This window comes from Atribacterota bacterium, assembly GCA_028717805.1.
Taxonomy (GTDB): Bacteria; Atribacterota; Phoenicimicrobiia; order Phoenicimicrobiales; family Stramentimicrobiaceae; genus Stramentimicrobium.
Map to the genome: position 1 here is coordinate 1 of JAQUNC010000009.1, position 55,439 is coordinate 55,439.

The 55,439-nt window shown below is 35.7% G+C and carries 57 protein-coding genes; 7 read left to right on the top strand and 50 right to left on the bottom strand.

Translation table 11 applies throughout. From position 1 onward, the window contains the following. Positions 1–442 precede the first annotated feature (442 nt). The 20 genes from PHD84_03285 to PHD84_03380 form a co-directional block, all read right to left on the bottom strand. Positions 443–1,594: a Fic family protein gene (locus PHD84_03285; protein MDD5636827.1), complete on the bottom strand. Its 1,152-nt coding sequence runs from the start codon at positions 1,592–1,594 to the stop codon at positions 443–445. A gap of 125 nt (positions 1,595–1,719) precedes the next feature. Beyond that, on the bottom strand, positions 1,720–1,878 hold the full coding sequence (locus tag PHD84_03290; GenBank protein MDD5636828.1) for a hypothetical protein: 159 nt from the start codon (positions 1,876–1,878) through the stop codon (positions 1,720–1,722). A 500-nt stretch (positions 1,879–2,378) separates the two neighbouring features. Then, complete coding sequence (locus tag PHD84_03295) at positions 2,379–2,627, bottom strand: type II toxin-antitoxin system HicB family antitoxin (GenBank protein ID MDD5636829.1); 249 nt, start codon at positions 2,625–2,627, stop codon at positions 2,379–2,381. 15 nt (positions 2,628–2,642) lie between these two features. Then, positions 2,643–2,828, bottom strand: coding sequence for a type II toxin-antitoxin system HicA family toxin (locus PHD84_03300; GenBank protein ID MDD5636830.1), 186 nt, complete (start codon positions 2,826–2,828; stop codon positions 2,643–2,645). 106 nt (positions 2,829–2,934) lie between these two features. Next, entirely contained in the window at positions 2,935–3,273 is a 339-nt protein-coding gene (locus tag PHD84_03305) for a helix-turn-helix transcriptional regulator (GenBank protein MDD5636831.1), read from the bottom strand. A 352-nt stretch (positions 3,274–3,625) separates the two neighbouring features. Next, on the bottom strand, positions 3,626–3,946 hold the full coding sequence (locus PHD84_03310) for a type II toxin-antitoxin system PemK/MazF family toxin (protein ID MDD5636832.1): 321 nt from the start codon (positions 3,944–3,946) through the stop codon (positions 3,626–3,628). Then, on the bottom strand, positions 3,943–4,164 hold the full coding sequence (locus tag PHD84_03315) for a hypothetical protein (GenBank protein ID MDD5636833.1): 222 nt from the start codon (positions 4,162–4,164) through the stop codon (positions 3,943–3,945). Before PHD84_03315 ends, PHD84_03310 begins: the two co-directional genes overlap by 4 nt. A gap of 539 nt (positions 4,165–4,703) precedes the next feature. Next, positions 4,704–4,976, bottom strand: a complete 273-nt coding sequence (locus PHD84_03320) for a hypothetical protein (protein MDD5636834.1) — start codon at positions 4,974–4,976, stop codon at positions 4,704–4,706. Beyond that, positions 4,977–5,252: an AbrB/MazE/SpoVT family DNA-binding domain-containing protein gene (locus tag PHD84_03325; GenBank protein MDD5636835.1), complete on the bottom strand. Its 276-nt coding sequence runs from the start codon at positions 5,250–5,252 to the stop codon at positions 4,977–4,979. 350 nt (positions 5,253–5,602) lie between these two features. Beyond that, a complete protein-coding gene (locus PHD84_03330) occupies positions 5,603–6,049 on the bottom strand; it encodes a HEPN domain-containing protein (GenBank protein MDD5636836.1) in 447 nt (148 codons plus the stop codon). Next, entirely contained in the window at positions 6,039–6,578 is a 540-nt protein-coding gene (locus PHD84_03335; protein MDD5636837.1) for a nucleotidyltransferase domain-containing protein, read from the bottom strand. The genes PHD84_03330 and PHD84_03335 overlap by 11 nt, the downstream gene beginning before the upstream one ends. A 521-nt stretch (positions 6,579–7,099) precedes the next feature. Continuing rightward, the gene (gene nagB, locus PHD84_03340) at positions 7,100–7,825 is read right to left on the bottom strand and encodes a glucosamine-6-phosphate deaminase (protein ID MDD5636838.1); all 726 of its coding nucleotides are present in this window, start codon (positions 7,823–7,825) and stop codon (positions 7,100–7,102) included. Further along, entirely contained in the window at positions 7,822–9,018 is a 1,197-nt protein-coding gene (gene nagA / locus PHD84_03345) for an N-acetylglucosamine-6-phosphate deacetylase (GenBank protein ID MDD5636839.1), read from the bottom strand. The genes nagB and nagA overlap by 4 nt, the downstream gene beginning before the upstream one ends. A 94-nt stretch (positions 9,019–9,112) precedes the next feature. Continuing rightward, positions 9,113–10,498, bottom strand: a complete 1,386-nt coding sequence (locus PHD84_03350; GenBank protein ID MDD5636840.1) for an ROK family protein — start codon at positions 10,496–10,498, stop codon at positions 9,113–9,115. A gap of 26 nt (positions 10,499–10,524) precedes the next feature. After that, complete coding sequence (locus tag PHD84_03355; GenBank protein ID MDD5636841.1) at positions 10,525–11,775, bottom strand: Gfo/Idh/MocA family oxidoreductase; 1,251 nt, start codon at positions 11,773–11,775, stop codon at positions 10,525–10,527. 120 nt (positions 11,776–11,895) lie between these two features. Continuing rightward, a complete protein-coding gene (locus PHD84_03360) occupies positions 11,896–12,405 on the bottom strand; it encodes an L-2-amino-thiazoline-4-carboxylic acid hydrolase (protein ID MDD5636842.1) in 510 nt (169 codons plus the stop codon). A gap of 28 nt (positions 12,406–12,433) precedes the next feature. Beyond that, the gene (locus PHD84_03365; GenBank protein ID MDD5636843.1) at positions 12,434–13,411 is read right to left on the bottom strand and encodes an ABC transporter permease; all 978 of its coding nucleotides are present in this window, start codon (positions 13,409–13,411) and stop codon (positions 12,434–12,436) included. Between the two features lie 35 nt (positions 13,412–13,446). Continuing rightward, positions 13,447–14,928: a sugar ABC transporter ATP-binding protein gene (locus PHD84_03370; GenBank protein MDD5636844.1), complete on the bottom strand. Its 1,482-nt coding sequence runs from the start codon at positions 14,926–14,928 to the stop codon at positions 13,447–13,449. A gap of 96 nt (positions 14,929–15,024) precedes the next feature. Next, the gene (locus PHD84_03375; GenBank protein ID MDD5636845.1) at positions 15,025–16,110 is read right to left on the bottom strand and encodes a sugar ABC transporter substrate-binding protein; all 1,086 of its coding nucleotides are present in this window, start codon (positions 16,108–16,110) and stop codon (positions 15,025–15,027) included. A 250-nt stretch (positions 16,111–16,360) separates the two neighbouring features. After that, a complete protein-coding gene (locus PHD84_03380) occupies positions 16,361–17,575 on the bottom strand; it encodes an ROK family transcriptional regulator (protein ID MDD5636846.1) in 1,215 nt (404 codons plus the stop codon). A gap of 450 nt (positions 17,576–18,025) precedes the next feature. Here PHD84_03380 and PHD84_03385 point away from each other — a divergent pair, with 450 nt between their 5' ends. After that, on the top strand, positions 18,026–18,478 hold the full coding sequence (locus tag PHD84_03385) for an RpiB/LacA/LacB family sugar-phosphate isomerase (GenBank protein ID MDD5636847.1): 453 nt from the start codon (positions 18,026–18,028) through the stop codon (positions 18,476–18,478). A gap of 91 nt (positions 18,479–18,569) precedes the next feature. On the opposite strand, the gene iolO is transcribed toward PHD84_03385, so the two are convergent. The 6 genes from iolO to PHD84_03415 form a co-directional block, all read right to left on the bottom strand. Continuing rightward, complete coding sequence (gene iolO / locus PHD84_03390) at positions 18,570–19,385, bottom strand: 5-keto-L-gluconate epimerase (protein ID MDD5636848.1); 816 nt, start codon at positions 19,383–19,385, stop codon at positions 18,570–18,572. Positions 19,386–19,440: 55 nt separating this feature from the next. Beyond that, a complete protein-coding gene (locus PHD84_03395; protein MDD5636849.1) occupies positions 19,441–20,202 on the bottom strand; it encodes a 5-deoxy-glucuronate isomerase in 762 nt (253 codons plus the stop codon). 174 nt (positions 20,203–20,376) lie between these two features. Next, positions 20,377–21,657: a TRAP transporter large permease gene (locus tag PHD84_03400; protein MDD5636850.1), complete on the bottom strand. Its 1,281-nt coding sequence runs from the start codon at positions 21,655–21,657 to the stop codon at positions 20,377–20,379. Then, a complete protein-coding gene (locus PHD84_03405) occupies positions 21,650–22,150 on the bottom strand; it encodes a TRAP transporter small permease (protein ID MDD5636851.1) in 501 nt (166 codons plus the stop codon). Before PHD84_03405 ends, PHD84_03400 begins: the two co-directional genes overlap by 8 nt. A gap of 103 nt (positions 22,151–22,253) precedes the next feature. Further along, positions 22,254–23,231, bottom strand: a complete 978-nt coding sequence (locus PHD84_03410; GenBank protein MDD5636852.1) for a TRAP transporter substrate-binding protein — start codon at positions 23,229–23,231, stop codon at positions 22,254–22,256. A 710-nt stretch (positions 23,232–23,941) separates the two neighbouring features. Then, positions 23,942–24,709 carry a phosphoadenosine phosphosulfate reductase family protein gene (locus PHD84_03415; GenBank protein MDD5636853.1) on the bottom strand — a complete coding sequence of 256 codons (768 nt, stop codon included), beginning with the start codon at positions 24,707–24,709 and terminating at the stop codon, positions 23,942–23,944. A gap of 443 nt (positions 24,710–25,152) precedes the next feature. On the opposite strand from PHD84_03415, the gene PHD84_03420 reads away from it, so the two are divergent. The 3 genes from PHD84_03420 to PHD84_03430 all read left to right on the top strand — a co-directional run bounded on the left by PHD84_03420 (position 25,153) and on the right by PHD84_03430 (position 32,173). Next, a complete protein-coding gene (locus PHD84_03420) occupies positions 25,153–27,612 on the top strand; it encodes a hypothetical protein (GenBank protein ID MDD5636854.1) in 2,460 nt (819 codons plus the stop codon). Between the two features lie 211 nt (positions 27,613–27,823). Beyond that, positions 27,824–29,542 carry an AmmeMemoRadiSam system protein B gene (amrB, locus tag PHD84_03425; GenBank protein MDD5636855.1) on the top strand — a complete coding sequence of 573 codons (1,719 nt, stop codon included), beginning with the start codon at positions 27,824–27,826 and terminating at the stop codon, positions 29,540–29,542. 27 nt (positions 29,543–29,569) lie between these two features. Continuing rightward, a complete protein-coding gene (locus PHD84_03430; GenBank protein MDD5636856.1) occupies positions 29,570–32,173 on the top strand; it encodes a DUF3160 domain-containing protein in 2,604 nt (867 codons plus the stop codon). 4 nt (positions 32,174–32,177) lie between these two features. Here PHD84_03430 and PHD84_03435 read toward each other — a convergent pair whose 3' ends face one another. The 11 genes from PHD84_03435 to PHD84_03485 all read right to left on the bottom strand — a co-directional run bounded on the left by PHD84_03435 (position 32,178) and on the right by PHD84_03485 (position 41,192). Then, complete coding sequence (locus PHD84_03435) at positions 32,178–32,501, bottom strand: hypothetical protein (GenBank protein MDD5636857.1); 324 nt, start codon at positions 32,499–32,501, stop codon at positions 32,178–32,180. Beyond that, a complete protein-coding gene (locus PHD84_03440; GenBank protein MDD5636858.1) occupies positions 32,498–32,737 on the bottom strand; it encodes a hypothetical protein in 240 nt (79 codons plus the stop codon). The genes PHD84_03435 and PHD84_03440 overlap by 4 nt, the downstream gene beginning before the upstream one ends. 163 nt (positions 32,738–32,900) lie before the next feature. Next, complete coding sequence (locus tag PHD84_03445) at positions 32,901–33,689, bottom strand: PLAT/LH2 domain-containing protein (GenBank protein ID MDD5636859.1); 789 nt, start codon at positions 33,687–33,689, stop codon at positions 32,901–32,903. Beyond that, a complete protein-coding gene (locus tag PHD84_03450; protein ID MDD5636860.1) occupies positions 33,634–34,758 on the bottom strand; it encodes an immunoglobulin domain-containing protein in 1,125 nt (374 codons plus the stop codon). The genes PHD84_03445 and PHD84_03450 overlap by 56 nt, the downstream gene beginning before the upstream one ends. A gap of 2 nt (positions 34,759–34,760) precedes the next feature. Continuing rightward, positions 34,761–34,976 carry a hypothetical protein gene (locus PHD84_03455; GenBank protein ID MDD5636861.1) on the bottom strand — a complete coding sequence of 72 codons (216 nt, stop codon included), beginning with the start codon at positions 34,974–34,976 and terminating at the stop codon, positions 34,761–34,763. Between the two features lie 123 nt (positions 34,977–35,099). After that, entirely contained in the window at positions 35,100–36,260 is a 1,161-nt protein-coding gene (locus PHD84_03460) for a PKD domain-containing protein (protein ID MDD5636862.1), read from the bottom strand. 84 nt (positions 36,261–36,344) lie between these two features. Continuing rightward, entirely contained in the window at positions 36,345–37,001 is a 657-nt protein-coding gene (locus tag PHD84_03465; GenBank protein ID MDD5636863.1) for a cysteine hydrolase, read from the bottom strand. Positions 37,002–37,409: 408 nt separating this feature from the next. After that, complete coding sequence (locus tag PHD84_03470) at positions 37,410–38,384, bottom strand: acyl-CoA dehydratase activase (protein MDD5636864.1); 975 nt, start codon at positions 38,382–38,384, stop codon at positions 37,410–37,412. Continuing rightward, entirely contained in the window at positions 38,381–39,481 is a 1,101-nt protein-coding gene (locus PHD84_03475; GenBank protein MDD5636865.1) for a CoA protein activase, read from the bottom strand. Before PHD84_03475 ends, PHD84_03470 begins: the two co-directional genes overlap by 4 nt. Continuing rightward, positions 39,453–40,454, bottom strand: a complete 1,002-nt coding sequence (locus PHD84_03480; protein ID MDD5636866.1) for an acyl-CoA dehydratase activase-related protein — start codon at positions 40,452–40,454, stop codon at positions 39,453–39,455. The genes PHD84_03475 and PHD84_03480 overlap by 29 nt, the downstream gene beginning before the upstream one ends. Before the next feature lie 66 nt (positions 40,455–40,520). Continuing rightward, a complete protein-coding gene (locus PHD84_03485) occupies positions 40,521–41,192 on the bottom strand; it encodes a protein-L-isoaspartate(D-aspartate) O-methyltransferase (protein MDD5636867.1) in 672 nt (223 codons plus the stop codon). Between the two features lie 444 nt (positions 41,193–41,636). Between PHD84_03485 and PHD84_03490 the strand changes: the two genes are divergently transcribed. Both PHD84_03490 and PHD84_03495 read left to right on the top strand, forming a co-directional pair. Continuing rightward, positions 41,637–41,927, top strand: a complete 291-nt coding sequence (locus tag PHD84_03490) for a helix-turn-helix domain-containing protein (GenBank protein ID MDD5636868.1) — start codon at positions 41,637–41,639, stop codon at positions 41,925–41,927. Positions 41,928–42,077: 150 nt separating this feature from the next. Further along, positions 42,078–42,317 (top strand): sigma factor-like helix-turn-helix DNA-binding protein, encoded by a 240-nt coding sequence (locus PHD84_03495; GenBank protein ID MDD5636869.1) that lies wholly within the window; start codon positions 42,078–42,080, stop codon positions 42,315–42,317. 101 nt (positions 42,318–42,418) lie between these two features. Here the strand turns inward: PHD84_03495 and PHD84_03500 are convergent, their stop codons facing one another. From PHD84_03500 to PHD84_03560, 13 genes are all read right to left on the bottom strand, one after another. Continuing rightward, on the bottom strand, positions 42,419–43,366 hold the full coding sequence (locus PHD84_03500) for a pseudouridine-5'-phosphate glycosidase (protein ID MDD5636870.1): 948 nt from the start codon (positions 43,364–43,366) through the stop codon (positions 42,419–42,421). Next, positions 43,366–44,328: a carbohydrate kinase family protein gene (locus tag PHD84_03505; protein MDD5636871.1), complete on the bottom strand. Its 963-nt coding sequence runs from the start codon at positions 44,326–44,328 to the stop codon at positions 43,366–43,368. The genes PHD84_03500 and PHD84_03505 overlap by 1 nt, the downstream gene beginning before the upstream one ends. Positions 44,329–44,465: 137 nt before the next feature. Beyond that, positions 44,466–45,323 carry a lipoyl synthase gene (gene lipA, locus PHD84_03510; protein MDD5636872.1) on the bottom strand — a complete coding sequence of 286 codons (858 nt, stop codon included), beginning with the start codon at positions 45,321–45,323 and terminating at the stop codon, positions 44,466–44,468. Continuing rightward, entirely contained in the window at positions 45,320–46,030 is a 711-nt protein-coding gene (gene lipB / locus PHD84_03515; GenBank protein MDD5636873.1) for a lipoyl(octanoyl) transferase LipB, read from the bottom strand. Before lipB ends, lipA begins: the two co-directional genes overlap by 4 nt. Before the next feature lie 30 nt (positions 46,031–46,060). Continuing rightward, the gene (locus PHD84_03520) at positions 46,061–46,747 is read right to left on the bottom strand and encodes an FAD-dependent oxidoreductase (GenBank protein MDD5636874.1); all 687 of its coding nucleotides are present in this window, start codon (positions 46,745–46,747) and stop codon (positions 46,061–46,063) included. Positions 46,748–46,937: 190 nt separating this feature from the next. Further along, positions 46,938–47,693 (bottom strand): glucose 1-dehydrogenase, encoded by a 756-nt coding sequence (locus PHD84_03525; GenBank protein MDD5636875.1) that lies wholly within the window; start codon positions 47,691–47,693, stop codon positions 46,938–46,940. A 5-nt stretch (positions 47,694–47,698) separates the two neighbouring features. After that, a complete protein-coding gene (locus PHD84_03530; protein MDD5636876.1) occupies positions 47,699–49,237 on the bottom strand; it encodes a tripartite tricarboxylate transporter permease in 1,539 nt (512 codons plus the stop codon). A 31-nt stretch (positions 49,238–49,268) separates the two neighbouring features. Beyond that, positions 49,269–49,754, bottom strand: a complete 486-nt coding sequence (locus tag PHD84_03535) for a tripartite tricarboxylate transporter TctB family protein (protein ID MDD5636877.1) — start codon at positions 49,752–49,754, stop codon at positions 49,269–49,271. 87 nt (positions 49,755–49,841) lie between these two features. Further along, on the bottom strand, positions 49,842–50,900 hold the full coding sequence (locus PHD84_03540) for a tripartite tricarboxylate transporter substrate-binding protein (protein MDD5636878.1): 1,059 nt from the start codon (positions 50,898–50,900) through the stop codon (positions 49,842–49,844). Between the two features lie 113 nt (positions 50,901–51,013). Beyond that, positions 51,014–51,907 carry a 2-hydroxy-3-oxopropionate reductase gene (garR, locus tag PHD84_03545; GenBank protein ID MDD5636879.1) on the bottom strand — a complete coding sequence of 298 codons (894 nt, stop codon included), beginning with the start codon at positions 51,905–51,907 and terminating at the stop codon, positions 51,014–51,016. Between the two features lie 57 nt (positions 51,908–51,964). After that, positions 51,965–52,894 carry a transketolase C-terminal domain-containing protein gene (locus tag PHD84_03550; GenBank protein ID MDD5636880.1) on the bottom strand — a complete coding sequence of 310 codons (930 nt, stop codon included), beginning with the start codon at positions 52,892–52,894 and terminating at the stop codon, positions 51,965–51,967. Between the two features lie 11 nt (positions 52,895–52,905). After that, positions 52,906–53,733, bottom strand: a complete 828-nt coding sequence (locus PHD84_03555) for a transketolase (GenBank protein ID MDD5636881.1) — start codon at positions 53,731–53,733, stop codon at positions 52,906–52,908. A gap of 296 nt (positions 53,734–54,029) precedes the next feature. Next, complete coding sequence (locus tag PHD84_03560; protein ID MDD5636882.1) at positions 54,030–54,719, bottom strand: FadR/GntR family transcriptional regulator; 690 nt, start codon at positions 54,717–54,719, stop codon at positions 54,030–54,032. Between the two features lie 364 nt (positions 54,720–55,083). Here PHD84_03560 and PHD84_03565 point away from each other — a divergent pair. Beyond that, positions 55,084–55,439: asparaginase domain-containing protein (locus PHD84_03565; protein MDD5636883.1), on the top strand; the 356-nt coding region annotated here is incomplete at its 3' end.

Here is a 55,439-nt window from a genome sequence, read left to right on the forward strand (position 1 = left end):
CATTATTTTTTGTTCCCTCCAAGGCATCAGATGAACACTCCTTTTACTAAGTTTTCATCTGTTATTTTATTAGAAAGTGTTACCTATGTCTTGAAGTTTTTTGTTACTCATGTCCTGAAGTCGTACCAAAAGAATAAAGATACATAATTCAAGGTGTAAGATAAAATTAGTCGTTTGTCGTTGGTAGTTAGTAGCTATTTTAAGACAATCGAATTCAGTAATAAGTGACAAGTAATTAGTGATGAGCAATACCATTTATAAGTTGACCAGTTTACCTGTTGGCCGGTTAAATGCAAGAGTTTACGGTTGACAGTTTACGGTTTTCAGACTAAGACAATACTAAGAATTCGGGCTTAAGTGAATGCTATAGTCTACCGGTCGAAACAGTATCGTGTATCGAGTATTAAATACAAGAAAATAGTCTGCCGGTCAAAAACAAAAATTACAACTCAGTTCCTTTTTTAATTATATTGATGTAATCTAAAAAAATATATTTTTTGTAACGCTTTTTACCGGAGATTTCTCTGATAATATTTATTTTTTCAAACTTTTTTATCAGTTGATTTGCTGTTTCTTTGCTGGTATTTAAATTCTTTACTATATCTGTGGATGTAATAATAGGTTTGATAAAAAGCAGGTTTAATAATTCAACTGCATAAATACTTGAAATCTTATTTAAGAAAAGTGTTTTTAGTAATTTTTCTTTAAGTATGATTATTTCTTTGGCTAAGATAAGGGCTTCTTCTGAAACCTCTTTAATTCCTTCTAAGAAAAATTTTAACCACTCTTCCCATCTATCTTGCTCTCTAATTTCCATTAATAAATCATAATATCTGCTTCTATTCTTTTTTAGATATACACTTAAGTATAATAGGGGGTGAGAAAGTATCTTCTTACAATAAAGATAAAAAGTGATAAGCAATCTACCTACTCTGCCGTTTCCATCTAAAAATGGGTGGATGGTTTCAAATTGAGCATGAATTAAGGCTATTTTAATTAAGGGAGGGATCTCATCTTTTTGATGAATAAATTTCTCCAGCTCTGACATTAGTTCAGGTACTTTTTCCGGTGGTGGAGGAACAAAAATAGCATCAGAAAGAGCAGCTCCGGGTAATCCTATCCAGTTTTGTATTTTTCTGAATTCTCCGGGGATCTTACTGGTACCACGAGTACCCTGGATAAGTATTTTATGTATTTCTTTAATCAATCTATTTGAAATTGGTAACTCAGATAGTCTTGCTATTCCGTAGTTAAGTGCTTTGATATAATTTATTACTTCTTTTACTTCATTGATATCTTCTTCTGGTTCCAAATTTGCTTCGAATCTCAAAACCCCCTCTAAGGATGCTTGAGTGCCTTCTATTTGCGAACTTAAAAGAGCTTCTTTTTTTACATACATTGCTATAAAAAGATCAGAATTAGGAAGAACATTAACCACTCCATCAAGTCTTGACAAAGCTCTATCTGCTTCTGAAAGTATATTTCTCAGTTTTTCACTATATTTTATTGGTTTTATTGATGGTAATGTTACAGGTATGAACGCTTTATATCCACCTGGTTGAATTAGATATTTTCCAGTTTGACCATCTTGCATAATCGAATCCAATCTTTTTAATTTTTTAAGTCCAGTATTTCTGTCTTAGAGTATTATTAGTTATTCTTAGTCCATTATACTTGACTTATAATATTTTTTCAACTTTTAAGTCAGGGAAATCTATCTTATTTCCACAAGAATTTGCCAATTGTTTTATTCAGTTTTTTGCCTACAATTTTATTTTTTGCCCGGCGGGCAATTTTCTTGGGGTCGCCGCTTGCTACTTTGCTGACATCATTGGCTGCCCGGGCTAATTTGTAGAGCATACTGACCAGTTTAGACATGATTTTCCTCCCTTCTTGTTTGGGTAACAATGCGGGTTGGATGGTTTTTTGGTTTTTTGGTTTTTTGTTTTTGGTTTTTAGACTAATACTACTAAAGATTCAAGATTAAATGAATGTTATAGTCTACCGGTCTGCCGGTCAAAACAGTATCGTGTATCAAGTATGTAGTATCGAGTCAAAATACAAAAAATAGTCTACCGGTCACCCTGTCTTCCGGTCTGCCAATCAAATACAAAATAAGAAAAATAAAAGACGATTTAGGTTAGTGGTTTTAATTTCTTTCACTACATACACGATACTAACGACTCGATACTATTTTATAAGTGGATGAGATTGCTTTGTCGCTTCGCTCCGAGCAATGACAGAAAAGAGGGCTCTGTCCTATGGCAAGATAACAGTATTCCGTATAACTTTAAAACAATGTAAATACAATAAATAAATATATAATAAAAAGTTTTTTGGTAAAACCGAAGATGATTGAGAAATTTTATTTTACCTTATTACACTGCTACATTTGATTTATTCTCATTTCTGATTATAATTTCCGGGTTTTTGTTTTCTTTAGGAATCGGCAATTTTCTTTCTTTTAATAAATCCAGATGTTCTTCCATTCCCCATCTTGCCTGATAAATACAATCTTCTACAGAATGTCCAACTCCAGTGAATCCTTCAATATCAGGAGAATAAAAAGTAAAGAAGGTGGGATCTTCTGTTGCTTCTATTACCAGCGAATATTTTAAATTAATCATTTTATAAGTTCTCCTTTATTTTAAACCTGCACTTTTTAAAATAAACTTACAGGTACCTGTTGGTACTTCTTTCGATCCATGGTAATCAATTCTAATTAATTTCTTTATTCCGGGTTTGCTATAATAGCGAATTGAACCTTTTTCCTTGACAATAGAGTAACCGTTTTTTTCTAAGATTCTAACTAATTCGCTGAATTTCAAAACTTGCTCCTTGTTTATTAATTATTAATAACTTTTTAATATTTTTTCCTATTTCTTATTATAAAGTAAGGGATTCATATTTTCAATTTTGCTTTTATTTAAGTAATTAGCTACTTTTTTTAGGAACAAAGTCAATTATTAAATCAGAATCACAGGCTTTGGCGATTCTATTTAACAGTTTTATGCTATATCCCTGATAATTATCGCTTTCATATCTTGATATAGCTGATTTTGTTGTGTTGATGCGTTTGGCCAGATCTGCCTGGGTTAAATTTGCTTTATATCTAGCCCTGGCAATTCGTTCTCCGATACAAACATTTTGATATTCTTCATTAAATTTATCTCTAAATTCCTTGTTCTGCATTAACTTATCAAAATAAGTTTTATCCTTTTTCATAATAATCCTTAGCTGGCATCTTTCCTGTTTTAGTAAAATAAAATTCAACTTGAAATTTATATCCTTGGTAAAAAATGTAATCTTCTTTTTTAGGAACTTTCATATAACAAGCCTTTCGATTAAAATGTTAGCATATATGCGAACTTATGTCAAGAATTTTACTCTTACTCTTCTTATTTCAACTGGAATTTGTAAATTAAATACAAGAAAATATAGTGACAAGTACTTAGTGATGAGTAATAAGCAAATAAATACTGTGGGTATAAATGTATGAGATTGCCTTATTAGTCGTTTGTCGTTGGTAGTTAGTAGCTAGTTTAAGACAATCGAATTCAGTGATAAGTGATGAGTGACCAGTAATGAGCCTAAAAACGAAAAACCATAAAATAAAAACTTTTTTTCACAATTCCAAGTTTAGTTCAATCTGGAGCGCTCTGTTTATTTCCTTCATAATATCAGCAGATAGATAAGTTATTTTTTCACCTAACTCTGTTTTTTCAATAGTAAAAATTGAATCTGCCTGAAACTTTGTGGGCTTAGAAAATCCTTTTTTTACCAGGACTTCTATTGGATAGACAGTATCTGTATTTTGAGCAGTACCAGGGATGACTACAACATCACTGCTGTACTGGTTCCCCAGATTATTTGAAACAACCAAAAGTGGTCTGATCTTCTTTTTACCGGGTCCCCAGTATACCTCTCCTCTTTTTGGGAAAATCATAATTGCTCCTCTTTTTCCTGTCTTTTGATAACTTTTTGTTGTGCTTTACGTAGCTCAGAATAGGAATCAGATTTATTTGTATAATATTCTTTTAATTTGTCTTCTCTTAATTTGTTCAGAGAAATTCTAATTACATTAGAAACTGAGCCATGTTTTTCTTTTAATTCCTGGAGTAATTTACTATCAGATTCTGATAAATATATAGTATGTCTTGGCATTTATATCACCTCTTTATATGATATTATTATCATACTTAAAGGTATTTGTCAAAAAATTATGAAAGATAAAATTAGCCGCTGGTCGTTAGTGTTTAGCAAAAAATAAAGATTGTTTCACCCCCACCTTAGTCCTCCCCCCTCAAGGACGAACTAATCATCTAATAATAGTGACTGTTCCAGGGGGAGATGACCTGGCCGACTACAAACTCTTCCGGTATCATCATAACATATTCTCTTTTACTGTAACTACTTCTTATAGCTTTTGTTACTTCTTCCTCCTAATTAATTTATTCTATTTTATACTCCCTACTATCGTACGAGGGGGAGGAAATTGGGCTGGGAAATCCTTGACTCAAGGGAGGGAGACAAAAGAAGAGCTAAGTTCCACCTCAAGAGGGAGAAGATGAGCTCTGGATTCGCAATGACTTAATAAGTAGTTAGTAACAACGATAAGAGTGAGATTTTCTTCTAACTGAAAATATAGCTCACTAAATTTGGACTCGATACGCGATACTAAATATTACATACTGTTTTATATTCTATGGTCTTTTAAGGGTTCGGTCATGTTTACCTATATTGCGAAGTAATATATATTCTGATTGTTGATATTGCCAGGTCATGCGAATATCCCGATTGATCCTGCATTCGAATATTTCTGCAGTTCCCTGGATTTTTTTTACCTGTAAAGAAGGGTGAAATGGTACTGTTGGATTTTGTAAAAAAATATCTATCTGTTTTTGAAATGCCTGTTGTTCTTCTTTTGTTAATTTCTGAAAACTTCTTTTAAACCGTTGGGTTATTTTGAACTTCATTTACTTTTTTAAATCTTTCATTAAATCATCGGCATTATTAAAAGTTTTTACTCTGCCTTTATTGATATCTTCTTCTGCTTCCCTCTCTTCTTTTTGCCAATCTTTACTCCAGAACCAGGTCTGGCTTTTATCAATAATAACAACTGGTTTTAATACTATTTCTTCATCCCGAAGTTCAATGGAGATAGTATCTCCCTTTTTTAAATCCAATTTATCCATTATATTTTTGGGAATGGTTATTTGAGAGTTGTCTCTGATTTTAGTCATTTTATCCATCTTTATCACCTGTATTGATATTAATAATTTTTTATTCTATTAATATATTATAATAATAATTTATTATTTTGCAAGGGGAAAGACAGTTATCAGTTGACGGTTTTTGGTTTTTAAACAAATACCACTAAAGATTCAAGATTAAATGAATGTTATAGTCTACCGGTCACCCGGTCTGCCAGTCCGCCGGTCGAAAGAAAGGTGCAAGATAAAATTAGTCGTTTGACGTTAGTCGTTAGTAGATAGTTTAAGACAATCGAATTCAGTAATAAGTGATAAGTAACCAGTATCGAGTACAAGACAATTCCAAAATCTATCTCTCAATCTTTATTAGTTAATTACTATTTGCCAAATCAATGGTTATTTAATTGTAAATTTAAAATTTGTTTAGCCTTCTCTAAAAACTCCTCAGCTAATTTCATGATTGTTTCAGCGCCTATTTCAGACCACTCGTCATAATAATCAGCATTTTCTCTTAAAGTTTTTGCTTTTTGCATACCTTCTATAAGATGCACTGGTAATAATTTTTTCTCTACATAAAGGGCTTTAATCGCAACAATAAGACAATGGTGACTTTTTTCTCGATAGTTATTAATGTAAAGCAATGCGCGAGCGGCATGAAACATTGAGTAATAGCATTGTACAGTAGACCATTTATAATTTTTATTGTTTTCAAAACTTATTTTAGCTTGTTCAAAATCTGATTTAGCAACATTAAGTTCTTTTGGTGCCAATTTATGACCAGGAGTAAATTTTTTGATTTTATTATTTTTTAGGCATCTTTGGAATTCAGGATTCATTTTTTGCTTCCCATAAAACTATCCCTCTTTCTATCTCTTGATAAAAAATTGGGTTTGTTTTTTCCATTTCAATATATTGTAGAGGTTTGCGGATAATTAGTTGTATTTTTTTGGAATATTTTTTTCTTTGCATTATCTTCTCAACTTCTTCAGTTAGATTTGTCACAATGAATAAATCAATATCACTATCCTCGGTATCTTCACCACGACTGGAACTGCCATATAAAATTATTTTACTGGTTTTTTGTTTTAGCTTTTTAATCAGGGGCATAAAATCTATTATAGTTTTTAACACTTTCAACTGTTTGACAACAGGATTTTCATCATTGATAGTGTACAAATATACATTTCCTTTTTGTTGTCTGTTGACAAGACTGGTTTTTACTAAATCATTTAAGGCAAAGTTAGCCCCGGCTTTACTCATTTTGGTAGCAATCTGAATCTCTTTTGATAAAAATTCCTTGCCGGCTTTTTGTATTAAATATTCAATTACCTTCTGTGGATTTGTTTTAAATAGAATTTCTTTCATTTGAAATATCCTTCTGGATAATATATTAGCCTTATGGCTATTATTATAGCCGGAAAAATTTTCCCGTCAAATATTTTTTTGAGGAAACAAATGTTGGTGATTCTTGTTTTTTATTTTTAGCAAAAAAAATGTAAGATCAAAGACAGTTGTCAGTTGACGGTTTTTAGTTTTCAGGCAAAAATAAGTTACAAGTTGCAAGTTTCGAGATACAAGTTAAATATATTTAACCAACACATAGGTTACACTTTTGATTCAGGACATAGGTTACACTATAGACCTGCTATTTATTAGCTACAGTAAAAAGTGATAGGTAATAAATGATAAACAAATAATACTTTTTTGGATATAAATGGATGAGATTGCTTTGTAGATTAAGAGCAATAAAATATTTTTAGAAAAACTATTTTGCTTTAGGAACAAAATCAATTTTTGAATCAGACTCACAAGCTTTGACATTTTTATATTTAGATTTATAGTCTTAGGGGAAGCGAAGGAGATTGTTTTATCCTTAGCTGGTTAGATTAAAGTTTGCTGGCAGCATCTTGATCTAGAATAATAGATACCTCATTATGAAGCTGAAGGACAGTTGCTGGTACCTCAGTGCTGACTGGCCCCTTGATAGTCTTAACTATTACTGGAGATTTCTTTCGGCCACTAGCTAAGAGAATAATTTTTTCGGCCTTCATGATTGTTCCGATACCCATGGTGAGAGCTTGCCGGGGTACTTCCTTGATATCGTCAAAATATTTGACATTGGCGCGGATAGTTGCTTTTGATAAATTTACCAGGTGAGTCTTGCTATTCAGACCGATGGCCGGCTCATTAAAACCAAGATGCCCATTATCACCAATACCCAATATCTGTAAGTCTAGGCCACCTCTTTTTTTAATGAGATCTTCAAATCTTTGGCATTCCTCATCGATATTATCTGTTATTCCGTTTAATAAGTATATGTTTTCTTTATTGATGTTTATATGCTGAAAGAAGGTATCCCACATAAAATAATGGTAACTTTGCGGGTGCTCCGGGGATAGTCCATAATATTCATCCAGGTTAAAGGTAACCACTTGGGAAAAGTCTATTTCTCCTTTTTTAAACTTTTTAATCAATTCCTGATACATACCCACCGGTGTCTGCCCGGTAGCCAAACCCAGGACTGTATTTTTCTTCCTGGTGATTTGATCGGCAACCAGCTGAGCAGCTTGAACACTTAGCTCATGATAGTCCTTTACAATGACAACATTCATAGCTCTTCTCTCCTGAAGATGACTTTTCCTGAAACCATAGTTAAGTCCACTTCAAAGTTTTTATTTAGTATGACTATATCTGCATCTTTGCCTGGTTCCAGACTTCCTTTTTTATTATTTATACCCAGACACTTTGCTGGATTATAGCTGGCCATTTGAATGGCTTCCCCTAATGGAATGTCTGCTTTAGTTACAATGTTCTGTACAGCTTTATTCATGGTTAGAACGCTGCCGGCCAAAGTACCATCCTGGAGCCTAGCCTGTTCCTTAGCCACTATCACTTTCTGTCCCCCCAGATCATAGGTGCCTTCCGGCAAGCCGGTTGCCCTAATGGCATCAGTAATTAGAACTATTTTATTACTCCCCTTCATCTGGTGTATTATTTTCAATATGATCGGATGGATATGTATTCCATCAGCAATGACCTCTACTGTTATTCTGGAATCAGATAAAGCGGCACCCACTATACCTGGCTCTCGATGGTGCAATCCTCTCATGGCATTAAACAGATGGGTAACATGGTTTAAACCGGATTGAAGGGCATCCTGCATCTCTTCATAGGTAGCATTAGTATGCCCTGCTGAGGCAATGATATCTTGTTCACACAGCCAGGGAATAAAATCCAGTGCTCCGGGCATTTCCGGTGCCAGGGTCACTAGGCGAATTAAATTGCCGGAAGCTTGATTGAAGGCCAGAAATTCCTCTTTGGAGAGCTGGATAATATCTTCTTTGTTTTGGGCTCCTTTTTTCTCCGGATTGATATAGGGTCCTTCCAGGTGTATTCCTAAAATCTCAGCTGCTCCGGTACCCTTTAATCTGGCTTCCCCGATGCTCTGGAGGCTTTTTATAATATCATCTTTGCTCATGGTCAGGGTGGTAGGAAGAAAAGCAGTGGTGCCATAATGACAATGGTTAGCAGCAATCTTTTTAATAGCTCCATACTCTCCATCCATCACATCTGCCCCATCGCCTCCATGAACATGAAGATCAATAAAACCAGGCATAATGTATTTATTCCTAGCTTCAAGAATCTCTGCCTGGCCAAAACTGGAGGAGTCTTTGGTACTATCTTTAATAGGTGTGACAGATATAATCTTCCCCTTTTCAATCATAATATGGCCTTCAAAAGATTGAAAAGGAGTAAAGATAGTACCATTTAAAATAACGGTTCTTTGTTCTTTATTACTCAACATTTCTCATTCTCATAATAAAATTATTTTTATTAAATATAGGTAGCCAATATATCATATATATGAAGCTCAATTTTAGTCAGTTCCCATTACTTCTCTAGTTCTCGCTGCTGATTAAGGGCAAGCTGGCAGCTGCTATGGATTGCCCCACTCTCCGGTTAGATTCATCTGGAAGATGCAGAGAAATTTTATCATACAATTCTGTAAATTCTTCCCTTAAAACCTGGCTGGCCTGCTCTAAGATTATATGCCCTCCTTGGCCTGAAGTCACCCGGCCTAATATTAATACATGTTCCAGATTATAAAAATCCGCGTAATAGGCAATGGCATATCCCAAATATATGCCAATAGTTTTAAATACCTGAAAGGCCTTTTGATCTCCTTCAGCCAGTAATTCCTGAACATGTGTTAATTGTTCCGCAAGTGTTTGTTCTTTAGGTAAGGTAACACCAGCTTTATTTGCCAGTCGTATCACAGCTATCTGGGATAAATATTGTACCCCACAGCCGGAGTCCTGGGACCAGGAATCAACCGGCGCCTTTTTATTAAAATCAATGGGTACAAAAGCCAGTTCATTTAATTGGGTGGTAATATTCCCTTTTCGATCTACATATCCCCCCGCTTCACTCGATCCCAGGGCAATGCCCAGCACTGCATTAGCCTGTAAGGACATGGAACCGGCTAGGGCGGTAACCTCTCCGTCATTGATTACCTTCAAAGGTACATTCCATTCCCTCTGGATGTCTATGAAAATATTTTTTATTCTTTTTTCAAAAAGACAGGGAGGAATGCTTCGAAACAAAGAGGCAGCCATCACCCGATTGTTGATATAGACACCAGCCGAACTCCCCCCGATAGAATCAACACGGGGCAGGTGTTGGGCAGCTCGTCGTAACATCGTCATTATTTCGTGATAATGGTACTCAGGATCATCCTGCTCACCGGGATCCCAGGGTACTTCCTCACTGAATACTACTTTTCCGTCTATAACCGCACTGACTTTTCTGTCACTTGCTCCCAGGTCAAAACCGATACGACAGCCCTTAAGTTCTCGATTGACAGGAATGGATTGTTCTTTCACATGGATGTTTTGTCCTGTATGGTAGGCAACTACAGAAAATGGTTTCCCATAGATATCAGACATAAAATTGGCATCAAAAAAGCGTTTACCTTTTTTTGAATATAATTCTTTAATATAATTTACAATATCAGTTGGGCCATCTATCACAATTTTATTTCCGCCATGAATCCAGAGCATTGTCTTTGTTAATCTTTCCACATAGGTATAATTACTGGAATCAAATCCAATTCCCTTAGAAGAAATCTGAGTTTTATAAACTGAATAGAAGATATCATTCCTGGCAATACCAATTCTTAATGGAATACCATTTTTTGCATTCCTCACTTTCTTAAGAAAAACACGATTCCATAAAGCAGCAGGGTAAAAATCTTCATCAAAAGAGAATATCTTTTTAAATTTCATCGATAGTGTGCTTCCCCTTCATCGTTTTATTGTCTAACCACAATTTTGTTCTTTAGTCTGCTATCTTCTGCGTAGAAAGCCATTAAATGGCTTTCCATTGCTTCTTCTACAGCAGTTGAAAAAATAGATTTATCATTTTTTTGTATGGCTTTAATAAAATTAGATATAATCCTAAAATCCCCACCATAATGTCCGAAACCAGCATGCTTACTAAGCATATACTTATTCTTATCAAGAGTATCGTATACTATTTTTTGTTGATTTTTAAATAAAGTAATTTCTATGAAACGGGAATCTCCTATCATTTCCCCTAAAGGACCCATCACTCTTGTTCTTCTGCTTCCAGTTGTAAAAGCAGACATGGTAAAGGAAGCTGTTATTCCTCCTTCAAACTCTATACAAACTACCTGATGGTCTACTGCATCATTATCACAATGATACACACATCTTCCATAAGGACCTTCTCTCAAAGCCCGGATTCTTCCTTCGTATGTCAAATCATGGGTGATAACATCCACTGGCCAACCAGTTACTTCGGGATCTAAATATAATTTCAAAGCAGAATACGGGCAATCCTCTTCAATGTCACAATTAATACATCGGGCAGCACTTCCTTTGGGAGCATTTTCTTTTTTAAAATGTAACAAAGAACCAAATGAGGCTATTTTTTGAAAAGGCTTCCCTACTAGCCACCTTAATATATCTAAATCATGACATGATTTTGCCAGAATCATAGGACTTGATGTTTTTAAGTTTCTCCAATTTCCTCTGACATAACTATGAGCATGATGCCAATATCCAACGGGTTCAATGTGCTCTATAGAGATAATTCCGCCAAGTATTCCCTCATCAATAATCTCTTTCATTTTTTTAAAATATGGTGTATGTCTCAACACATGGCATACTCCGACAATTTTTTTATTTCTCTGGGAAACTTCTACAATTTCTTTACATTCTTCTTCATTTACAGCTATCGGTTTCTCTACTAGTACATGGTAACCTCTTTTTAAAGATTTAATGACAGGTAAATAATGAATCCTATCAGGTGTGGCTATAATAATAGCATCAGCAAACTTTTTTACTTCTAATGCTTCTTCATAAGTATGGAATATAAATTGCTTTTCCAGGGAATATTTTTTTGAAAATTCATTTCTATAGTATTCTCTAGGCTCGGCAACTCCAACTATTTTCATTTCATGTCCATGATAAAGAGAATATTCTGCATAGGCATTGCCCCTGTCTCCTGCCCCCAAAACAATTACCTTAACCGGTTTCATAAGGATCTCCATAGATATAGAATTTTTTTCTTAAAATATTATATTAGTCAACAAAATTTAATGCAGATGACTGAATAAACAATTAAAGACTATTTATTCTTTTAATTTAAATAAGAAAGCTCAGTAAGTTTTTTCTTCTGAATCAATAAAATAATGATGGTTGCAATACTTGTCTCCATCCATAATGGTCATTGTTCTTTTAAAATTAATCTTTTCATTAAAAGCTTTTGCTAATGGCTCATCTGCCAGACAAAAGAATTTTCCAATTTCAGGATTACCGATTTTTATAAAATATTCAGCCCAAGGGCATTTAGTAAACCTGAATTTCACGCTATCTTCCTTAGATTCTACAACCTCATATTCGTGTCCCTCAGTTAACCCTGAAAGTAGCCAGTCTAAGAATGATTTTAAACTCTTATCTTTCTTATTCTGGAAAGCCTTCCGTGCATCATTTACCATGGAATCAATGAAGGCTTTTCTTGCTTCATCAATCACTTCTTGGCCAAACTTAGCTGATAAGTGCTTTATAGTATCAGAATAGAGAAGAGCCATAAGCCCTATGATATAATTTTGGCTTTCTTCCTTTTTCTTTTTAACTTCTTTGTCTTCTTGCTGGTCTTTCCTAATCATTTATACCTCCTTGAGAATAGTATTTTATTTACTTGTTACTGAGAAAATAATTTTCTTTCATTGTGTCAATAAACATGGCTATTAAAATAATAAATCCTGTAGTAGCCTGGATCAAGAATGCATTTACATGAGATAAATTCATAAAATTGTTTACAGATGAAATTAAAAGCACTCCTCCAAAAATTCCCAGTATTCTCCCTCTACCACCTGAAAGCTTTACACCCCCAATAACAGCTGCTGCAAATATATACATGATTAATCCGGAGGACATATGTGACGAAACTGAATTTAATCTACCTGCTAAAACCCATCCAGCACAGGCAGCTAACAATCCACTTAAGGCATAGGCGGTAAGAACTGTTAATTCCACATTTATGCCAGCAGCCCTTGCAGCGTCTATATTACTTCCAATAGCATAGAATTTCCTTCCCAGTGGTGTATAGGTTAATATAATATGAAACAGGATATAGAGAAAAATAAGGAATATGATGGAAACTGGTAATCCATAAATTTTTGCTCCTCCCAAGTAGTTAAAGGTACTGTTCAGCGGATAAATAGATTTCCCCTTACTTATATATACACTCAATCCTGTCAATACAATCGACATGGCTAAAGTGGTAATAAATGGATTCATTTTTTGATATGCCACTAATAAACCATTGATAATCCCAATTAGAAAACCTGTAATTAACATAATTATTATGGTTAACACCGGATTTAAAAGTAATCCCGATGCCAAAGAATCAGAAGAAATAAGCCATCCGGCTAAAAGTCCTGTAAAAACAAGTGTCGATTCAACAGTTAAGTCAAAGAAGCCACTGATCAAACATAAAGAACCGCCCAGTGTTAGAATACCTAATATAATTGAATGTACCAGTAAGTTCACAATATTCAAGTAACTAAAAAATGCCTTATTGACCATACCGGCAAAAAACCATAGTAATATCAATAAAATCCAGACAAAATTTTCAGAAATTAGACTGCTTAAATTTTTATTACCTTTCACTCTCCACCTCTTGTTCGATAATCATTTTTAAAAAATTAGACTGCCTCCAATTTACAAAAATCCTGCTTCCCATAACTTTCAATAATTTCACCATTTTTAAGCACAATAATTCTATCACTCATTTCTATTAACTCTGTAATAGCTGAGCTTATCAGCAGGATAGATTTACCACTGCTGACTAAATCGTTCATGATTTGATGAATATGTTTTTTTGCTTTAATATCGATGCCAAAAGTAGGATCATCCAGAATAAATACTTCTAAACCACTTCCTAATAATCTGGCAACCATTACTTTCTGCTGATTACCTCCGCTAAGTTCTTCAATTCTTTGATCTATATTAGAAAGCTTGATATTCAGTTGTTTAACATATTTTTCTACAGTATTGCTTTCCTTCTTTATCTCTATTAAACCAATTATACTTAACAGTTTCTTCAGAAAAGTAATGGTAGCGTTCTCCCTGATAGATCTACCAGTTAACATACCCCATTTTATCCTATCTTCAGGAAGATAGCCTATACCATTCGTAATTGCCTCTTCAACGTTATGGTTTTTAATTTTTCTACCTTTCAATATAATCTGTCCACTCTCAAAACGATCCAGTCCACATATTATCCTTACCAATTCTGTCCGCCCAGAGCCTTTTAATCCATATAAACCCAGGATTTCCCCTTTATTAAGATTAAAACTAACATCTTTGAATAAAGGTTTTTTTGAAATATTTTGCACCTGCAAAATAGTGTCTCCAATATTGACGTCTCTTTTTGGATAAAGGTCTGTTTCTTTCCCAACCATATATTTAACAAGGCTGGTCAGGGTAAAGCTTTCAGTATTATTACAACATACAACCTCTCCATCTCTGAGTATGGTAACCATATCTGAAATTTTTAACACTTCATCAAGGAAGTGAGAAATGTATATAAAACTTGTAGTATTACTTTTCTTTAATGACCTTATAAAATTAAACAAGATCTCTATTTCATGAATTGCTAGAGGTGCTGTAGGTTCATCTAAAACTATAATATCAGCTTGTTCTACAAAGAATGCTTTGGTGATTGCAATAATCTGCTGATTAACATAACTTAAATTGGCAACCTTTGTAGTAGGATCAAGATCCAATTCTAATTTTTTTAATAACTCATGAGATTTATTTTGAATTTTATCCCAGTCAATTAATATGCTTGACTGTGCTCTTGGCCAATCATTAAGAAAAAGATTTTCCCCAATCGATAATTCAGGCACAAGTTGAATTTTTTGTGGAATCATCGCAATTCCTATTTTTCTAGCAACAGAAGGGGATAATTTTTTATATTCTGTCCCTTTTATATGAATTTCCCCAGAATCCTTATCTATCAATCCATACAAAATATTAACCAATGTGGTTTTGCCTGCCCCATTTTCACCAATAATGGCATGTATTTCCCCTTTTTCTAGGTGAAAATTTACATTTCTTAAGGCCCTTGTCGAACCAAAACTCTTACATATGTTCCTCAGGTTAACGATAGTATCTTTAGACACTTGAATTTCCCTTCCTGTATAATAATTACCTAAATTTTACTATTTGGGGAAAGTATATTCCCCAAATAGTAAAATCATTCTTATTATAGTTTTTATTTAGGATTTTTCCGGAGCTTTCCAGTCAATATTGCCCCACAAAGACGGATCATCAATATTGGTAAGATCTACTTTCCCTGGAGTCAATACCACTACAGGACCAGCTGGTCCTTCTACTACCGTAGCTGGAGCCCAATGTGGATGTTCATCAGGAATGTAATCCCCAGTAATTACATCTCCTGGTTTAAGTTCTTTTTTCTCAGTTACATAATCAATCAATATTTGGGTGGCAATAGCTGAATGGACTTTAAAATTGCCATTAGAGGTATAATCCATAACTCCTCTTTTTATCTTATCTAAGCCAATAGGCATTCCATCAATGCTAACCCAGATAATGTGATCCTCATCACCTGCTGGTTTTAATTTTCCAACTGTATTCAGGGCAGATTCTACTCCATCAGATATATAGTCACTGGCAGTATATATGGCTACTATATCTGGATCTGAAGTTAAAACATCTCTTGTTATTTCATCTGCTTTAGGAATCATCCAATCACTTGGTTTCTCTATGAATTCGATGGCTGGATACTTTTCAATCTTTTCCTTTAATCCATTTGTTCTTCCAATCGAGTTGGGATCTGTTAAGGTACCTACTACCCCTAAAACTTTCCCTTTTGGTTCACCATATTTACTGGTCAATGCATTGACCAAAAAGTCACCAGCCAGTCTACCTGCTGCTACTGGATCAGTTTTCACCACTGCCAAAACGCTACCACCCTCAATATCTGTATCAAATACAACTACCGGGACTCCTGCATCATTCGCCTTTTTAACACCTTCGATGGCCAGTCTTGGATCTATCGGTTGAAGAACTATACCAGCAATATTTTTGCTGACTACAGCTTGGGTGATATAGTTTTCCAGAATATTAACTTGTGCTGCAGGATCAAAATTAGGATCACCCATAACAAAATCATAACCATTATCTATTGCAGTATTATAAGCTCCGACATAATGAGCCAAAGAACTTTCACCAGCAAATCCTACTTGTGGGATATATACAATAATATCTTTGGCAAATGAAGAAGTAATTACTGTAGATATAGCCAACAATACAATTAACAGGAACAATAAAGATTTTTTCATTTTATCCATTCTCCTTTTATTTTTTTAATATATTGTACATTAATCTCTGCAATTTCAACTAAACAAGCAAAACCAGGGCATTAATACCCACTTTAAGAACTCTCTGTTTTCTACTAAACCTCCTTTCATTTTTTCTATCTACCTTATGCAAAGGGATTCTTTGCGATCTTCGGTAAAAAGCTTTTGGCATGTTATTATTTAATAATCAGAAATTATTTTAAACTAATATTTACATATTTTTGAAATTTATTTAAAGTAGACTAGGAAAAGAGAAATGAAACATTTCCTGCAAAGGGATTGAGGCAGCTGCAGTCATCCGGAAATCCTCTCCCAAAGAAGTAGGGCAAATTTCTAACTTATCTGTCAGGATTTCCAAAGCATTTGCCAGCACTAATTGCTTAACTCGTGAAATAAGAAAGGGATTATTGTAAGCAATTTTTCCGCCCAAAATAATGATGTCCGGATTAATCAAATTAACTATATTAACAATTCCAGCTGATAAATATACCGCAACCTCTTCCATTATTTCCCGGGCTAACAGATCGCCTTTCTCTAATGCACTACGAAAAATAGAATGAGTGATTTTATTTTTATCACCTTCTGCTGCTTCTAACATTATTGTCTCTTGGCCTTTCTCAATAGAAGATATTATTTTTAAGTAAATAGAAGGCCAGCTAATATAATTTTCAAGGCAACCCCTATTGCCACAATCACAAAGTATTCCATTGATATCAATACTGATATGACCAAATTCTCCAACACCACCACTTCTTCCGCGTAAAATGGAGCCATTTACAATAATACCAGCTCCTACTCCATCTCCAATGGTAATATAAATCAGATTATTACATTTTTTATGTGCTCCATACTGTTTTTCAGCTAAAGCAATGGCATTGGCATCATTTTCTAACCATATATTTAATTTAAAATTTTTTTTCAAGATTTCCTTTAAATGAATATTTTTCAGCTTCAATTTTGTATTTTCGTAGATAATGCCATCTTGTACATCAATAATACCCGGAGAAATCACTGAAATGCCTATGCATTTTTTTAAGTTAGGGCAATCTTCCAGGAAAACTTCAGTCACTTTTAGCAGATGATCTATGAATAATTCTCCTGTTAAATTGCTGATCGGAAATATTTTTTGTTTGATTACTTTGGCTTCTAAATCCATCTTTGAAATCATAATTTCATCATTGGTAATTGCAATTCCAATAACAAAGTGGTTTTCTGGAGAAAATTGTATCAGAATAGGCTTTCTACCACCGCTAGACTCACCTATGCTAGCTTCAGTTACTAATCCATGTTTAAGAAATTCTTGAATGGCCAATGATACTGTGGTAGGACTCAATCCATTTTTCTTTGCGATTGCACTACGAGAAATGGGACCTTCTTGGCGTATGGTCTTGAGGATAATATTCCTATTTAAATCCTGAATTAATTTTTGATTTCCAGTTCTTTTCATAGGAGACCTGTTTTATGTGATGATACTTTTTCCATTGGAAAAAGTAAGTATATTTTAATATACCATAACAAAATAAATGTTGTCAATAATTTTTTTCTAATTAGATTAAAGTCAATTTTTGAGGGATTAGAAATTATGATTTCCCCTATGCAGCATCATTCAATAATGACTGCTCTCCTCGCAAGGACAGTGGGCTTATTATTATGATGACTGTGTTCACGAAACAAAATTAATTGAAAAAAGAATTCCTGGTGAAAAAAGAAAATAAAAATGTAATTAGTAATACTTTTACAATGAATAATTCTTGTGGTATATTAAAAAAGTCAACTGGTCTTTTATCTATAATAACATAAACAGAATCGCTATATTGTTTTAAACATTTATAGATATAGAGCAACAAAATATGTTTTAAACTAAAGGATTTAAATTCATACAGGGGGGAAATTAATAATGAAAATTGCTATCGGGAGTGATAGAAGTACTGTACTTACTGAAGAAATAATTAATTATCTGGAAGAAAAGAATTTTCAGCTGATACGTTGTGGTGCACTGGCTGGAAAGGAAGTTGATTATGTAGATGCAACAGAAGAGACAGCTAAATTAGTATCTTCACAAGAATGTGAACAGGGCGTACTTTTTTGTAATACCGGAACAGGAGCCTCCATAATTGCTAATAAATTGCCGAATGTAAGAGCAGCCCTATGCATAGATCCTTATTCAGCAATGATAGCCAAAAAAGCTAATAACGCTAATATAATTGTATTGGGGATCAGGCTGACCGGTATACCTCATGCTAAAGAAATAATCGATAAATGGCTGGAAACAGAACCATCAAAAGACCTGCCTTATACCAGATTTCATGAAAAAACAGATAAACTGGAAAAATACTATCGAGGTAGGTAATAAATAGCAATAATAACTTACTCCCTACCCTTAATAAGATTGGGTAGGGAGTTTTTATTTTATCAGGTGTTTTAAAATACTCTGTTAATAACTACATAAGTTTACTTATATGGGATAGTGCTTGCCTGGCTGCATTATCGCCATCAGGCAAGGGCAAGGCTTCTATGCCAATATAACCATCATAGTTAACTTCTTTTAAAGTAGCTAATATTTCAGTAAAATTAATGTGACCAAAGCCTGGTGCCCATCTATTACTATCAGCAAAATGTAAGTGAGATAAATAAGAAGAATATTTTTTTATGGTTTCCACTATAGATTTCTCTTCTATATTCATATGAAAAGAATCTAAATGCAAACCGATTAGGGGAGAGTTCACTTTTACAATAAACTTAGCAGTTTGTTCAGCAGTATTTAAATAATTAGATTCATATCTATTAATGGCTTCTAAAACTAGTTTTACATCTTTTTTTTGGGCATAATCGGCACATTCTCGTAAACAGGTAATTAATCTTTCTAAAGCTATTTCTCGTTCATTCCTATCTTCGGGTAATAAACCTTTAATAGTACCAATTATTACCTTTGCCTTTAAAGGAGCAGCAAAGTCAATCTGATCTTTAATTCTTTGCACTGCAGTATTTCTAACACCTGCATTTGCAGAGGTAAAATGTAATCTTTCATCTACATAAGCCTGACCAGTCCCTATAGTAGAGACAATAAGATTATTCTTCTTCACAGCTCCTATAATGGCAGGTATATCAATTGCCTTTGGATCTCGAATATGTAGTTCTACTGCTTTATATCCGATTTCCTTAGCTTTTTTTATTCCTGATACATAATCTCCCTGAAATATAATTGGAGCAAATTTTGAACCAAGACTAGAAATAGTTACACTTAAATTTATACTCATAACAATCTTCCTTCCATTTTTTTTGCAATAAACAATTCAATATTTTAAAAACTTATTAAAAAAACTTGTTTTCCTGGTAAAGTTCCTGAATATTAAGGTCCATAAAATTTCGATCTCCAGACTTCCTGGCAGCCATACAGTAGATATAAGACATTTTACCTGCCGGACAAGCAACATTGGGATGATATCCTCTAGGAATGGAAATTAAGTCGCCATCTCTGACAATGGCTACCTGGTAGGGATTATCTAAATCATCATATACACATTGTACTCCAAAAATATTTTTCATATTAAAATAGACATACACTTCCTCACGTTTTTCTGCATGCTCATGAGGAGGCCAGGAAGTCCATCCTCCAGGGCTACTCTCACAAATACCCATCATTAGACGAGCGCAACTAAAATCACTATCTATATACTTCCAGACATCCCTTTGACTATTATTATTCGGGCTTCCGGCAATTGCATGGGTAGCTATATTTTTATCAATATCCTGAAAAGTTATATGGGTAAATAGTGCATCAATATCAGAAGGAGCGCTATAATGCATCAACACACTTCCCTCAGAGTGTAGTTGCAATTCTGTTCTCCTTGGAACATATAGCATATCCTTCAAATTTGCAATCCCTTCCTTGTTTTCGCACTTAAACTGAACTGCTCCCCCAATTACTACCAGACAAATTTCTTCCTCCAGAGAATCAAGGATTAACTCCTTTTTTAATTCAATTCTTTGTACAGACACAAGTTCTAATCCTAACTCCTTGGGACCTTTTTTCTGAAGAAGATCTATGGATTTAAAATGATTTCCTATTTTCATACATTCCTTCCTTTAATTGAAGATCAGATATTTATAAATAAAAATCAATCCCTGCTTATAAATAGTATAATGATTATTTGACCAATTTTTAAAGTTAGCTTATTAAATTCTTACTATATTTTTTTAAAAGATAGAAGAGACTAAAATCATATGGATACAAAGGTTTGATTTAATTTACTTGAATAAGAGATTTGGTACAAACATAGTAATCGGCTCAAAATATGTTACTAACATTAGCATTAAAAACATCGGGATTAAGAATAGTAGCAATGGCTTTATAATGTCATTCATCTTAATGTCTGCTATGCCTAAGCCTACAAATAAGACTGTTCCCACTGGTGGTGTGCACAAACCTATACAAAGGTTTACTAGCATTATTATCCCAAAATGGATGGGTGAAAGACCTAAATTTGTTACTATTGGTAAAAAAATAGGAGTAAAAATGAGAATTGCTGGAGACATATCCATAAAAGTACCGACAATCAATAGAACAATATTAATAATAAATAATATGATATATTTGTTATTTGTAATTGATAAAAGGAGGTCCGCTACTAATTTGGGAATCTGTTCTAAGGCTAAAATATAGGCAAATGCAGTTGAAGTAGCTATAAGAAACATTACTACAGCAGTAGTATAGACGGTTTTTAATATAATTTCAGGCATATCTCTAATTTTTATTTCTTTATAAACAAAAAAACTAATTATAAATGCATACATAGCACCAAAAACAGATGCTTCCGTAGCAGTAAAAATACCTCCTAATATGCCAACAACAATCACTATCACCAAAAAAAGGCTTAATAAAGTCTCTTTTGTTATCTGTATTGCTTCTTGAAAAGAAGGCGTAGGATGGGATGGGTATTTTCTCTTTATAGAAATTATATAACTTACCACCATAAGCGCAATGCCTATAATGATACCTGGAACAATTCCAGCTGCAAATAATTTTGCTACGGAAATTCCACCAGCCACAAAAGAATACAATATCATAGAATTGCTTGGTGGGATAATAAGACCTATTGTGGAAGAAGTACAGGTAACTGCAGCAGAAAAATTCCGGTCATAGCCTTCTTCATTCATCATAGGTATCAATATGGAACCAATTGATGAAGTATCTGCCACAGCAGAACCTGATATGCCAGCAAAAAACATGCTGGCTAATATATTTACTGCAGACAACCCTCCCCTAACTCTACCAATTATTATATTACTAAAATTTACAATACGCCTGGCAATTCCTCCCTTCTCCATAATGTTTCCCATAAGAATAAAAAAAGGAATACAGGTAAGAACAAAACTATTAACACCAGAAAACATCCTCTGAAATACAATTATTAGGGGCAATCCTGCTAGAAAAATTGCCAACACTGAGGAAATTCCGAGTGCAAAAGAAACAGGTATACCCAGGACTAAAAGTACGAAAAATGTAGTTATTAACACTAGGCTAATCATTTTTTTGTTCCTCTTTGCCTGAACACAATGATGATTCATCTTTTGAAAAAATCATTTCCAATGAAATTAGAATCATTAATATAGCACTAACGGGTACAATAATAGAAATATTGGACATTTTAATATTCATTTCCGGAATGTTTTGTTTACTGGTAATATTGATTAATGTTAATCCCTGACTAAACATTATAGATGAGAAAAGAAGGATTAACAAAGCCCCAAATTTAGTAGTCCATTTTTTTATAATCGTAGGTAATAATTCTATGAAAATTTCAACTCCAACATGTTTTCTATTTCTCAAGACAATGGTACTACCCAAAAAAGATATCCATATCAGCGCATATCTACTGTAGGCATCAATCCAGAAAAAAGACTGACCAAAGAGATATCGGCTTAAAACAGCAATAAAAAGAAAAATTGCCATAGAAACCAACAAAATAATTAATAACAATTTTACTAAGAACATAATAATATCTAATAATCTTGTAAACATTTTACAATACGCCCTATAAACATTTTAGATATATTAGGGAAGAATATTAATATTCTTCCCTAATATACATTATATAAGATATTACTTATACTACTTTTTTTTATTATTCAACCGCTTGAATTTTTTCAATATAACCTTCAAATTTTGGAGAGAGTTCTTCTTGTAAATGCTTCACTTTTTCTATGAAAGGAGTTTTATTAGATATTTCATTTATTTCCATAGTTTCACTTATTCTTTCAAGTGCTTCTTTCTCCTGTCTAGCCCATTCTTCCTTTACAAATTCTTGTGCTTCTTTACTTACTTTAAGGAAAATATCCTGATGTTCTTTGCTAAGTTTATTCCAGACATCAAGACTGATTACTAAATTATCTGGAATCATCATATGCTCATCTAAAGAGAAGTACTTTGCTACTTCATTGTGTTTCATTCTATCAACACTGGGAGGATTATTTTCAGCGCCGTCGATTACTCCCGTTTGAATAGCAGTATATACCTCGGAAAAGGCAGTTGTTGTAGGAGACGCACCAAAGGCTTCCATGGTCTTAATCATTATATCGCTTCCCATTACTCTTATTTTAAGACCTTTTAGATCATCAGGAGTATGAATAGATCGTACATTATTATAAAAACTCCTTGCACCGGCATCAACCCAAAATAATAATTTTAATCCTGCTTCTTCTGTATATCTGGCAATCTCTTCCCCAACTTCTCCTTCCAGTATTTTCCAATAATGATCTTTATCTCTAAATAAATATGGGATGCTAAAAATATCCATCATGGGGACAAAATTGCATAACCATCCACAAGAAGTTTTAGACAGTTCCAAAACGCCTGATTGGACTTGCTCTATGGTTTCACCTAAATCACCGAGAACAGCATTGGGATAGAGGGTTATTTTAATCTGACCATTGGTTTCTGCAGCAATCCGATCAGCAAAAAATTTAAAGCCCTTTTCACCAGGTGCAGTCTCTGGTTGATCGGAAGAAAGCCTCATATTGATTACATTTTGTGCCATAGCAGTAGAACTTAAAAACATTATTAATGTAAGTAAACAAGCAATAAAAATAGAATATTTTTTCATTATATATTTCCCCTTTTTTATTTTATATTACTTTTTTTCTTGATTTAAATGATTTGGATATACAAATTAAACCTACACCCATCACCTCCTATATTTATTCTAATATGTATTTTAAATGGCTTATTTTGTATGATTGTTTTAAAAAATTTATAAACAAATATCTCTAAATAAAACTTAAATATCCTTTAAATAGAATAGCATTGCAATTCAATAAAAGTCAAAAATATTTTCTTTTTTTACTTATAGGCAATAGAAAATCTTGCCAAAATAAATATTAGTTTTACTACCTGTCACTGTGTATGTGATAGAGAATGTAGATTTTCATAGAACTATATTTGATAGAATTTTTTGAATATAAATGTGTGGAATTGCAAAATAGTCGTGAGTCGATGGCATTAAGTACTTAATTTTTGAACAATATGAAAATAAATATCTGTTCAGGTATTATTGGATGAGGTTATCACACCTGTATCTTAAGTTCAGTAAATATAATATATGGGCTTTCAATGAAAATAGAAATAGTCATTCGCAATGACAGGAGGGTTGGCGATTTGTAAGGTCAAAAGTTATATCTTATATGGTATAAAGTTATATCAGGTTATAATTAGAATGCTAAAGAAGAACAAGACGAGCAAATGCTCGTCTTGCAATAAAAACAGTTATAGGTAGTTTTATCATTGTAATATTGTAAAAATTTTTTTGACTAATAATTAAGAATTATTTTTTAAAAACTCAGATGCAGATTTCAAGTAATGAGCAGCCTTTTCTACTATCTGGGGTTCTATTTTAAAAACTTCCCGCCAGCCATTTTCAATGCTGCCGGTATATTCACGAGCCGCCCAGGGTCCGGTTCCTACCTGGAAACCATTGGTCCAGAAATAAAAGGGCGGCAACTGGATGTCGAAATATTCCAGATAAGCCAGTAAATCTTCATGATTCCAATTATAGATAGGAGCATAACGAACCACTCCATATTCGTCAACATCCATGCCTTCTTCTCCTGGATCATTACCATCTTTAGTTCTTCTACCCACTAGAATCATATCCAGGTTATTTCTCTGAAAGAACCTTTTTTGCCCTTCATTCTGGACAATTTTGAACCAGATGGAGGCCACTTCGGCCTGCTGAGGAAATAAGAGATGTTCGTTTTCGGATAACCATCTGAGGTCCTGACCGGTATTGACCACTTCCAGATTTTCCGGAGCATTTTCACTTACCAAATCTAGAACCTGCTGATATTCCAGATTGCAGCGCACCCAGAACACTCTTTTAATGTGCATTCCCTCACAGATGTGCTGTAGGACTATAGAGTCCTTACCTCCACTCCAGGATAGAGCCACTTTCTTATCCTTAATTAGTCTGGCAATTTTTTCTCTGGTTTCATTCCTCAATCTGAGTATTCTTTTTTCCAATTCTGCATCTTCCTGTAATCGTTCACGAATTTCATCCAATGCCTCCAGCCAGGCATCCTGCTCCACCTTTTGTTTGACGCCTAAGATAGTATCAACCTCCTTTTCTATTTAGGTTTAAAATAGTAAAATATTTTTTGAATATAATAAATATCTAATTTATCTAATTGTAATTAATAAAATAAATTTACAATCAGCAAAAATGTCATCCTTAAAATAAGGAGAATAAAGCGAGATTAACAAGCAGACGAAAATAACTTTCTTATTTTCTTAATAATTAATACCATAACCTCTTTTTAACCATAACATATTTTAGAGGTCATTTCAAGTTTGCTACTAAAAATGAGAAGAGAGGTATTCTCTCACAAGAGATTCATGCTATCAGTCATGGTAAGTGAGTGAAGAGGAGTAAAATCTTTCCGGGAAATGAAAAATGGAGGAAAATATATTACAATATAATTATTATAAGTGTCATAAGTAGATATTTTATAAAAAAGCAGGGGAATTATAAGATGAATAGATTCCGGATTTCATTGAAATACTTCCTCTATCCTGGCATATTTCTAATATCACTATCGGTGTTGATGTTTGAGCTGGCGCTAACCAGGATTTTTTCTATTATGCAATGGAATTACCTGGCTTTTATGATTATCAGTATAGCCTTTTTAGGTTATGGTGCCAGCGGTACCTTTCTTACAGTCACTCCTTCTCTAACTAAAAAAAATAGGAAGGAACAACTTCCTGGTCTATTATCCCATTTCGCCCTTATGTATGGACTCAGTATTTTTTTAGCCCTCTTTCTGATAAACCGCATACCATTTGATCTGTATCGCTTAAATGTAGACAGTTACCAATGGTTTTATTTAACCACTTATTATCTGGCAATAGCTCTGCCCTTTTTCTTTGCCGGTACCTGTATTTCACTGGCCATTACTCACCTACCTATGAAGGTAAGCAGACTCTATTTTTATGATTTAACCGGGGCTTCTCTGGGATGTCTGGCCTTTTTATTCTTTACCAATCATATCAATATCATAAAGCTGCTTATTATGTTGTCTGTTTTTGGTTTCGCTTCTTCTTTTCTATTTTCTCTAGCTCAGGGCAAGAGACTCTTTTCCTTATTACCGCTTATCTTAATTATAATCTTAGCTTTGGTTAATTTTTTCTCTTATTGGTCTTGGTCATTTTCTCTACCTATTAATCATTATAAAGAACTATTTAGCTTTTTACGGTATCCAGAAACCAAAATACTATACCAGAGGGAGAATAGCTTTTCCCAGATTAAGATCGTAGAAAGTCCGGCGGTAAAACATGCCCCGGGGTTGAGTCTCAATTTTAAAGAGAGAATACCAGAGCAACTGGGTATCTTAACTGATGACTCGGGATTGAGTGCCATAACCAGGTTTAATGGCAATATAGAGTCTATTTGTTTTACCGATTTTCTGTCCAATGCTCTGGGTTTCCACCTGAGCAGAAACCAGAACAGGGTGCTGGTTATTGGCTCCGGTGGTGGTCTGGATATTTTAAGTGCCATTTATCATGGCTGTACTGAGATAGAAGCTATTGAATTAAATCCTTTAGTGATTGATTTAATGAAAGGGCAATTTGCCGATTATTCCGGTCAATTGTACAACCGTCCAGAGGTTGCCATATTACCTGGAGAAGGCCGGAGTGTACTGAAGAATATTGACCATAATTTTGATCTGATTCAAATATCACTGGTAGGTTCTGCCACTGCCTCTACCGGTGGATTTCACAGTATCTCAGAAAACTACCTTTATACGGTGGAAGGGATGATTGACTTTTTAGAGCATCTCTCTCCAAATGGAGTAATCTGTATTACCCGCTGGCTTCTTTTCCCTCCCCGAGAATCGGTCAAACTGACTACTATCGCTCTGCAAGCACTGGAGAAGGTGGGAGTAGAAAATCCGGAAAATCATATTGCCTTGATACGCAGCTGGGGTACCACTACCTTTATCTGCAGTCAAAAACCAATTGATGGAGAGATGATTGATATTATCATATCATTCTGCCAGGAAAGAAGTTTTGACTCTATCTACTTTCCTGGAATTCGGCTAGAGCAGGCTAATCAAAATCACCGCCTGGAAAAACCTTATTACTATCTGGCCATTTCTGATTTAATGGAGCATTTTAGACAGAATCGGATGAAGTCATTTTATCAGGACTACTTCTTTAATGTTAGCCCAGCCACTGATAATAGCCCTTTCTTCTTCTACTTCTTAAAGTGGAGTAATATCCCTACTATTATCCGGGATACCAGTTACTGGCAGCCTATTATTGAATGGGGAAATCTCATTGTCTTTGCCACTTTACTGCAGGGAATGTTATTTAGTTTAATTTTTATCTTTTTACCTCTTTTAATCAAAAGAGCATCCCCCGGTAAAGGATGGTATTTCCCACTGCTTTACTTTGCTGCTCTGGGATTAGGTTATATGCTGATAGAGATTTCCTTTATTCAGAAATTTATCCTCTATCTCACCTATCCGACTTATACTACTTCCGCAATTATTTTCTCATTTCTATTCTTTTCCGGACTGGGAAGCCATTTTTCCCAACGCTGGCAGAGAAAAACAATTCACTATTTGAGATGGATTATTCCAGTAATCTGTCTTTTTCTGGTACTGTATCAGAGATTAATACCGACTATCTTCCAATATACCTTCCACCTTCCCTTAATAGTAAGATTTTTACTGACCTGCTCCCTTCTATCTCCCCTATCCTTTCTGATGGGTATGCCCTTTCCTCTGGGTATCCACTTTCTGGCAGAAAGAAGGGAAAGAATGATTCCCTGGGTGTGGGCGACTAATAATTTCTGTTCTATTCTGGCTTCAGTTCTGGCAGTAATTATCGCTATTTCATCTGGTTTTCAGGCTGTAGGATATCTGGCAGCAGGTATTTATTTAGTGGGATTGTTTGGCATTGTGCAAGCAGGGAAAGTTTCCAGGTCATAGTTCATATTTTTAAGTTTTCTAATAAAAGTATTGCGTCGTGCGTATTGCGTATTGCGTTAAAATTCAAAAAAATATAGTGCTATTAACCATTATTGCGGTATTGCATTGTTCTATTAATACAATAATAGGTTAGCATTGGGTATAACTCTGTTGGTATAATAGATCTGGTTGTGTATATTATAATAAGAAGAAAGTATTATATATAATATCTATGAAAAAATTAGTTAAATTCATATTCATTCTTTTTATGTTTTATATCAGCGCTGTGCTTGTTTTTGGGGAAAGCAGTGATGAGAATTCTATTGCGGCAGGGGTAGTGCCCCATCACCTGCTGGCAAAGGAAATTATAGAAGATTTTTTTGGCTATATTATCCGACAGAAACAACTTCCTGATACTATAATCCTATTCAGCCCAGATCATTTCAATTGCTCTGCTCTGAAGAAAGAAAACTCTTTTATCAGTGTCTCTGGTGAATCAAGATCTGTTCGGTTGGAAGGGATAGCTGTAGATACTGAACTATTAAAAAAGTTGGCAAGGGACAATCATATCACGCAGGATCGGAGCGCGATACTTTCAGAGTTTGGTATTACCAACTTATTAGCATTTATAAAAAAATATCTGCCGGAAACAAAAATTATCCCCATTATAATACCCGAAGATATTTCACTGGAAGAGGTAAATCGACTGATAGTAACAATTGATAATAAGGCTTCTTCTAACACTGTGCTAATTGCCAGTGTTGATTTTTCTCATTATCTGCCATCTATAGCAGCAGATTTTCATGACACAAAAAGCATTAGAGTATTATTAAATTTTGAGGAAGAAGAATTTAAAAATATAGAGGTAGACAGCTGGCAATCTTTATATGGCATTCGATTATTTGCCAGATTAAGAGGGCATGAACAGCCCATAGTAATTGCTCATCGCAATTCTGTTGATTTTTTACCAAATGATGGAGATAAAACTACCTCTTATTTTTGTGCCGCCTTTCAAGAAGGACAAAGAAGAGATGATATTCTGGCAGAAACCGTTCTTCTGGCAGGGGATATGATGTTGGGACGAGGCCTGGAAAAATTAATGACAGAAAATGGCATTTATTATCCCTTTCAGAAAATCGTACAGCTATTGAGGGGTGTGGATATTGTTTTTGCTAATTTCGAGGGACCAATTAAAGAGAATGTACCAGGAATTTCAGAAGATGAGGCTAAATTTGCCTCTCGTCCAGAGGTGTTGGAAGCAGTTAGATGGAGTCAGATTAACCTGCTATCTTTAGCCAATAATCATACTACAGACCTGGGTGAGGAAGGATTGGAAGAGACCAAAGAATGGCTGCAAAAGTACCAAATTAATTTTATCGGTACTACACTGCCTGACCACCAGCACATAAAAAATAATTCTTTTTATACTGAACAGTACGTTTTTCTGGCCTTTAACCGCATATTGCCCTATATTGATTATCAAGAGAGTATAATTAAAGAAGTAGAAAAAACAAAGCAATCTAATCCAGGGAAAATTATTATTGTCAGCATACATTGGGGTAAGGAAAATGAATTAATCAGTTCTCCAATCCAAAGAGAATTAGCCCACCAGATAATTGCGGCCGGTGCTGATGTAATTGTTGGGCATCATCCCCATGTGGTTCAGGAAATCGAATTAATAGATAATAGACCAGTCTTCTATTCGTTAGGAAATTTTATTTTTAACCAACAAGCTTATTCAGAAACCAGGGAAGGCTTGTTAATTGGGATAACAATGACAGCTGATAATCTTACCCTTTGGCTTTTTCCCATAAAAAACCAGGCAGGTCAGCCAATGCTATTGAGCCAGCTTGAGGCAGAAATATTTCTTAACAATTTAGCTAAAAAATCTGATAAAAGATTATGGGAGGAACTCAAAAAAGGTATAATAGAATTAGAAAGGACAAGATAAAAAATAAAAAATCAGTTGGTACAGAAAATGAAAAAATTAAAAGAAAGTAAATTCCTTTTCAAAGGTATATTTACATTAATTACAATAGCAATTATATTAATATTATCTTTAACAGTTTCCCAGTCTCTGGCAGATGCAAATCCATTCAATAAACAATTAATTAATTCTGATAGTATTATAATAGAACCGGTCGAAATCAAGGCTCATATTCCGGGGCATTCCCTGCCTTTAAATACTACTAGCATTGAAAATTATCAGGACTTTTTTAAGAAGATACCTTTGACACCAGGGGCATTAAGCTTATTACAGAAGAATGCCTTTGTGGTTATCCCCACGCCTCTTGATATTGCCGAACAGGAGGTCTTTCTAGATTCTATCCGGGAATTAGCAAATCCTAAGGACGATTTTATCGCATATTATCAGGTATTGAAAAATATTGATGTACCTATTTTTATCACTTCCGATTCTCTGCTGCACTATTATCATATCTTTTTTGATACTACTTTGATGCGCCTGGAGCGCGATCTTTTTTATCAGGATATCTGGGAGATAAGCAAAGAATTACTTAAAACATCCCTTAATGATTATAATTATGCTGAGAATGATTTAAAAGAGGCCGCCAGGAGAAATGTAGCCTACCTTTCAGTAGCTCTGGAACTTATAAAACCCCAAAAAAGCCAGGTTGTAAGCGATGAAATACTAAAAGAAGAATATTGTTCACCAGAAATAGAGCCGGAAATTTGTGAGATGATGATTGCCGGGGTAAAAGATATTTATGGTGAGCAGGTCAGTTATCAATATTTCAGCCAGAAAGAATTTGAATACTATCATTTCGATGTGCCGAAAATTGTTCAGGATTTAGTTGAAGAAGAGATAAATTTAATCCAGGAGCATAAAGGATGGGAGTTTTCTCCCATTTTCATTTATCAGGAAGATTATTCCCAATATGTACCCCGGGGACATTATACTAAATCTGAGAAACTAAAGAATTACTTTAAAGCTCTTATGTGGTATGGAAGAATGACTGCTTTAATTGAAGGCTCCCCATCCTTATTTGCAGGAGAATCTATGTGTAGTGGTGGTCTGGGAGGAATCATCTCTGAATATGATGCCCGGATACAAACCTTGCAAGCATTTTTATTGGCAGAAAAATTTGTCAGCAGCCAGAATATCCAGGAGCGATGGCATCGGATTTATAGCATTACCTCTTTTATGGTAGGCTTCTCTGACGATTTAGGTCCTTCTGAGTATGGTCAAGCATTGCAGGAAGTTTTTTCAGCAGAACAGGGAATGGCAAGTATAGAAAAGTTTGCTGAAAATTATGATAAGTTGAAAAAAGCTATTGGTGAATATCCTTATGAGCCAAAAATATACAGTGGATTGGGTGCCTGTGAATTATTGATGCCCTGCCCTCCACTTAGTGATGAGGATAGCCAGAATTTAAAGATAAAGGCGAAAGAGCTTTTGTCTCAAACCAAGGGATTTCGACTGATGGGACAGAGGTTTACGCTGGATTCCTGGCTATTTTCAGAAATTGTCTCTCCCTATAGTGGTAAGTATAACGGACCAAAACTACCCTTACCGACAGAGGAAAAGCCCTTTACCTTCAGCTGGAATGATGATTATGAAGAATTCAGGAATAACCGACCATTCACCTGGGTAAAAACAGAAGTGGATGCCTGTCCTCCTCCAGCTGCCAGGGAAGTTCGGGGATTTCCTCGAGGTTTAGACTTAATGGCTTTACTGGGTTCAGAAATAGCTTGGGAAATACTGGAAATTTCCGGAGATACTCAATATAGTGATTATGAAAAAACCTTCCGGAAGCTGAAAGACTATATTGACTCTATGGAACAGAAAGACTGGTTCAGTAATCTTTATTTAAACTGGCTTTATGTCTTACAAGCATTGCATGGGGAATTCGGTGCAGGATACCCTACTTTCATGCAAACTAAAGCCTGGCTGGATAAAGAGCTTAACACCACCCTGGCTTCCTGGGCTCAATTAAGGCATGATACAATCTTATATGTAAAACAGAGTTACACTATGGCTGAAAAGGGCGGCTTTTTTCAACCTCCGGTAGTAGGCTATGTAGAACCCGTACCCGAATTTTATAGCAGGCTATTAAACTTAACCAATATGACTCTGGCAGGGTTTGGAAAATTAATTCCTCCCCAGATACTGGAAGATTTAAGAATAGATTCAGGATTGAAACGATTTACCGAAGCACTGGAGAGATTAATGGATATTACTAAAAAAGAATTGGCCAATAAGTCATTGGAAGAAATAGATTATGATTTTATCGAAAATTTTGGCAGCATTTCTGCTAATTTAATTGGAATAATAGCTGGTGGAGATATTAGTCCAGACTCTCTAAAGTCAGTGATGATTGCCGATGTACATACTGAAGGAAATACTAAAAAAGTACTGGAAGAGGGCACTGGTTTTATTAATACTGCCATTATTGCCTATAGGCTTCCCCAGGGGCATATCATTGTTGGGGCAGGTCCGGTTTTCAGTTATTATGAATTCAAGCAGCCGATGAGTGAACGGTTAACCGATGAAGCCTGGAGAGAAATATTGGAAAACAATCCACCGAATGAGCCGGAGTGGATTAGAAATTTTTCAGGCTGATCCCTCATTTCCCCTTTTCAACGGTTTTAATTGATACAGAATGAACAACAGCAAGTACTTCTTCCAGGTATTTTTCAAATTCTGTTACAGGGGCATGAAAGCTGAACGTATAAAACAGGTCTCCTATAATAGCACTATAGCGAAGATATTGATGATTGCTATTGCCTATCTTGATGGTATACAGAGCTTTAATTGCCAGGTATCCTGAAAAGGTACCCGGAACAGATTCCTGAAAAATTGCCCCGGCTAACTCTAAACTTTCCTTATTTTCTGCCCATAGCTTTTTTAAGGTGTAATCCTCTCCAAATAACGGAGTTCCTAAAATCATATTGAACCCTTGGAATCAGGAGTATCAATCAAGATTCCTCGTTCCTGGGAAGAATAATTAATCCATTTTTCCGGATAAATTAAAGAGATATCCAGATAGGCATAATGATATTGGTAATAAACATAACCTTCTGGCACTTCTACCTCCGGTAGCAATTCCTTTTGTTGACTATAGATGGTCTGGTTAAAGCTGAAAACCAACAAAAATATAAAACAAAGGAAAATGATTTTTTTCATGTTTTCTCTGCTCCTCCTTTTTGCTTCTTTTTTTTGTTCAACTAAAACTTTAAACTTTGGTTTCAGCTTCAGAGCTTCAGCGAGCTTCAGGGTCAGGTCTTGAAATATCACTCTTTGTTATTTTTAAATTATAGATCCCTAATTTATTGATTCCTTATTTATTTTATTGTGTTAAACTTAAATTAAAAGTTTTATTAGTATCATCCTGCCATAGAAATTTTTCCAGCCAAGTATCTGGTCGAGCATGCCAGGTAGAATGGGTTCCTAAATCTTCTACCAAAATTTCACTGATACACCATCCCGGACCTGGGCCAGTATTATCATGTTTAATTTGAATTTTATTAATCTCGCCCAAATCAGATGAATTTACATAAATATTATCTATATCTCCTGTCTCGAAGGTCCCTAAATGTTTAATGGCAATATCATGAGGTGGGCTTGGTTTAGAATAAACATCATACCAGGAAGAAGTTCCTTTGTTTCCAAAAAGTTTAATGCTAATCTTAGCATCAGTTCCTGACAAGTCTTCGTTGCCCGTCTTTATTTGTACTCTATAACGACTTAGGAGTTTATCAGCAAATCCTGTAAAATCAATTTCCGGTAATTCTTTTCCTAATTTTCCTTCAACCAAGCTTAAATCATAGATATTGGGATCTATAAATTCAGGAGGTTCTCCAACATTATAACAATCGAATCTGAAAGTACCTCCCCCACCACAGTCCTCACCAGCTAAACCCATCCATACACTAACATCTTCACACAAATCACAAGATGGATAGATGGCATGCTTATCTTCCGATGCATATACCAGTAACCTGTTATTATAAAATTGCAAGTTACTGCACATTACTTCAGAATGTGATTTTTGTGTTGTGGTTAAGGCAACATCACCTTTATTACATACCCTTATTCTCTCCGTTTTGCCCTTCCAGGGCAAGATAAACATTAGCATCGGTACCAGCACCCATTTTTGTGCCAGTAGTAATCTTGACTTGATACAAAACCTGGGTGGGGATTTGATCTGAACTGCCCTCTGGTTCAATTACGATAATGCTTACGGAATCACTGTCCTGACTGCCTTTACTATCGCTAACCGTACAGGTAATGTGATAGGTTCCAGGAGTACCGGGAGCTACCCAATTCAAAGATGAAGTATTCCCTCCTACCAACTGACCATTAACAGTCCAGTTATACGTAAGCGTATCTCCATCCCCGTCACTGGCAGTACAGCTTAAATTGACAGCTTGATTCACTTCTACAGAATTCTGACTGGAAACAAGCGAAGAAATGATGGGCGGATGATTTTCTTCTCCCTCAGAACCATCTGTAAAATCATTCACAGAAAGCTGGTACTCTCCTTCTCCGGAAGAACGGGATACCCTGATGTACCAGGGTCCGGTGGAATCAGCTACATAATCAAGAGTTTTAGTATCCCAACGGGTTATGGAAGAACCTCGTGAATTGTTGTTGGAATTTAACAAAGAAATGCTATAACTGGCATTGCCGGGAATAGTCAGCTGCAGAGTAATCAGCTGTCCTTCTTCTACTTCTAAACGATAGTAATCATCATTGTCGCGATGACCTTCGCTGTCCTCTTCTCCAAGATCACCAATATAAGTACCCGATTGAATGAGAATTGCGTCTTCCCAGGTATCCGTCTCGGGTAATTGATCTCCTTCTAAAGGTGGTTTCTCTTCCTCTTCCTCAGTTTCCTCCTCATCTAACTGTAAAACGATACTTTCTTTCTGAAAAGCTACGTGATTATCCTGAGGTGATTCCCGTTCTATCCTTATCAGAATTGTAGTTGCCCCGGGAATGAATGCCCTATCAATGCTTACCTGACCCTGACAGCTATAACCTACTGGATCATCTGAGGATGAAATGTTGGGAAGGATAACTGTTTTGGTCTTAAAAACTCCACCCATATTACCGCTTCCGGGAAAACCATAGATTAGTTTGAATTTTGCCTCAAATCCCCTTCCTCCATCGGGACGATCAGTAGCCAGAGCAGTAAAATCCAAGATTAAATCCTCATTACCAAGAGATATTCCCTCAAAAGTCCACTCTGCATAATGTTGAAGCCCAAATCCCTAAGCCAGTTCCAGCCTTCAATTGAATCTCCATCTGACCGATAAGTACTGGCCTGTTTCTCACCATACCCTCTTGTCCAGGAAGAAAATCCAGTAAAAAACAAGATTAAAAGAAATAAAACCAACATTATAATTTTACTTTTTTTCATAACCAACCTCCTTCTCTTTTTTTAATTCTTTAATTTTATTTCTATTCTATAAATATTATTCCCTAAAATGATAGATTGTTAATCTCTTAATAATTATCTTGGCCATAAAATTTTTAATTACCCTCATTTAAAATTTAAATCATAACCAGGAGGAACTTTATAAAGCCCCTCAATCATGTGCTGTATTATTTCCGAAATATGGTTAAAATCCCGCCAATTATCTCTTGCAATGGTTGTTCCCTGCCAGATATTAAATCCTACTATACCGGAAAACGATTGGAGATAGGCAGCATATAGATTTCCAGGGAAACCACATAATCGAGAATCCGGATTAATCTGAATCTCAGCAGCATAAAGTTGATAATTTCTCCAATGGGTGTCAATATGATAACAAAGATTCTTTCGACTTAGCTCATAGTTGTAAGTTATCTTCACCGGACTTCGAGGGTCATGACTTAAATAAAAAACAACCTTATCACCAACAATATTATTCCATTTATTTAATACTTGCTGCATCTGCCTGAAATTAGTACCATCATAGACTGCTACATAACCATCAAGCCAGCGGATAGTTCGGTTCCTTCCCCAGCCAAATTTGCGTATTAGCTCTCTTTCCTGGTAAGTTAATGAAGGCAAACTATCCACAACTTGAATCCGAACTGTTCGATTATCTACCCCTCCTCTATTATCCGTCACTTCACAGCTGATAAAATAATCCCCGGTTTGATGAGGAGCTGTCCAGGTTACAGTGGCACCGCTTCCTCTTAATAAGCCCTTGTTGGTATGCCAATAATAGGAAATGCCATCTCCACCTGTATCGGCAGCATGACAGGTCAATCTGCTATCTTGCCCTATTTCTAAGATATCAGGTTGGGCAATTAGACCGGAAATTATTGGGGGATTATTTTGGCACCAGGGAATTAGGTGAATAATCATACCTTTTTGATAAGTATCTTCTCTCATTATATTTCTGATTTGACCTAAAAAATAATCACCTTTAGTTATCCCGGGATCCAGATATAAAACATCTCCCACGCTTACACTTATCAATTGCTGAGTAATTCTTCTGAATACCAGAATACTGTGGTCAGAAGAAATATAAATAAGTTCATTAAGCGAATCATCATTTAACACTACTGTATTTATCGGTAGGGAATCCAGAGTTTCTGGAGAGATATTTTCGCTTGCTGCCATATCAACTCTAAATAAGGTGAAGACAAAAAAAGTACCTATTAAGGTAAATATAATTTTCAAAAAAGATTTACCGGGTTCGTGAGAAAACATAACCTGACTCCTCTTATTTTTTGAAATTCTAAATTATATTCAACAAGCTTGATCCCATTACATACTACCATCACACGCCAAAACTTACTTTAATAATACTATTATCTCTAAATGGTTTAAAACCTTGGCAAAACCCTTTCTCATTACTTTAACTTCGACTTCATGTAACTTTTTATCATCTGCTGAATTAATATCACTACCAAATATTACTTTGTATCCTCTTTCATAAGCTTGCCTCGCTGTGGTGCTACAACAAAAATTGGTTAAAGTTCCACATATAATTACACTTTCTATGTTTAAATTTTTTAATATTGTATCTAAAGGAGTATCATAAAAAGCTCCATATGAAGGTTTATAAATTATTACCTCATTATCTAATGGTTTTAATTCATCATATATATTCCCTTTTTTAAACCACTCATTATCATTATCCAGTTTTTTATCATATCTATTAGGCATAAAACTTCCACTTCTAGGTCTATCTAATCCCATATGTGTATCTGCAAAAGCTGTATATATAACAGGAGCTTTAATAATTCTACAATGTTCAATTAATTTCTTTATTTTTGGAACCTGTTTGGTAGCTTCAGGTACCCAAAATGGAGTCCAACTTGGTTTTACAAATTCATCTTGCATATCTATGACAAGCAATGCTATTGAACTTATATCTACTTTAAAATCAGCTTTTCCTTTTTCATAGGCTTCTCTAGCGAAACCTAATACATCAGTTTGTGAAAACACTTTTATTCCTCCTTAAGTTTTGTAGGTTTTAGGTTCAGGTCTCAACAAGCTGCTCGAGAATACCTAATAATATTACAGAAGATGAGGAAATAAAAAGGCATTTTTAGTATAATAGTTTGTGAAATTGTGAAGCCTGACCCCTTATTCTTTATTTTTCAAGCAGAGGATTACTTTTAACCTACATTACCTTTTCTCTTACAAGAAAAAGATTGAATCAGGTGGAGAAGAGATAAAAGATAAAATAAGGAAAGAAAACTAAAAGAAATGTAATTATTCTATATTATACTATTTTTGGAAAAAATCAGTAATAAAATTTATAGCAGAAAGGGGTAAATATAGTTTTCAGTCACTGGTAGTTAGGTTGGTATTTAGTAGTTAGATTAGAGTTTTAATTTTATAGTTGATTTCCTATCGAATTGCTTGATATCCTATAGACCATTTGCCACAACGATCGCCCCAGCGAGCAATCGGTTCACCATCAATCATTATTTCTATCACTTCACAATGATTGGGGCAACCGTCGCATTCAAATCCGGAAGTTTGATAATCCCGCTCAACTAACTCGAACCCATAAAAAGTAGAGGTACGGGGATTTTGCTCCATTTCTTCTTTGACCAATAAAGCCGCTCCTATAGCTCCCATTACCCGGTAATACTCCGGAACGATTATTTCATAACCTGTTTCCTTTTCAAAACTTTTCTTAATTCCGGAATTAGCAGCAACACCACCCTGAAAGAAGACAGGTGGTGAAATTCTCTTCCCTTTTCCTACATTATTAAGGTAATTACGCACCAATGCTTCACACAAACCGGCAATGACATCTTCTTTTTTATAACCCATCTGCTGCTTATGGACCATATCCGACTCCGCAAAGACTGTGCATCTTCCGGCTATGCGTACCGGATTCTCCGAACGTAAAGCATAATTACCAAACTCTTCAATAGGAATATCCAAACGATAAGCTTGATGATCTAGAAAAGACCCGGTACCGGCAGCACAAATGGTATTCATGGCAAAATCAACCACTACCCCATTCTGGAGAATAATGATTTTAGAATCTTGACCACCTATCTCAAAGATGGTACGTACTTCAGGATTTATATATAATGCTGCTACAGAATGAGCGGTAATTTCATTCTTTATAATATCGGCTCCCACTATAGCCCCGGCTAGCACTCTTCCACTACCTGTGGTACCAACACCTATTACTTCTAAGGAAATACCCTTATTCTCTTTTTTAATAATAGAGAGCCCTTCCTTGATCATTGCAATTGGTTGCCCTTGAGTTCTCAGATAAACATCGCTAAGTACATTATTATTTTCATCCAATAAAACGAGATCAGTGCTTACTGCTCCTACATCAATCCCTAAAAATGTCCTCATGATACCATCACTACCTTCTTCCTTCTCTTTTTAAGCAAATCAATGAAAGCTTCTATACGGGTATTAAGACCTTCTTCACCAGTTTGCTCATCATAGGTCAATGTTAAAGTAGGAAAATTTAAATCCTCGCTAACCTTTTTTAAAATAGTCTCGGCAACAATCTCAGGCATACAGGTAAAGGGAATAACCTGAATAGCTCCATCTAATCCTTCCCGATGAGCCAACACCACATTACCCACAGTGGTTTGCCCTTCGCCGCCTACTGAATGTGCCAGGTAATGGTAGGCGGCTTCTTCAAACTCCTTCTCCTCCTTAACGCTGTCCTTGAAAATTTTCAACCTTATAATAGGGCCAATCCAGGCTTCGATAGAATTTTTCCTTACTACCTCTACACCCAGATAACCAAGCTTCTCTTCCAGATGATGATTGGAGAAAGGCTCCAGAGAGACATAGAATTCCCCCACCAGGGCTATTCTAATAAGAATTTTCTTTTGAAAATCAGTAATTTCCTTAAATTTACTTAGACTATCTTCTTCAATTTGCTTCAGCGTTTCCAGATCTTTTGCCTTCTTTATCTTAATCATGCTCTCCTTTAATGCTCGGGAGGATTCCCCTCTCTTCTTTTCCCTTGGTCGAACCTGTAATACTTTATTCTCCAGTTTTTCCATTAACAAAATTTTCTGCCAGGCTAATCGATATTGATTAATCATATAAGACCAGCTTCTACCATTACGTAAGATATTAATATTATCCCATAGGGTCATCCAGTTTCCCCGGGGAATTTCCATAATAATCATTTTAAAGTCATATCCCAGGTCTATAAGTACATCACGCTGTACTTGAGCATAATAACCAAACCGACATGGTCCCCAGCCACCGGCCATAATTAGCCCTTCAGCACCGAGTTCCAGAGCCTCTATAAAATTACCCAGAGCAATCTTTAAAGGCAAGCAGCAATATTCCGGCGAATATCTGACTCCCAAGTCCAGAGTTTTTTTACTGTTTGGCGGCACCTCTGCCAGCTCATGTCCCATATCTGTAATAATAGTTTCATTAATCACGTCAATATTACCAAGACGGGGCAAAGCTAATTTCATTTCTCTTTTTCCTCCTGATCATATCCAGAAAGCCCTCAATACGGGTATTGATACCCGCTTCTCCGGTATGCTCATCAAAAACAAATTCAGTATAGGCAACTCCAGGGTGCTGCTGGCTTTGATGATGAATCAGCTCACCTACCATGGAATCTTCTCCGCATTCAAAGGAAGTTAAATGTATAATTCCCTCCACCCGGTTTTCAAAATAATAAAAGGCAGCACCTGTTACTTTTCGGGAAAGACTCCAGAAAATTGGCTTGTATAGCTTTTTCAATTGTTTTTTAACAATATTAGGGGGCACCATTCCCGGTGTCAGCACATTAACCTTCATATTCTTCAACTTCTCTATCAAGTTTAAGTTAATATAGGAATCATTAATGAGATAATCGTGACCAACTACGGCAATGTTAATTGGTATCTCTGGTAATTGCTTCCTAGCACTATTAGTATCGATGTTTAATAGACCGGGTCTAAGTGTTTTGGGATCTAAAATGTTAGCCACATAATTTTTCTGGAAATTCTCCCAGGAGGCAGAAAAGGCTCTGGAGATAGCTAAAGAATTTTCAGTTACCAATTGCCCTACCTGAAATAAACTATTCTTCCAGGTACCATAAGACTTTCTAATATCAACAACCGGATTGATAATTGGGCATAAAGAAGTAAGGGAAGTTTTTACCATGTCCGGAAGACCAATAATCTTGGGGCAAAAGAAGGCACCCTTTTCAACACATACCATTCTAGGAATCAACATATAATCTACCTGATCGGCTAAACTTAATACATGTCCATAGAACGCCTTTACCGGCAGGCAGACCTCGCTTAGAGAAGAACGTATTCCTAAATCAAGAATATTTTTATTAGTAGACTTAGAAAGTATTACCTCTGCTCCCAGGCGAGTTAAAAACTCTTTCCAGAGAGGGTAGTATTCATAGAAATAGAGTGCATAAGGTATACCAATCTTTTTCTGCTTCATTTTCTTTACCGCTTTCTTTAAAGCAGGATTAAAATACCTAAACAAGATTTAATAAGTTTAATCAATTCACCTGAGCATGGGTACAAAAAGAACGCCAGTAATTCCTTCCGAAACTCTATTGCCTTCTTTGATATAAATTTTCATTAAGGTTTGAATCATCCACACACTACCGACCGGAATGACCATTCGTCCATGCTCTGGATGTAATTGTTCTAATAAAGGTGGAGGTACATGATCGGGAGCACAGGTAACTATAATAGCATCAAAGGGTGCTTCCTCCTCCCAGCCATAATAGCCATCTCCAACCATAAATTTAACATTATTATAACCCAGCCTGTTTAGCAGATCTTGTGCCTTTAGGGATAATGATTCGTAAATTTCTATAGTATAAACTTCCCTTACTATTTCTGCTAAAATGGCGGCTTGATAGCCAGAGCCGGTACCTATTTCCAGGACTTTTTCTTCTCCAGTTAGCTCCAGTAATTGAGTCATTAAAGCGACAATATAGGGTTGGGAAATAGTCTGACCTTCACCAATACCTAAAGGATAATCATTGTATGCTTCATCCTTAACTCGGCTATCTACAAATTCATGTCGGGGAACTTTTCTCATGGCCGCCAAGACTAGTGTATCGGTAATATCTCGGGCAACTAATTGACTGGTTACCATCTTCTCTCGACGTTGATGGTAGACAGATTCTTCTGTTTCCTGTGAGAAGATTGCAGTGTCAAACATCATTAAAGAAAGGATTAATATGAGAAAAAGAAATATTATTTTAAATCTTCTCATTTTATTATCCACCTCCATTCAACCTAAGCAGTAAAATAGGTTAAACACTAGTGGCGATTAGCTTTTTTATCTAATAATCAGCCTGTAGTAAATAATGTTACCCTTTTATCGCTTTTTTTTCAAGATTGCTTTTCAGTAAGTTAGTCTTTCTTAAATTGTTATTTTTTAAAATCTCCTTAAGTTTAATCTTTTTTTCAGCAATAAATCCCCTTTTGCTTTTACTTTTAAGTCTTTTTGAGCAAAATTTTAGTAAAAATATCCTCTATTTTTACTGTTACTGGACTACAAAATAATATCCCATGACTTATTATATACCAAAAACATTTTATTAATAAAAAATTACTTATAAAAAATTAAATAATAGCTGATTCAGGAGGTAACTAAATTTTTATCATGAAAATAATGAATAAATTAATACAAAAGGCTAAAGGTGGAGATAAGGAAGCTATGGCACAGTTAATTGAGCAATTTAATCCTCTCTTAAAAAGACAGGCTAGCTTTTTCAAGCTATTGGGACTGGAATATGAAGATGCCTATCAACAGGCTGTTTTATACTTTATTTCCGGTGTTTACCAGTACCGGCTGATACCACCGGTAACCTTTGCCGGATATATGAAGAAAAGGATTAAATGGGGGCTTTGGGTGTATTGGAGAAAACTGTATGGGAATCATAGTGGGAAATAAAGTTTTTAGTTGTCAGTTCATTTTGTAAAGAACAACCAATAAGCTCTTCTTATATTATGACTATATTTTTGCTCTCTACGATCGACTACCGACACACGACAAACGACTATCGACTAGCAACGTATGACTTTTTTAATTATGGGGGATTGAATGAATTATCATGACTTAGAAAATCACTTACTAAATATTGTTATTGAGGAATGCTTAAGTAAGCTTGCTTGGCAGGAACGGAAGATTATTTTGCTCTATTACTGGTGTGGGTATCGAGATGCGGAAATTGGAAATATGCTGGGTAAATCCCAGCAAATAATTAACTACAGGCGTAACCAGGCTTTAAAAAAGATTAAACAAACATACTTAAAGGGATTCCTTCCTCCTGAACAATCTTAAAATATTATGGATAGTTAAAGCTAACAATATGATAATAATTAGTGCAGAAATCTTCTCTGGGTAATATTACCAATTACGTCAGACTGCAGGTAACAATTTGTCTATTTATTAGCAGTAGATAGAAAGATTTCCTGATAGGCCAGGGCGATCTGGGCAGCTATGCAGGCATTATGTTTTAATAGTTCTATGTTTGCTTTTAAACTTCTTCCATCACTAAGATCTTTTATTTTATTGAGCAAATAAGGAGTAAGTTTTTTACCTTTAATATTATCCTGGTGGGCTAACTTCATAGCTTGTTCTATCCAGTGATCAACCTTCTTTTTGCTAAGGGCAAATTCAGTGGGTACCGGATTGGTTATTAATAAACCGGTCCCTAATTTCAATCGTAAATGAGCCCAAACCACTTGAGCTGCTTCCCAGCTATCTTTTAAAGGATAATCAACTTTCAAATGACTGGATTGACTATAAAAAGCAGGTAAATCTTCTGTCTGGTAACCTAATACCGGAACACCTACAGTCTCTAGATATTCCATGGTATGGGGAATATCTAGAATAGCCTTGGCACCAGAACAGATTACCGCCACTGGAGTCCTGGCAAGCTCAGTTAAGTCAGTAGAAATATCCATAGGATATTCTCCTTGGTAATTATTATGAACTCCTCCAATGCCACCGGTTGCAAAGAATATTATCTGACAGTGATGAGCTATCCACATGGTTAAAGCTACAGTGGTTCCTGCATTCATGCCCTTGGCAATAAGAGAGGATAAGTCTCTCTTGCTGGCTTTAATAGTACTTTTAGAATGGGCAAGCTTCTCAATTTCATCATGACTTAAACCCACCTTTATCTTACCATCTATAATGGCAATAGTAGCAGGAATAGCTCCCTGTTCACGTATATTCTTTTCCATCTGGAAAGCTGTATCAATATTTTCCGGAAAGGGCAAGCCATGGGTGATAAGATTAGATTCAAGTGCCACAACCGGTTTGCCTCTTTTACCTTTGCCGATTGCCTCTCTTATTTCTTCTGAAATTTCAAAATAATCCATCATTATAAAATCCTGAATATTCTTACCATTTGTTTTTTAACCATAACTTCATCAAGCTGGGGATAGACCGACTCAGGAGAATTAACCGTTAAGACTGAGATAATAAGACCTATTTGAACCGACTGGTAAAGTCTATAATTATGATATAATCCGTAGGCTATTCCAGCTACCAGTGCATCACCTGCTCCAGTACAGTCTACCATTTTTCTTCTCCTGGTATTAATAAACTCTCCCTCTGGAACCTGCACTGAATAAATATAAACACCCTGAGTGCTGTTAGTCAAGATAATGTTCTGAACACCTTTTTTCATGAGCCTTTCTATGGCTCTCTCTCGATCAGCAGAATTTTTTATTACTAGACCGGAAAGAGCACCAAGCTCACCGATGTTAGGAGTGAGATAATTAATTTTAGGTAAAATTCCTAATAATTTTCTGCTTTTTACTATTGATACTGGATCAACAATCATAGGTATGTTTTCTCTGCTACATAAAGAGGCAACATAATGAATTGCTTGGGTAGTAAGATTGGTATCCATGATAACAAGGCGGTTTTTCATTATAATCCCGGATTTGGCAATAAGATAACGGGGAGTGACCCTTTTCATAATCACAGTATCACTTACGGCAACCTGCATATTTCCCTTTTCATCCAATACAGCTATATACTTTCCGGTTGGATCCTTTTTGGACAGAATGACATCTCTGGTCTGAACATGGGCCTTTCTTAGCTTTTCCAAAATCTCTCTGCCTTCCTCATCATCACCTACTACAGTTAAAAAGTTTACCGGGATGTTTAGTAATCCCAAATAATGGGCAATATTTCTCCCAACACCGCCATGACTAATCCGTATGGTTCCGGGATTGGAAGTATCCCATTGAAGAACATTTTTAGGCTTTCCTTTTATATCAATATTGGTACCGCCGATAACCACAATGCCCTCTTTTTCTTCATCAGAAAAATTCATAATCACTTCAGAAAACTTCCTTTAATCTTAGAGTAAATCTGCATTACTATAGCGGGTGATTTTAAGAAACTCCTAATTTTTTAACCATTATCCCCTTGTAAAATCTGCTTTTCATGGTTAAATAAAAAACCAATAATTTAAGTTAAGTTGAGATACAATTCTCTTGCTCCATGTGAACTTCTAACCAGAGGCGCAGAGGCAACTCCTTTGAAACCCATCTGATAAGCCGTTTTTTTATAGAATAGAAACTGTTCCGGGGAAATATATTCCATAATAGGGTGATGCCGGCGGGAAGGTGTTAGATACTGCCCTATGGTTAACATATCACAATCTACTGATCTTAAATCATGTAAAACTTGAATTACTTCCTCTTCCCTTTCTCCCAAACCAACCATTATTCCTGATTTGGTTATTATTTCCGGGGCAATCTCCTTGCTATTGCTTAAAACAGCAAGAGAACGATGATAGTCCGCTTTTGGTCTTACCTCATTATATAAGCGGGGTACTGTTTCCATATTATGATTTAATACATCGGGAGCAGCTTGAAGTACACCAGCTAATGCTTTCCAGTCTCCAGCAAAATCCGGAATAAGCACCTCTATTAATAATTCTTCTGAAAACTGTTGTAATTTCTGAATAGTCTGAATAAATTGAAATGCTCCGCCATCCGACAAATCATCGCGAGTTACTGAGGTAATTACTACATATTTTAAACCAAGCTCTTGTACTGCCTGCATTATATGCTCCGGCTCATAAACATCAACCGGTTCAGGTTCTCCTTTCTGAACATTACAAAAAGTACAATTCCTGGTACAATATTTGCCTAAAATTAGAAAGGTAGCAGTCTTTTTGCTAAAACACTCCAGAAGATTAGGACACATGGCTTCCTGGCATACTGTATGGAGTGATAGACGATTTAGCAAGGAAATAAGCTGTTCGGTCTCTTCATTCTTTCTATATTTTATCCTTAACCAATCTGGTTTTCTGGTAATCATTCTAATAGCTCCATACTTTGAAGTAAGGTTGTTTTATCTTCCCAATAAGGCTTTAGACGAAAAACTTCTCCAAAGCATTGTATAACCTGCTTTTTCACTATGGCAATATCCTGCTTTTTATCTGTTAATTTTTTAATGGAAGTTACCCCTTTACCGGTAATACCACAGGATAATATCCATTGAAAGGCAGTTAAATCGGTGTTGACATTAAAGGCGAATCCGTGCATTGTAACTCCGGAGTGAATTGATAAACCAATAGCAGTGATTTTATCATTCCCCACCCAAACTCCGGGATATTCAGGAATAGGACCAGCTGCAATTTGATAATATTTATTGAGTAATTGAATAAAAACTTCTTCTAAAGCTCTTACTAATTCCTTAATTCCGGGTACATGATTTAGAAAGCGCATAATGGGATAACCTACAATCTGCCCGGGACCGTGATAGGTTACATCCCCACCTCGACCAATAGAGCAAACCTTTACACCCTGTTCTGCTAAAAACTCTTTTGGTGCTAGAATATTACTGCTGTTACCTCTTTTTCCTATAGTGATTACCGGTTCATGTTCCAGAAGGAGTAAAGTATCATCGATACGGTCTTCCTGTCTTAATTTAAGCAATCTTTCCTGAATTAATAATGCCTCTTCATAATCAATTAATCCTAAATCAACGATTTTTATTTTCTTTTCTCCTGATAGCTGATTCATAGTACTATCCCCACTATGTTATTATATCTTTTACTCAGTAATGCCAGGAAAATAATCTTTTTTTATCTTTTTCCCATCAACACCAAGCTCGTGCAAGGCTTCTTCTACCGACTTAACCATAACCATAGGGCCAGATATATAGAAAATTCGCTCGGCTATATCTGGAACTACCTTTTTAATTAAAGGGATGTCACAGCGCTGTGGTGAAAAAAGATAAACAATGTCTAACCTATCATACTGTTTTGCTAATCGTTCTATGGTATCCTTAAAAATAATATGATTTTCATTCTTATTACTGTAAATCAATATAATATCCTTGTTTTCTTCCCTTTTTTCCAATTCCAGGAGAATAGAATGATAGGGAGTGATGCCAATTCCACCAGCAACAAAGACTAATTTTTTATCCTCCACATTTATGGTAAAGCTCCCATCAATTTTAATAGCCTCTACTATATCTCCTGCCTCTTTGGTAAAGAGAGCCTTTTTGAAAGAACTGCTTTCTGCAAATAAATAACGGGTAGTAAGTCTAATCTTTTTTTGAAAGGGTGGCGAAGAGATGGTAAAAATACGGGTATCTCCCCTGTTATCGGGATTATCATGAGGAACCTTATAAAGAACATACTGTCCTGCTTGCCAAGAAATGGGTTCCTGTGGTTGGAGGATAAAACTGAAAACATCATCAGTTTCTCTTAGCTTTTCTTCTATTAGAAATTTCATTTTTAGCCCCTTTACTCAATATAATTAAAAGATAGTTTTTATTAGATTGATTACAATTATAACATATTAACCAATTTGAATACTATGATAATAATCAATAAGGATATAGAAATTTTAAGAAGAAAATCGGGAAGTATATTAGAAATATTTTAAACTCTATTGACGTTCATAGACTTATGTTCTGGTCTACTTAGTACGCAGTTAAACCTCCGTCAACCGGTAGAGATACCCCGGTGAGAAAGGATGACTCATCACAGGCTAAGAAAAGAGCGGCATTAACTACATCATTAACTGTTGCTAATCGTCCCAATGGAATCTCACCAAGCCTTTCTTGCAATCTTTCAGGATCTGTCAACATCTTATTTACCAGATCAGTTCTTACTGTAGAGGGGTGCAGAGAATTAATTCTGATACCTTCTTTAGCATATCTGACCGCTGTGGATTTAGTTAACAGGGTAATAGCCCCCTTAGATGCTGTATATGCTTCCGGAGTATATTTGTGTCCTACCAATCCACAAATGGAAGACATATTGATGATACTTCCACTTTTTTGTTTTCGCATTACTGGCAAGATATGCTTGGTCCCCAGAAAGACACTCCTGACATTCACCCGCATCATGGTATCCCATTCCTCAACCTCCATCTCTTCTATTGGTTTTCTTATATTAATTCCGGCATTATTTATTAAAATATCTAATTGTTGATAAGAATCTATTAGGTAAGATATCAGCTTCTTCCAATCCTTTTCTAAGGTAACATCCATGGGAAAAAATTCAGCCTTTCCGTCACTCTGTCTAATTTTATTCTCCAAATCCTTTCCGGATGAATTGTCCAAATCACATAGCAATACTAATGCTCCTTCGCGGGCAAAGCGCAAGGAAATAGCAGAACCAATTCCTCCAGCTGCTCCGGTAATAATAGCAATTTTTTTAGCTAACCTATCCATATTTATCACTTTCCTTCTTGTATCGTTTCAGCATTTATCTGAGCATGTTTTCTAGTATACTCAATTGTTCTGCGAAAACCACTGTAGGCAATTAATACAATGGCAGCCAGTAAAACTATGCCCACCGGTCTCCCTAATAGAGGTATCAGACTTCCACGGCTCTGCATCAGTGCTTGGCGGAAACTGATATCGGCCAGAGGTCCTAAGATAATCCCCAGAACCAGTGGTGCCATAGGATAGTCTAATTTACGCAGAACATAGCCTAAAATACCAAAGAAAAAGGTTACTTTTATATCAAAAATCCTTACTCCTCCTGCATAAGCGCCGATTACCGTAAGGGGTAAAATAAGGGGCATTAAAATTTCTCTTCTCAATTTTAATAATGAAGCAATGGGTTTGGCAATTATTAGTCCCCATATTAACATAAAGCATGTTGCTATTAAAAGAGAGATAGCAACTTCATAAAGAAATCCGGGATGTTCAATGGGCAACATTGGACCGGGTTGAACGCCATGAAGCCAGATAGCAGCAAGAAACATAGCAGCAGGAGGGCTTCCCGGAACCGCCAGAGTTAATAAGGGAATCATGGCCCCTCCGATTACGGCATTATTGGCTGTTTCAGCAGCAGCCACTCCCTCCAGACATCCGGTACCATATTTTTCTCCCTGTTTAGAACTTCTTTTTCCCACATCATAAGCCACCCAGGCTCCCACATCTTCTCCTGCTCCGGGTACCGCACCAATACCTACTCCAATAATTCCCGAACGTATTGCGGTAGGAATAAGGGAGCAAATAGTTTTCCAGCTGGGTATAACTTTGGTAACTTTACCCAGGATTTTATAGGGAACCTCCTGTTCTAAAACAATTAGAATTTCCGAAATACCAAATACCCCAATCAAAGCGGGGATAAGAGATATTCCACCCTTTAATTGTAACAATCCAAAGGTAAATCTAGGGTAGGCATAGACTTTGTCCAAACCAATCATAGCAGTAAAAAATCCTAAAAAGCCTACCACCCATCCTTTTATCGGATCTTTCCCGGTAGACAGGTTGCCACAAATCATGACACCAAATACAGCCAGGAGAAAATATTCCCACTGACCGAATTTTAAAGCAATCTTGTATACAAAGGGGGTGAGAAAAATAAGACAGGCTATACTTATCAACATGCCAATAAAAGAAGAAATAACACCAGCCCCTATTGCTAATCCTCCTTCTCCTCTCTTAGCCAGGATAAATCCGTCTATGGCGGTAGCCGCAGCAGCTGGTGTACCAGGGATGTTAACCATAATGGCGGAATAACAACCACCCATTATAGCTCCCACATAAACTCCCAGTAAAAAGGAGATAGCTAAATCAAATTGCATGCCATAACTCAAATTGATAAGCAAGGCTAAAGCCATAGTGGCTGTCAAACCCGGAATTGCCCCCACAATAATGCCCATAAATGTGGCACCAGCTAAGACTAAAATATTTGTTAAGTAGAGCTGGGCTGAAAAAGCATGGAAAAACATACCTGCCTGATGTAAAAATGAGTCAAGCATTGTTTAAATCTCCTCTTTTCCCTTAGTAAATTTATGGTAAAGGTATACGAAAAAATCTGGTAAAAAAAGTACTTATTAAGAATGAAGTTGTAATAGAAATAATTATTATCTTAATAAGGTTTGCTGATTTTAAATAGTACAGAGTGAAGAATAGATATAAAACTGTTGCTATGGTAAAGTGAATTCTATCAATTAAGATAAAAATATAAATAACCATGAAGACGATTAAAGTCATTACTCTACGAACCTGAATATTCTGAAAGAGATGAGTAAACTTAAATTTTCTAAGACCAGATTTGATTTGCTCATAGCCTTTTCTGCGCCAGGATGATGAAGTCAGTATGCTTCCTAAAAAAATAAAAATTATTCCCAGAATAAAAGGAAAAAATCCGGGAGCATCTAAAAAGGTCTTATAAACTTTCATATTTAAGGAAGCCCGGATAGCAACTCCACCAAATACAATTAGAAATAAACCCATCATAAGATCTGCAGCAGCCATTTTATCCATTTTTCCCATATCATTTATCCACTCTTAGCAAAATAAAGTAACAATGAGAGAAGGGATTTCAAATCCCTTCTCTCATTAAAGATAATTTCTCTTGTTTTAGAAGTTTTTCTCTTTTTCCCAATCCCAATCTGCTAATTTAGGAATAGCAAAACCTTCTGGTGATTTTTCTGCCAATCCACTATCATAGAGAGCCCAGGAGTATCCTGCTTCAGAGAAGGATAAGAATTTATCTGCTTCCTCACCATAATAACCTACAATATTTAGGGCTTTTGTGTCAGCAAATTCCTTAATTTCTGGCTGTTCAATCGCCCATAAGAAAGCTTCATTTAACTTGTCAATAATATTCTGCGGTGTTTCTCTTCTAATTAAAACAGGCCAGGTCTCGGAAAGTAACGGCACATTTTCACTGTCCTCCAGTAAATCAGTAATAGAAGGAATAATAATATCATCAACAGGATAAGGATCAGCAGTTGTGACAACCAGCGCCTTTAATTGACCGGCTTTCACGAAATCAACAGCGGATGAAAAGGTACACATGGCTATATCTACTTCTCCTGCATATAAAGCAACAGCTGCATTCCGACAGGATCCAGCTGTTACATAGTTGGGAGAAGGAATATCCGCTATTTGAAATATTGCTTCGACAAGAACATGGGGACCTACACCAAAACCTGAGATACCAAAGTTTAAATCTTCTTCTTTAATCGCTTTCATTGCTTCTTCAAATGTTTGGATAGGAGAATCGTCTTTAACCAATAAAGCAGCTGGTCCATTAAAAGGATGCCAGGAAATCCAATCTCGCCATGAAGTATTACTGGTGCCCATTACCCGGAAACCAGAAAGCGGACCGGAACCAGTAGCAAACATATTATATCCATCGGCTGGTTGAGAAAGTACATGTTCTGCCGCTACCGCACTGGATGCACCTTCCATATTAACTACATTAACTGTTTCACCCAGATATTCCTCCATCTTAGCTAATATTGGTCTTACTGCCGTATCAGTACCCCCACCTGCTCCAAATCCAACAGTTACCACTGGAGTACCCTTAGGCCACAACTTCTCACTTTGAGCTAAAACATTTTGCCCTCCAGCTAATAAAATGAGCAAGCTTATCATTATTAATAAAAAGATGCATTTATTTAAATTTTTCATTATATTACCTCCTTAAATTTTCTATCAAAATAGTAATTTACACCTACAGTAGATAGTCAATCTAGCCTGTTATTTATTTTCTGCTAAACCTCACCTCCTTTGATTATTACCAACTACTCCTTCCTCAAGGAAATTCCATTCATTTTCTCATAAAACAATGCCAGTCCGGCATGATCCACTTCGGTATGACCGTCAGCCATCAAGGCCTGCATCATCTCCATGACCTGGGCAGTTAAAGGCATGGTATTATGAAGTTCCTGACTGGTCTGTAAGACATTGGTCAGGTCTTTAACATGTAATCTCATGCGGAATCCGGGATCATAGTTTCCACTGAACATACGGGGTGCCTTGTCCGTGAGACACTGGCTGCCGGCCAGTCCGCCCCGGATGGCTTCAAAGATACGCTCGGGATCCACGCCAGCCTTCTTACCCAAGAGCAGGGCTTCAGCCACAATGGCGATATTGACCGCCACAATAGCCTGATTAACTAATTTAGTGGTGCCACCAGCACCAATATCACCGACCAGAACCGGTTTACCCATTACCTCTAGAATGGGTTTACAATGATGGAAAATCTCCTCTTTCCCCCCTACCATTATGGCTAAGGTTCCCAATTGGGCTTTCTCCTGTCCCCCACTTACTGGGGCATCTAACATATCTATACCTTTCTTGGCCAGCTCCCGGGCAAGGGCTTGAGAAACTAAGGGGGCAATGGAACTCATGTCGATGAGGATTTGACCCTGACGGGCTCCTTCTAAAATGCCTTGTTTGCTAAGAATAGCCTTCTGGACATCGGGTGAGTTGGGTAACATGGTGATGATAATATCACAATTTTTAGCCACCTGGGCGCAGGATTCTCCCCGGTCGGCACCTTCTTTGGTTAGACCATACAGGGCTTCCTGATTTATATCGTAAGCTATAAGGGGATAGCCTGCCTTGAGTAAATTTTTGGCCATGGGAAAGCCCATAATACCTATTCCGATAAAACCGATTTTTGGTTTGGACATAATAAAACTCCTTTCTTGAAAAAAGTTAAAACTTTATCTTAATTTTAAATACATAATTCATTCAAGTAAAGTTTCAACTTCCTTTATAATTGCTTGGGGTGTTAAACCATAATATTCCAGTAACTCCTCATGAGTCCTGGCAGATTGACCAAACTGGTCTTTTATTCCTATCATTTTGATGGGTATCATCCTATCGCATAGTGTTTCTGCAATGGCACTTCCCAATCCCCCAATAATGCTATGTTCTTCAGCGGTAACAATCCCTTTTACCCCTTTAATATGTTTCAATACCTCTTCCAGATGTAAAGGCTTAATGGTACTTACATTAACTACTCGCACTGAAATTCCCTTTTCCCTTAAGATTTCATGAGCTTGTAATGCCTGAAACCCCATTATGCCGGTAGCAAAAATAGTAATATCCGAACCTTCGGCCAAGCAGTACATTTTCCCTATCTCAAATACTGTATGGTGACTTGTTAGGATCGGTAATGAACTGCGGGTAATTCTGATATAAATTGGCCCTTGATGTCTTAGAGAGGCTCGCACTGCCTGGCGAGTTTCATCAGCATCTGCCGGAACAATAACAGTCATATTTGGAATTGCTCTCATAATGGCAATGTCTTCTACTGATTGATGAGTAGCACCATCACCAGCATCTGATAAACCACAACTGGAACCTACAATTCTAATATTTAAATTGGGTAGAGCTACTCCCTGTCTTATCTGGTTATAGGGCTGACCAGCAGCAAAAACAGAAAAGGAATTTATAAATGGTATTTTCCCCGCTAAAGATAAGCCAGCAGCTACAGAAACCATATTTTGCTCTGCTATACCCATTTCAAAAAATCTTTCCGGCATCTCTTTTTCCAAAAAGATAGTCATGGTAGAGCCACATAAATCCGCATCCAGGGCAACTACTCTCTCGTCCATCCGGGCAACTGCCAATAACTCTTTGCCATATGCTTCTCTTAAATCTTCCATTTTCATCGATTTTTACCTCATACCTTGATACTGGCAATATCTTTACGGGCTTGCTCATACTGCTCTGGAGTTAAAGAATTATTGTGGAAGCTATAATTGTTCTCGGCAAAAGAAACACCTTTCCCCTTGATGGTATGAGCAATGATGGCACAGGGAGAATTTTTCACCTGATCTGTCTGATCTAAGGCAGCAACAATCTCAGTCATATTATGTCCATCAATTTCCCAGGTTTTCCAGCCATATGCCTTAAATTTTGCTCTAATATTACCGATATCGTACCTTTCTTTAATAGCACCGCTGGCCAGAAGCTGGTTCTTATCAACAATTGCTACCAAGTTATCTAAACGATAAAAATTAGCACAGGTAATTGCCTCCCAGATCTGTCCCTCGCACAATTCACCATCTCCGATAATTACGTAAATACGATAATTTTTATGATCTAATTTTGCAGCCAACGCCATTCCCACACCAATAGATAATCCTTGGCCTAATGAACCAGTATTCGCTTCAATGCCCGGTGTTCTTATTTCTGGATGTCCCTGTAAAATAGAACCAAGCTCTTTAGTCTTTTTTAATTCGGATTTAGGGAAATATCCTAACTCTGCTAATGCGGCATATTGGGCAAGAACAGAATGTCCTTTACTAAATATAAAACGGTCACGTTCTGGATCATCAGGATTTTTGGGATTAATCTTCATTTTGTAAAAATATAGGGCAGTTACCAGATCAGCAGAGGACATGGAGCCACCAAGATGACCTTTTTTATCAATTCCGATGCAGTCTAAAATTCCTTCCCTGACAATCTTTGCTTTTCTTTCCAATTCTCTGATTTTTTTATTTTCCATAGATATTACTCCGTGGAAATATAGCACTTCCTGAATATTATTCCCTTAGTCAGACCATGATTCGTCTCTTAATAAGATTTATTTCAAAAAGATACAGTTAATCTCTTGATGGTCTCATAACTTAAGTCTTCTCAAGTTTTAAGAAACATTTTTTAAATAAAGTTATAAGATAACAGTTGTATTACAACATATTCTTAACTAATATATTAGTTGCATTTATCGCTAATGTCAAGGGAGTTCGTAGAAACTTCTGGTTCTATTTAAAATTATTCTAAGTAGTAGAAAATCTTTTTTAGCTACATATAAAGATGTAAGTATTTTTCATTATTTTCCAGGTGTTTCTTCATTAACTTTCTTGCTTCTTTTTTATCTCTCTTTTCAATGGCCTGGATTATTTTTTCGTGAAAATACAAGCCGGGTTCGGTCCCCATAGCTTCTACAATTTTAATCATGTGGTTTCGGAAAAAATCTTTAATAACAAAATTTGCTCTAATAATAATGGGGTTTTTGGTAATTTGTGATAATGCCAAGTGGAAATTAAGATCTTCAAAGGCAAATTTTTCCAGATTGTTCTCTTTATATCTATTCATTTCTTGCAAAATATTTTTTAATCTCTGAATATCTTCTAGAGAAGCTCTTTCCACTACCAATTCGATGGAGCCAATTTCTACTATTTTTCTATATTCATGCATGTAAACGGCTTGAGAACGATCAAATTGAATAAGCGGCAAAAGGGAACTGATGAATGAATCAGTAAAAGAGTGTTTAACAAAAGTACCCTGCCCTCTTTTCTTTTCTAAAAGATCAAGAACCACTAAAGCTTGCAAAGCCTCTCTTATAGTTATTCTACTGACATTTAATATCTCGGTCAGTTTATTTTCGGAAGGTATTTTATATCCTGGCTTCCACTTCCCAGTAATAATTTGGTCTTTTAACTGTTCAAAAACCTGGCTGGTTAATTTTTCTGTTTTTTTAATTGATTTCAAGATCTTTCTCCCGTCAATAAATTTCTTACTATATATTATTGGTAATGAGTTTTATTCCAGGTCCTAGTTAGCTTGTATTTGTATTTAGATTATTCTTTCTTTAGTATATTATAATATGTTGTCATATGTATTACAATAATATTTAAATAACAATGATAATTAAACATGGGCAAGCTAATGGGCATAGAGAGGACTTTTCTGAAATAAAATGATAGAATTATGGTAATAAAGATATAAAATATGATTTTCTTATACATAAGAACGTGTTACTCAGTTTACAGAACTAAACAAGGCATATTATAGAAAGCTATTTTATTAAACTTAGTACTTGCTGATGTACAAGATGTAATAATAGGGGTAAGAAATGAAAAGGAAAGAGAGAATTCTGGTTATTTTTACCGGAGGGACAATTGCCAGTGGATTACACAATAAAGTGACCAGTCCCAGTAAAAAATCATTTCAGTTATTATATGGTTATATCAAACATTTTGTCCAGGATAAGAATATTGATTTAATCTGTTATGAGCCGTGGGGAATACCCGGGGAAGACAGCTCCAACCTGGATCCAGGAAACTGGATGAAAATTACTTCACTTGTAGTTCGAGAATTAGACAATCAGCTGGGTGGTGTATTAATCGTGTATGGCACAGATACCATGGCTTATTTATCTTCCTGGTTAAGTCTTTGTTTCCCCGATATTGGTATTCCTATTATTTTGGC

Excerpts from the sequence above, each read along its gene's own strand:
- nagB (MDD5636838.1), bottom strand. The coding sequence starts at position 7,825 with ATGAATGTTGTCATTGTAAAGGACTATCATGAGCTAAGTGTTCAAGCT.
- PHD84_03475 (MDD5636865.1), bottom strand. The coding sequence starts at position 39,481 with ATGAAATTAGCTTTGCCCCGTCTTGGTAATATTGACGTGATTAATGAA.
- PHD84_03355 (MDD5636841.1), bottom strand. The coding sequence starts at position 11,775 with ATGAAACCGGTTAAGGTAATTGTTTTGGGGGCAGGAGACAGGGGCAAT.
- PHD84_03485 (MDD5636867.1), bottom strand. The coding sequence starts at position 41,192 with ATGATGTTTGACACTGCAATCTTCTCACAGGAAACAGAAGAATCTGTC.
- lipA (MDD5636872.1), bottom strand. The coding sequence starts at position 45,323 with ATGATTACCAGAAAACCAGATTGGTTAAGGATAAAATATAGAAAGAAT.
- PHD84_03315 (MDD5636833.1), bottom strand. The coding sequence starts at position 4,164 with ATGCCAAGACATACTATATATTTATCAGAATCTGATAGTAAATTACTC.
- PHD84_03320 (MDD5636834.1), bottom strand. The coding sequence starts at position 4,976 with ATGAAGTTCAAAATAACCCAACGGTTTAAAAGAAGTTTTCAGAAATTA.
- nagA (MDD5636839.1), bottom strand. The coding sequence starts at position 9,018 with ATGTTGAGTAATAAAGAACAAAGAACCGTTATTTTAAATGGTACTATC.
- PHD84_03550 (MDD5636880.1), bottom strand. The coding sequence starts at position 52,894 with ATGAAAATGGAAGATTTAAGAGAAGCATATGGCAAAGAGTTATTGGCA.
- PHD84_03295 (MDD5636829.1), bottom strand. The coding sequence starts at position 2,627 with ATGATTAATTTAAAATATTCGCTGGTAATAGAAGCAACAGAAGATCCC.
- garR (MDD5636879.1), bottom strand. The coding sequence starts at position 51,907 with ATGTCCAAACCAAAAATCGGTTTTATCGGAATAGGTATTATGGGCTTT.
- PHD84_03360 (MDD5636842.1), bottom strand. The coding sequence starts at position 12,405 with ATGATTAGGAAAGACCAGCAAGAAGACAAAGAAGTTAAAAAGAAAAAG.
- PHD84_03490 (MDD5636868.1), top strand. The coding sequence starts at position 41,637 with ATGAAAATAATGAATAAATTAATACAAAAGGCTAAAGGTGGAGATAAG.
- PHD84_03460 (MDD5636862.1), bottom strand. The coding sequence starts at position 36,260 with ATGTTTTCTCACGAACCCGGTAAATCTTTTTTGAAAATTATATTTACC.
- PHD84_03470 (MDD5636864.1), bottom strand. The coding sequence starts at position 38,384 with ATGAGGACATTTTTAGGGATTGATGTAGGAGCAGTAAGCACTGATCTC.
- PHD84_03290 (MDD5636828.1), bottom strand. The coding sequence starts at position 1,878 with ATGTCTAAACTGGTCAGTATGCTCTACAAATTAGCCCGGGCAGCCAAT.
- amrB (MDD5636855.1), top strand. The coding sequence starts at position 27,824 with ATGAAAAAATTAGTTAAATTCATATTCATTCTTTTTATGTTTTATATC.
- PHD84_03325 (MDD5636835.1), bottom strand. The coding sequence starts at position 5,252 with ATGGATAAAATGACTAAAATCAGAGACAACTCTCAAATAACCATTCCC.
- PHD84_03385 (MDD5636847.1), top strand. The coding sequence starts at position 18,026 with ATGAAAATTGCTATCGGGAGTGATAGAAGTACTGTACTTACTGAAGAA.
- PHD84_03405 (MDD5636851.1), bottom strand. The coding sequence starts at position 22,150 with ATGTTTACAAGATTATTAGATATTATTATGTTCTTAGTAAAATTGTTA.
- PHD84_03375 (MDD5636845.1), bottom strand. The coding sequence starts at position 16,110 with ATGAAAAAATCTTTATTGTTCCTGTTAATTGTATTGTTGGCTATATCT.
- PHD84_03455 (MDD5636861.1), bottom strand. The coding sequence starts at position 34,976 with ATGAAAAAAAGTAAAATTATAATGTTGGTTTTATTTCTTTTAATCTTG.
- PHD84_03480 (MDD5636866.1), bottom strand. The coding sequence starts at position 40,454 with ATGAAGCAGAAAAAGATTGGTATACCTTATGCACTCTATTTCTATGAA.
- iolO (MDD5636848.1), bottom strand. The coding sequence starts at position 19,385 with ATGAGTATAAATTTAAGTGTAACTATTTCTAGTCTTGGTTCAAAATTT.
- PHD84_03440 (MDD5636858.1), bottom strand. The coding sequence starts at position 32,737 with ATGAAAAAAATCATTTTCCTTTGTTTTATATTTTTGTTGGTTTTCAGC.
- PHD84_03420 (MDD5636854.1), top strand. The coding sequence starts at position 25,153 with ATGAATAGATTCCGGATTTCATTGAAATACTTCCTCTATCCTGGCATA.
- PHD84_03285 (MDD5636827.1), bottom strand. The coding sequence starts at position 1,594 with ATGCAAGATGGTCAAACTGGAAAATATCTAATTCAACCAGGTGGATAT.
- PHD84_03380 (MDD5636846.1), bottom strand. The coding sequence starts at position 17,575 with ATGAAAAGAACTGGAAATCAAAAATTAATTCAGGATTTAAATAGGAAT.
- PHD84_03540 (MDD5636878.1), bottom strand. The coding sequence starts at position 50,900 with ATGAAAAATTTAAATAAATGCATCTTTTTATTAATAATGATAAGCTTG.
- PHD84_03495 (MDD5636869.1), top strand. The coding sequence starts at position 42,078 with ATGAATTATCATGACTTAGAAAATCACTTACTAAATATTGTTATTGAG.
- PHD84_03430 (MDD5636856.1), top strand. The coding sequence starts at position 29,570 with ATGAAAAAATTAAAAGAAAGTAAATTCCTTTTCAAAGGTATATTTACA.
- PHD84_03525 (MDD5636875.1), bottom strand. The coding sequence starts at position 47,693 with ATGGATAGGTTAGCTAAAAAAATTGCTATTATTACCGGAGCAGCTGGA.
- lipB (MDD5636873.1), bottom strand. The coding sequence starts at position 46,030 with ATGAATCAGCTATCAGGAGAAAAGAAAATAAAAATCGTTGATTTAGGA.
- PHD84_03530 (MDD5636876.1), bottom strand. The coding sequence starts at position 49,237 with ATGCTTGACTCATTTTTACATCAGGCAGGTATGTTTTTCCATGCTTTT.
- PHD84_03505 (MDD5636871.1), bottom strand. The coding sequence starts at position 44,328 with ATGAATTTTTCTGATGAAGAAAAAGAGGGCATTGTGGTTATCGGCGGT.
- PHD84_03335 (MDD5636837.1), bottom strand. The coding sequence starts at position 6,578 with ATGAAAGAAATTCTATTTAAAACAAATCCACAGAAGGTAATTGAATAT.
- PHD84_03310 (MDD5636832.1), bottom strand. The coding sequence starts at position 3,946 with ATGATTTTCCCAAAAAGAGGAGAGGTATACTGGGGACCCGGTAAAAAG.
- PHD84_03500 (MDD5636870.1), bottom strand. The coding sequence starts at position 43,366 with ATGATGGATTATTTTGAAATTTCAGAAGAAATAAGAGAGGCAATCGGC.
- PHD84_03435 (MDD5636857.1), bottom strand. The coding sequence starts at position 32,501 with ATGATTTTAGGAACTCCGTTATTTGGAGAGGATTACACCTTAAAAAAG.
- PHD84_03555 (MDD5636881.1), bottom strand. The coding sequence starts at position 53,733 with ATGGAAAATAAAAAAATCAGAGAATTGGAAAGAAAAGCAAAGATTGTC.
- PHD84_03410 (MDD5636852.1), bottom strand. The coding sequence starts at position 23,231 with ATGAAAAAATATTCTATTTTTATTGCTTGTTTACTTACATTAATAATG.
- PHD84_03445 (MDD5636859.1), bottom strand. The coding sequence starts at position 33,689 with ATGCTAATGTTTATCTTGCCCTGGAAGGGCAAAACGGAGAGAATAAGG.
- PHD84_03535 (MDD5636877.1), bottom strand. The coding sequence starts at position 49,754 with ATGGGAAAAATGGATAAAATGGCTGCTGCAGATCTTATGATGGGTTTA.
- PHD84_03395 (MDD5636849.1), bottom strand. The coding sequence starts at position 20,202 with ATGAAAATAGGAAATCATTTTAAATCCATAGATCTTCTTCAGAAAAAA.
- PHD84_03520 (MDD5636874.1), bottom strand. The coding sequence starts at position 46,747 with ATGAAATTTCTAATAGAAGAAAAGCTAAGAGAAACTGATGATGTTTTC.
- PHD84_03400 (MDD5636850.1), bottom strand. The coding sequence starts at position 21,657 with ATGATTAGCCTAGTGTTAATAACTACATTTTTCGTACTTTTAGTCCTG.
- PHD84_03330 (MDD5636836.1), bottom strand. The coding sequence starts at position 6,049 with ATGAATCCTGAATTCCAAAGATGCCTAAAAAATAATAAAATCAAAAAA.
- PHD84_03350 (MDD5636840.1), bottom strand. The coding sequence starts at position 10,498 with ATGAAATTTAAAAAGATATTCTCTTTTGATGAAGATTTTTACCCTGCT.